This window comes from Stenotrophomonas sp. 21LCFQ19 (genome assembly GCF_056861425.1).
On sequence record NZ_JBSPUF010000013.1, the window covers coordinates 26,492 to 81,128 of the forward strand.

Genomic DNA, 54,637 nt, shown 5'->3' on the forward strand with positions numbered 1-54,637 from the left:
CCTGTAGTGCCGAGCCATGCTCGGCAAGGGCGTTACCGGTAGAGCCTTCTGCCGAGCATGGCTCGGCACTACATGGGGATTGTCGGTAAGGCCTGTGCCGAGCATGGCTCGGCACTACGGTGGGGGTGTTGGGAAAGCCTCTGCCGAGCATGGCTCGGCACTACATATGGCCTTATGTGCAGGGGGCGAACAGGTCGCGGGACTGGTCATACACCGACGTCTGCACCTGCATCAGTCCAAGCACCGAGGGAAACAGGTTGTCCTGGTCGCTGCGCTGCGCGGCGCGGTGGCGTACGCAGCTCATGTCCAGGCCACGGTCCGCGGCGAACCCCGGCGAGAACCACATCACCATCGGTACCCGGGTCTGCTCTTCCGGAGCAATCGCATACGGCACGCCGTGCAGATACAGACCCTTCTCACCCAGCGATTCGCCGTGATCGGACAGGTAGATCATCGCGGTGTCGTAGTCTTCCATTCCGCGCAGGGCGGCGATGGTGCGGGTCAGGAAGTGATCGGTGTAGCGGATCGCATTGTCGTAGCTGTTGACGATGTCCTCGCGGCTGCACTTGCCCAGGTCTGCCGTATCGCAGGTTGGCGCGAACTGGCGGAACTGCGCCGGGTAGCGTTGGAAGTAGCTCGGGCCGTGGTTGCCCAGCTGGTGCAGCACAACCACCCGGTCGCCGGGCTTGGCGCGGACCTGTGCAGCGAGGTTTTCCAGAAGAATCTCATCCATGCAGCGGCCGTCGGCGCACAGGCCCGGCGTGGTCGCATCATCCAGGCGCTGGATTTCCAGACCGTCGCAAACGCCCTTGCAGCCTGATTGATTGTCGCGCCACAGGGTAGCGATGCCTGCATGTTCAAGCACGTGCAGCAGTGACTGGTGACCGCGGATCTTTTTTTCGTCGTAGTCGTGACGGCCAAACGGCGAGAACATGCACGGCAGCGATACTTCGGTGCTGGTGCCGCAGGAATGCATGTCCGGGAAGTTGATCACGCCGGTCTGCGCCAACTCCGGCGTGGTCTGGCGGGCGTAGCCGTTCAAGCCCCAGTTCTGTGCACGCACGGTTTCGCCCACAACCAGTACCAACAGGCGCGGTTTGCTGGTGGCGGCACGCGGCGTGGCCTTGGCATCCGTGCCCAGCGGCAACTTGGGTTGCTTCTTTATCGGGCTGGAACTGGCCAGGTTCTGCTTCAGCGCGATGAGATAGTTGGCCGGCGTAGCCAGGTAGCGCACTTCACGGTGATTGCGCATCAACGCGGAAACATTCTGGAACGACAGCATGGTGCCGGCGCCGCCGGCCACGATCACGCCCAGCAGGAAGGCGACACGCCACAGCAGGGTACGTCCCCAGCTGCGCTTGCGCAGCCGCACGCGCCACAGCAGCAGGGTTGGCAGCAGGCCGTAGCCGAGCAGCGGCAGCAACAATGCCGGCGTCATCAGCTCGCCTGATTCCTTGTGGTCGGTGGCCAGCACATTGCGCAGCATGTCCGCGTCCAGATAGACGTTGTAGCTGTTCATGTAGTGCGTGGCGAAGGCGGTGGTGATGAACAGCGCCGTCAGCACGACCTTGGCATTCCAGCGCCAGATCAGCAGGCTGAACAGGATCGCGTGCGTGCTCACCAGCAGTGCAAACAGTGATACCGCGAACAGGATGCTGCCCGGGTTGGTGGCGAGCGCGCTGCGCCAGAACAAGGTGTTGCAGACCAATGCGAAGAAAACGCTGGCCAACAGGATCAAGGCTTCGGTGCTGATCTCCGGGCGCCAGTTGCGCAGGCGCGACCAGGACAGCTGCAATCCGACAGGGCGGGCGACAGCGACGTTCATGCGTTTTCTCCAATGGCGCCATGTGCAGCACGCGCCGGGGATGTGATCGATGCAGACTCTGGGAACATCCACAGGTAAAGAACGGTTGCGACCAGCCAGCTGATTGCCAGTGCCCACAGGTCGTGCGAGGCAAAGTGGGCGCCACGCAGCTGCTGGGCCAGGCCGAATACCATGCCGACCAGCAGGGCGGTGCCCAGTGCCGGCCAGCGCCATTGCGGGCGCACCTGCAACATGAAGAAGAACAGCGCCACCCAGGCGTAGCCCGAACCGGCATGGCCGGCCGGGAAGCAGGCGGCGTGACCCAGGGCAACCGGGCGCTGTTCGAACAGGCCGATGAAGGGGCGCAGACCACCGTAGCGCTCCAGGTCCCACGGGCAGTCCATATGGGTCCAGGATTTCAGCAGCGCGACGATGCTGGTGGTCAGCGCTACCGATGACAGCAGGTAGGCCAGCGGCCGCCGCAGCGGGCGCCAGCGCAGGTCCATGCAGCTGCGGATCAGCGCCAGGATCACCAGCAGGGCAACAAACCAGGTCAGGTTGCGGCCGCCCTTGTGGATCAGGTGGCTGGTCCACCACGCATCCTTCAACGCCCACTGGCTGCCCTGCCAGCGGAACAGCTGATCGGCAAGCCATTGGTCACCGTTGCCTGCCATCAACAACAGGCTACCGGCGGCAGCAATCAGCAGCGGGATCAGCAGGGCACGCCCGGCGAAACTCAAACGGCTGCGTTCGGCGGCCGGAATCAGGGTGGCGGAAGTGGGTTGCTGCGACATGGAGCTGGGGCACCGTCAATCTGGATGCAGCCATGCTCGGTCGGCCTGTGTCGGAGACAGGTAGGAGCGATGTCGTGAATTTGTCGGTGCTTCAGCTTGGCTACCGGGACGGCACGGCAGCATGAATGCAAGAGAGGCTGTGCCGGGTCCGGCGCAGCCTCTCTCAGGTGTGTTTCAACAGGTCCGCGTCCATAGACGCGTTGCAGACTTCAGGCGTCAATCGCCGTCGCTTTCCAGTGCGCCTTCACTGCCGGCCACGACGCCGTGGGTCCTTGCGACACAATCGGCCTGCAGCGCGGTGCCAGGCAGCAACTGCCAGTTGTTGCGGTTGGCGCTGCCGATATCGATGACCTGGCTACGATCTGCGCAGGGTGTCATTGCCTTGTCCAGCACGAACAGCCAACGCCGCTGCGGGTCGGCAGTGACCCAGCGTGCCGCGTCTTCCCATTGTTCGGCGACCGGGCGCTTGAAGCCGAAGTCGGTAGCCTGCGGATGGGTCTGCAGCAGGTTCTGTTCACGCCAGGCAACCATGCCCAGCTCGGCGTCCGGTCCGATGCGCGCACGGACCTTGTCCATCACCAGCGAAGCGGAGCTGTAGGGATCAAGTGCAGGCATCGCGCCGAGCCCATACATCGACCACAGCATTACCGTGGTCAGCACTACCGCCAGCCCAGCGCGGCGCAGTCGCAGTACCGCCACCACGAGTAGCGAGGCGGCGCCAAAGCCGATCAGCCACCAGCCAACCTGCGGTAGCACCCACGGGTCGATAGCGCGCTTGATCGCATTGCGCTGGGCCCAGCCATCGCCGTGCACGGCGCCGTAGCCGACCACCAGGGTGGCGAGTGCCAACAGCAGCACGTAGGCCAGCAGCAGCCAGCGCACGCCGGTGCGGCGCAGCAGGCCGGGCAGCAATGGCGCCGCCGCGATGGCCAGGGCCGGCAGCATCGGCAGGATGTAGACCTCACGCTTGCCCGGGCTTGCGCTGAAGAAGACCAGTACCAACAGGGCCCAGCCCAGCAGCAGGATGTAGCGCGGATCGGCGCGGCGGCAGCGGCGCCACCACGCCGGTAGCAGCCACGGTGCCAGGAGGCTGCCTGGCAGCCACAACGTGGCCATTACCTGCAGGTAGTACCAGAACGGCTGGTGGTGGTGCCAGGCGTTGGCGTAGCGGGTGCCGGTCTGCTTGAACAGCAGTTCCTTGGCATAGGACTGCAGGTGCGGCTCGGGGTTCTGCAACAAGGCAATGGCCAATGGACCGAGCCAGATCGCGGTGCCAGCCAGGAAGGCGGGCAGCAGCAGCCACCAGCCCCAGCTGCGCCCCGGTCCGGCGGCCTGCGGATGGCGCCAGCGCCAGGCCATCCACGGCAGCAGCATCAGCAAGGGCAGGAAGCCGACACCCTTGGTCACGGTGCCAGCACCAGCGGCGAACGCGGCCAGGGCCAGCGCCCACCAGTTCGGGCCCAGTAATAAATGGCGTACCAGTCCCCAGAGCGCCAGCGTGGTCATGCCGACCAGCACCATGTCGATCTGCGCGCGCTTGGCCATCAACCCGAACTGGATGCAGACGAACAGCCCGACGACGGCATAACGGGCGATCTGCCGGTTCCACAGGCGCCGGCTCATGTCCCAGGTCAGCCACAGCGTGAGCAGGGCGGCCAGCAGCGAGGGCACCAGGAAGGACAGGTTCCAGTCACCGATCACTTTGTAAGTGGCCGCCTGGATCCACATGAAAGTGGCGGGCTTCTCCGCATACAACTCGCTGCCACGGTGTGGCAGCAGCCATTGCCCGGTCTCCACCATATGCCGTGCGGCCAGCACGAAGCGCGGCTCGTCCGGTGGCTGCGGCGAGCGCATGCCCAGTCCTGCCAGCAGGCTGGCGATGACCAGGGCGATCAGGATGACGAACCACAGTCTATTGGATGAAGAGCGGGGCGGAGTTGGGCGCACAGATGGCTCGTTATCAAAGGCTGGCAGGATCATGCCGCAAACAACGTTGGAAACACGTCGAAATCTACCCGCGGACGACGTCGGCTGCATTTCGACGACAATCCGACGTTGGCGGCGCTAGGATACGACGGTAATGCCTCGGCCCGGGGCAGCAAGGTCATGCCCGCATGCGGCTGCTGGTCATAGAAGACAATCGCAATCTGATCGCCAACCTGTTCGATTATTTCGAGGCGCGCGGGCATACCCTCGACGTCGCCCCCGACGGCATCACCGGCCTGCACCTGGCCGGCACCCAGAGTTATGACGCCATCCTGCTGGACTGGATGCTGCCGCGCATGGAAGGGCCGGAAGTGCTGCGCAAGCTGCGCGAGGAGTTCCGCTCCGAGGTGCCGGTGATCATGCTGACCGCCCGCGACGAGTTGCCGGACAAGATCGCCGGCTTCCGCGCCGGTGCCGATGACTACCTGACCAAGCCGTTCGCGCTGCCGGAGCTGGAAGTGCGGCTGGAGGCGGTGCTGGCGCGCACCAACGGGCGCAACCCGCGCAAGGTGCTGGAAGTACATGACCTGCAACTGGACATGTCCACGTTCGAGGCCCGACGCGCGGGGCAGGTGCTGCACCTGTACCCGGCCTGCCGCAAACTGCTCGAGGTGCTGATGCGGGCAAGCCCGGCGGCGGTTACCCGCGACCAGCTCGAATATGCGCTCTGGGGCGATGATCCGCCGGACGGCGACATGCTGCGCTCGCATATCTACGAACTGCGTCGCGCGGTGGATGGTCCATTCGAACAGAAGCTGCTGCAGACCTTGCCGCGCGTGGGCTACCGTTTGTCCGCACCCGCGGTGGGGGGCGCGCAATGACACGGCGCACGCTGCGGCGCAAATTGCTCGGCTGGTTGGCGATCTATGTCGCGCTGGTGACACTGGCGGTGTTCAGTGCCGCCAACTATGTGCACGAACACGCCGAGCACGCGGTGTGGCGCTCGCTGTTGAACACCGAACTGGACAGCATCATCGGCCAGATGCGCACCGATCCGGCATACCACTGGCAGGACTCGGACACGCTGCGGTTCTACTCGGAACGAGAGCCGGCAGGTATTCCCGAGAGCCTGGGCAGGCTGCATCCCGGACTGCATGACGGCGCGTTGCTGGATGGCAAGGACACCGCGGTCATGGTCCGCGATACCTCCGATTTCGGTCGGGTGGTATTGGCGCTGGATATCTCCGATTTCGGCGAGCTGGAGCACTTCATCACCCGCTGGGCGTTGCTGGCGGGTGTGGCGTTGTTGCTGGTGACCTTGCTGATGGCCTGGGTTGGCATGACCCGCCTGGTGCGGCCCTTGTCGGTGCTGGCGCAGGACATTGCCAAGCTGCGCCCCGAGCGGCGCGGGCAGCAGGTAAAGGTGGACAAGCGCGGCAGTACCGAGCTGGAAGTGATAGCCGGTGCCTTGAATGATTACCTGCAGCGCAACGAGCATTTCGTCGATCGCGAACGTGCCTTCATCAGCACCGCCAGCCACGAATTGCGCACGCCGATCGCGGTGATCACCGGTGCCGCCGAATTGGCGTTGGAGCAGCCGGGCTTGCCGGACAGAGCGCGCCAGCAACTGCTGCGCGTGCGCAGCACATCGACCGGCATGGAACAGTTGATCCAGTTGCTATTGGTGCTTGCGCGCGATCCGGCCAAGCTGGCTGCGATGAGTGAGCTGGTTGCCTTGGATGAGTTGCTGCCGGAGGTTGCCGAAGACCATCGCTACCTGGCCAAGGGCAAGGAATTGGAGCTGGTATTGGTGGAATCCGTGCCGTGCCAGGTGCTTGCGCCGTTGGCAGTGGTGCAGGCGGCGGTTGGCAATCTGCTGCGCAATGCCATCGAGAACAGTGATCGCGGCGTGGTGCGGCTTGGGATCTCCGCCAATGCCGTGCTGACCATCGAAGATCCGGGGCACGGCATGAGCCCGGAAGAGGTCGCGCAGGTGTATGCGCGGATGAGCAAGGGCGAGCGCAACCCAGGCGCTGGAATTGGCCTGGACCTGATCGCGCGCTTGTGTGATCACCTGGGCTGGAAGCTGGAGATCCATTCGCAGCCGGAGCGGGGCACGCGGGTCATCTTGGACATGGGGAGTTCCAGGCCGCGCTAGGAGCGCTTCACCTGTAGAGCGCAGCCATGCTGCGCTGGGGCTTTACCGGAGAAGGCTTCTGCCGAGCATGGCTCGGCACTACAGGCTCACGGTGTTATCAGCTCGCGCTCGATCAGCCAACGCTTTGCATCGTCGGCGTCCTGTTCGAACCACGCCTGGGTCGAGCCCAGCCGGTAGGTGTAGCCCCAGCTGTCCATGTCGGCCATCAGCCGCGCGCTGCCTACGCCGGGCAGTTGCCCGGCCAGCACGATCTGCAGGTAGCAGGTGGCGTCTTCCTCGGGCACCGAGTCGGTGGCGTCGGTGTGTACCTGCGCACGCCGCTCGGGCGGCAGCACGATCAGGTGGCAGGACTCGTGCAGCATCGAATGCACCGGCGTGTCGTCGCGCACATAGACATCGCAGGCGATGATGCCGGCTTCGGGCTCGCCCCAATAACTGCCGGGAATCTTCTCGCCGGCGGCGACGTGGTTCAGGCGCAGGCCGTGGCGCGCGAGCAGGTCCGCAGCGTCGGTCCATTGGATATCGCCAACGCACAGCACGGGCTGGGTTGGTTCGTTGGCAGGGCGTTCGTTCACGGGCACTGGAGTCCCGGCGGCCGTGGCCGCCGGGCTGTTATCACTTGTCGTCGGGCAGGGCCACGGAAATGTCGAGCACATCGTTGGCGCCATCCTTGACCAGGTCCACCTTGACCGCGTCGGCGTCGATGTTGACGTACTTCTTGATCACTTCCAGCAGCTCACGCTGCAGCAGCGGCAGGTAGTCCGGGCCACCGCGGGTGCTGCGTTCCTGCGCGATGATGATCTGCAGGCGGTTCTTCGCCGTTTCGGCGGTCGTCTTCTTCTGTCTCAGGAAGTCGAGCAGTCCCATGCTTATCCTCCAAACAACTTGCTGAAGAAGCCCTTCTTCTCCACGGTGGTGAAGCGCATCGGGCGCTCTTCACCCAGGATGCGGCCGACGGCGTCCTCATAGGCCTGGCCGGCCGGCGACTCGGCATCCAGGATGACCGGCTCGCCCTTGTTGGAGGCGTTGAGCACGTCGCCGGATTCGGGGATGACGCCGATGGCCTTGAGCCCCAGCACTTCTTCCACGTCGGTGATGCTCAGCATCTCGCCGCTTTCAACGCGCGAGGGGCTGTAGCGGGTCAGCAGCAGGTAGGCCGGCACGGCCTTGCCGGCTTCGGCATTGGCGGTCTTGGAGTCGAGCAGGCCGATGATGCGGTCCGAGTCGCGTACCGAAGACACTTCCGGGTTGACCACGACGACGGCGCGATCAGCGAAGTACATCGCCAGGAACGCGCCCTTCTCGATGCCGGCCGGGGAGTCGCAGATGATGTAGTCGAAGCCGTCGGCAGCCAGGTCCTTGAGGACCTTCTCCACGCCTTCCTTGTTCAGCGCGTCCTTGTCGCGGGTCTGCGAGGCAGCCAGCACGTACAGGTTGTCGAAGCGCTTGTCCTTGATCAGGGCCTGCTTCAGCGTGGCCTCACCGTGGACGACGTTGACGAAGTCGTACACCACGCGGCGCTCGCAGCCCATGATCAGGTCAAGGTTGCGCAGGCCGACGTCGAAGTCGATGACGGCAACTTTCTTGCCGCGCCGCGCGATGCCGCAGGCGATGCTGGCGCTGGAGGTGGTCTTGCCGACGCCGCCCTTGCCGGAGGTGACTACGATGATTTCAGCCAAAGGATCTCTCCTGAATGTCGTTGTGAGCTGCGTCAATCCAGCGCAGCAATCATGATCTGGTCCTGTTCCAGCCACACCTGCACGGCCTTGCCGCGCAGGTTGTCCGGAATATCGTCCAGTACCTTATACCGTCCTGCAATCGCGACCAGTTCAGCGTGGAAGTCGCGACAGAAAATGCGTGCGCTGGTGTTGCCCTGGGCACCGGCCAATGCGCGGCCACGCAGCGTACCGTAGATATGGATGCTGCCGTCGGCGATGACCTCGGCGCCGGCGCCCACCGTTGAGAGTACGGTCAGGTCGCAGTTCTCTGCGTACAGCTGCTGGCCCGAGCGCACGGTGGTCAGCTGCATCTTGCCGGGCTGTGGTGCAGCGCCATCAGCGGGCTGTGGGGCAGGGGCTGCCGCTGCGGCTGCAGCACGTTTGTTCTGCTTGGGAGCGGGGGCTGCGGCCGGAGCCGGCTCGGTCTCGACGGGCTCGTACTGGGCACGGAACTTGGCCAGTACAGGCAGGCCCAGCTGCTGCGACAGGGTTTCTGTTTCACTGGTGCCGTAGGCCAGTGCCACCGGCAGGACGCCGGCGTCGCGCAGGCCGTTGACCAGCTGCTGTGCGGTGGCCAGGTCCGGGAGTTGGCTCAAACCACCAAAATCCAGGATCACCGCCGCGCGACCGAACAGCTTGGGCGCACGCGCCACGCGTTCGCGCATTTCCTGGGCCAGGCGCTCCACGTCGAGGGTGCGGATGCGCAGGTTGGCAATGCCTACCTGCCCGATTTTCAGTTCACCAGCCTGTTCGTAATCCAAATTCACTGCCATCTCAGGTTCCGGTCGGCCGCTGTTGCAGCAGCCGGCGTGTGTTGCCCACCCATGGAACGTCGGGCAGGTTGTCGCCATAGGTCTCTTTTACCCACTCGTAGCTGCACAGATCCTTGAGCAGCATGCTGGCCCGCACATCGACCGAGGGCATGGTGTTCTGGCCGACCTCGCGGAAACCGAAGCTGCCATGGAACAGCAGGGCGGCATCGGCGCCGTGGTCGAGGAAGACCTCGCAGGCCATCTGTGGGTAGCGCAGCTCAGCATAGCTCTGGGCATCGGCATAGAACGCGCGGCCGACACCGCCGCCACGGCGGCGACTGGCCACCACGATGCGGTCGATATAGAAGAAGCTGGGGTAGCGCTGCTGGAACCAGGCGAAGTTGCAGCTGTCATGGGCACTGTTGCTGCCGTAGCCGACCAGGAAGCCGGCCATGTTGCCGTCGCGTTCGGCAACCCGGAAGTATTCGGCTGTTTCGTAGAAACGGCGGACCTTGGCTGCATCCAGCGGAAGAATCGCAAGACCAGCGTTGTTGTTCAGTGCCAGGACGGAATCGAGCTCGTGCTCGCGCACGTCGCGGATAACAATCGACATTGTGACTCCGTGGGGTATCGCGGTCGGCCCAAAGGGCTGTGGCGCGATTATCGCATGGGTGGCCCGAGCCGGGCGAGCCATCAGCGAAGGTCGCCATGCATGACTTCCGAGGGAGGGCGTTGGGGCGGCCGGGTCCTTACCATGCAGGCATGTTGGGATACCTCAGCCATACCCGAGTCCTCCGCCTGGCCGGCCTGTTTACCTGGGCCCTGGTCAGCCTGCCCCTGATTTATACCCAGTACGCGCCTGAGGAGGGTGTGCTGCAGCCTGCCGCCGGCGAGGCGATCTGGCTGTTCCTGGCCTACCTGACCTTTGGCGGCTGCTACTTCTGGCTGACCCGCGGGCTCAACGCCGCCGGCCACACCAGCTGGTACGACCGGTTGGCGTTGCTGCTGCTGACGGTTTCGGCGCTGGTGGTGAGCTATCTGTCCGCCACTGGCCTGGGCAGCATCCTGATGATGGTCGCGGCCGGGGTGATTCCGTGGCTGCTGAGCCGCTGGGTCGGCGTCATCTGGCTGGTGCTGAGCCAGCTGGCGGTGCTTCCGGTCTACAACCTGATCCTCGGCCTGCCGCTGTTCGAGGCGCTGCTGCAGTCGCTGCTATACGGTGGCTTCTCGATGTTCATCTTTGTCACCAGCCTGGTGGCCCGGCAGCAGACCCAGGCGCGGGAGGAGCAGCGGCGCTTGAACGCCGAGCTGCGGGCCACGCGGCTGCTGTTGGCCGAAAGCGCCCGGGTCAACGAGCGCACGCGTATTTCCCGTGAGCTGCATGACCTGCTCGGCCACCATCTGACCGCGCTGAGCCTGAACCTGGAAGTGGCCGGCCATATCACCGAGGGCCAGGCGCAGGAACACGTCCGCCAGGCGCATACCCTGGCCAAGCTGCTGCTGACCGACGTGCGCGAGGCGGTCAGCCAGCTGCGCGAGAGCGGGGCGATCGACCTGGCGGCCGCCCTGCGGCCACTGACCGAGCGGGTACCGTCGCTGGATATCCACCTGCAGATCGATGACCCGTTCAGCGTTGAAGATCCCGAGCGTGCCCATGTGCTGCTGCGCTGTACGCAGGAAATCATCACCAATGCGGTGCGCCATGCCGGCGCCCACAATCTGTGGATCAACGTGGAGCGGGACGCCGCCCAGGTGGTCATCAGCGCGCATGATGACGGCATCGGTGGCGATTTCGAGGAAATAATGCCGGGCAATGGCTTGCGCGGCATGCGCGAGCGGCTGGCGCAGTATGGGGGTGTGCTGGACGTATCGGCACGAAGCGGTGAGGGTTTCCGTCTTCGCGCCAGCCTGCCACTGGTTACCAATATGATGTTGGCCTCGGGGCCGCAAGGAGTGAATTGATGATCCGTGTCTGTCTGGTCGACGACCAAACCCTGGTCCGGCAGGGCATCCGTTCGCTGCTGGCGCTGGATGACGGTATTGAAGTGGTGGCCGAGGCCATCGACGGGCGTCAGGCGGTGGAGATGATTCCGCAGGTGCAGCCGGATGTGGTGCTGATGGACATGCGCATGCCGGTGATGTCCGGGCTGGAAGCGCTGCAGACGCTGAGCCGCGCCGGCACGCTGCCGCCCTCGATCATCCTGACCACCTTTGACGATGACCAACTGGTGCTGGCTGGGCTCAAGGCTGGCGCCAAGGGCTATCTGCTCAAGGATGTGACCCTGGAACAGCTGGTGGGCGCCATCCGCACCGTTGCCAACGGTGGCTCGCTGGTGCAGCCGGCGGTGACCCAGCGCCTGTTGTCGGGGCTGGAACACATGCGCAATGAGTTCGTCAGCCTGGACCGGCCGGACCCGTTGACCGACCGCGAGACCGAGATCCTGCGGCTGATGGCCAGCGGCTTCTCCAACAAGGAGATCGCCAACTCCCTGGGCGTGGCCGAGGGCACCATCAAGAATCACGTTTCCAACATTCTTTCCAAGCTGGGCGTGCGCGACCGTACCCGTGCCGTGCTCAAGGCCTTTGAGCTGCAGCTTGTCTGACCCGGGTACCGCAGAACATCGCGGTTCGGATGAATACGGTTCCGCTGATCAAGGCCGCGCTGTGGGCGTTCCGGAGAAAAATGCCTGCAGTACTGGTGCTGGACACCTCGGACGGTGGAAAATAGCGCGGCTACGGCAAAATACAGCCCCAGCTATCGGGTGAAAGCGCGCAGGATTGGTGGTTGATACGCTACCCTGCGGTGCATCGATGAGATAGCGCATTCTGGTAATGGAAACCGGTATGCCAAATGTGGTGAACAACCTGCGAAAAGCCTGATAGGATGGGGGCTTCGCTTCAATCAACCCGGCCGTGGGATCGGCCCCGGAGACTCCTGAATGACCCGTATTATCGAGTTCCTGATCGCCTTGGGGATCGTGGCTGGCCTGTTTGTCCTCATTGGCGTGTGTCTGCCGGGCGAGCGCCACATTACCGAAAGCATCGAAACCAACCGCAAGATGACGATCGTGTATGACACGGTCAACAGCCTGCGCCGCTTCAAGGATTGGAATCCGCTTGTGCTGCGCGACAAGGCCGTGGAGCTGAAGTTCAGCGGCCCGGACGCCGGCAAGGGCGCCCGCATGGACTATTCCTCCACGGGCCTGGGCCAGGGCAGCTGGGAAATCACCGATAGCGAAAAGAACAAGCGCGTCGTGATTGCCATCGAAGATCCGACCCGCGGTACCGACAAGGTGACCTCGTTCACGCTCGAGCCGACCGGCAAGAACGATCGCAACGTCAAGATCACCCAGGACTACAGCGTCAAGTACGGCTTCGACCTGTTTGGTCGTTACGCTGGCCTGTACGTCAGCCGCCACATCGGCGACGACCTGAAGCTGGGTCTGTCGCGCATGGCCAACATGCTGGCCTCGGTGCCGAACGTTGACTACGCCGCTGCCGAAGCTCCGCTGGTCGACCTGAAGGTTGTCCAGGTGCCGGCTGAAAACCTGCTGGTGGTCAACGCCGGTAACATCGACCGCAACAACGATGCCATCCAGAAGTCGATCGACGACAACATGGAATGGATCAAGCGTGCGATGGATGCCAATGGTCTGGTCGCTGCTGGTCCGGTCCGTATCGTCACCACCGATTTCGGTGCTGAAAAGTACGCCTTCGACGTGGCTCTGCCGGTTCGCAAGGGCAGCGCTGCTGCTCCGGCTGCCGACAAGAAGGACGGCGAAGCTGCCGCTCCGGCCGCTGCTGCGGCACCGGTTGCTGCGGGTGATGCCGCCGAACTGAGCGTCAAGATCCCCGCGGGCAACCCGGTGACCTACGTGCATGCTCCGGCCCACCGTTCGGCATTTGCTTCCTACACCGGTCACATGGCTGGCCTGGACCTGGCCCGTAACGGCCTGCGTGCATGGGCGACCACCACCGGCAACGAAGTTGTTGACCGTCCGTATGAGTCGTGGAAGGGTGGCGTGGCCAAGGCCTTCACCGTCGATGGTTCCTACGACCTGTACTGGGCCGTCAAGTAATCATCGGGTTGTTGTCGATGATCTGATCGAGAAAACGCGTCGCTTCCAGCGGCGCGTTTTTTTTATGGATGGTGTTTGCAGGATTGATTGGAGAACGAGATGTTGGGAGTGGAACGGCGTGCGCGTAAACCCTCGTTTCTGGCTTTCTGCGGCGGCCTGCTGGCGGCGGCGGCGGTCGGCCTGTCGGCTTACGCCTCGCATGGGGTGAGTGAAGCGCTGGCGCAGTCGCACCTGAACACCGCGGCCTTGTACGCATTCGGCCACGGCGTGGTGCTGGTCGGATTGGGGGCGTCCTCGGTGAACCAGTTGGGTCGCGGTGCGTTGTATGTGTTGCTGCTGGGAACGTTGTTGTTCTCTGGCAGCCTGGTCGGCAATGTGCTGATGCACTGGCCGACAACGCTGGCACCGGCCGGTGGCATCACCCTGATGGGCGGTTGGGTGCTGCTGGCACTCAGTGCCTTGCGCCGTTGAGCCATGCCCCGCTATCGACGCGGCTTCGACATCGATGAGGCGCAGGCGCACCTGCAGCGGGTGGACAAGCGCCTGGCCGGCTGGATGCGCCGCATCGGGCCGTTGCCGGCGCCACCGGGCTGGGGGCGTTCGTTCGACCCGGTAGATGCGTTGGCGCGGGCAATCCTGTTCCAGCAGCTCAGTGGCAAGGCCGCTTCAACGATAGTCGGGCGGGTGGAGACGGCGATTGGCGGCAAGCGCCTGCACGCCGCAAGCCTTGATCTGATTGATGACCCCGGGCTGCGGGCGTGTGGCGTATCCGGCAACAAGGCCTTGGCGCTGCGTGATCTTGCCCGGCGTGAGCGCGCAGGTGAATTGCCGGGCCTGCGGCAGATGTCGGTGATGGATCACCAGTCCATCGTCGACGCCCTGGTGGCAGTGCGCGGCATCGGCCGCTGGACGGTGGAGATGATGCTGATGTTCCGCCTCGGTCGTCCCGACATCCTGCCGATCGATGACCTGGGTATCCGCAAGGGCGCACAGCGCGTGGATGGCAGCGAGACAATGCTGACGCCCAAGGCGCTGGCCGAGCGCGGCGAACGCTGGGGCCCGTACCGCACCTGGGCCAGCCTGTATCTATGGCGCATTGCCGACTTCAGCGTAGAACCCAGACAAAAGACCAATCGCTCGCAGGACTAAGTGGCGAGGTGAAGCGTCTGCTTTCTTCTGTGGGAGCGGCGTAAGCCGCGAAGCCGGTAGATCGTCAGCGCCGAATTGCAGCCCACCTGGCTGAATCTGCCATGGTGTTAAGTCTGATGCCTCCCTTGATTGCGGTTTTGCCCAGCAGCTCGGTTGCCGTCAGCCTCGCGGCTTACGCCGCTCCCACAAATGCGGTGCGCTCCCGATTGCAGGAGCGGCGTAAGCCGCGAAGCCGGTATCCCTGGAAAGCGGGAAGTCCGCATACACAAGGGCGACTTTGGCTTCGAGCCCGCTCAACGCGGCAGGTAGCGCTCCCACAGCAGGTTGCGAAAACGATTGCCAGGATCCAGCTGCTGCTTGATGGCGGCAAACTGCACCGCCTGCGGGTAGGCGCGCTGGAACTGCGCCTGGCTGGCGTGCAGACGGTAGGGCAGGTAGTAGCGACCACCATGCTCAAGCGCGGCGTCGATCAGGCGGCGGGTCCAGCCGCTGCTGTACTGTTCGGCGGCGTTCCAGCTGCGTTGCTTGTGGTACAGCACGAAGCAGAACACTTCCTCGCTCGCCCAGCGCATCAACGAGGTGTTGTCGGCAGGCGCGTGGCGGATCGAGATGTTCAGTGCATTGACGTCGTGCCTGCGCAGGATTCCGGCCATGGTGCGTGCGAAGGACGCGAATCCGGCAACCGGGATGAAGTATTCCTGCAGCAGGTAGGACGACATGCGGCGGGTGCGCGGTTCCAGCGATGCCGCATCCAGGCTGGCTTCCAGGTTGCGCATCACCACGCGTGGTTCGGTGAGCAGGCTGCGTGTCTGGTAGAGGTCGCGCAGCTGGTCGCCGCCGGGCAGTTCGGATGCGGCCCAGATCAGGTTCTGGTCCTTGGCGTGGCTGGCGCGGATGGGCATCAGCCGTCTTGCGTCGGTCAGTGCGGCGCTGCTGCGGCTCCAGCTGATCGCCAGCGGAGCATTGAAGTCCGGTGGCAGCAGGTCGGCGTTGTGCAGCACTACCCCGGGCCTGCCCAGTACATGGGCGTTGAACCAGTCCGGGTAATCGACGAGGGCAAGCTGTTCGACGCTGCGTGCCATTCTCTCGTTGCGCGCGAGGTCCAGCTCGACCTCGGTGATCACGCCCAGGCCGCCGTAGCCGCCAATCACCGCGGCGAACAATGCCGGCTGCTGCTGGCGGGACAACTCCAGCACGCGACCATCGGCGGTGACCAGCTGCAGGGCGCGCACGCTGCCTGCCAGTGCGCCGCTGCCGACATAGCGGCCGTGGCAATTGACCGATACCGAGCCGCCGATGCTGAAGTTGCTGTAGCTCTGCATCACCTTGACGGCGAGGTCACGCGGATCCAGATGCTCCTGCAGTTGCCGCCAGCGCATGCCAGCCTGCACGCGCGCGCAGGGTGTTTCCGGGTCCAGCCACAGCAGGCGATCCATGTGCTGCATGTCCAGCTGCAGCGCATGTTCGGCCCGGGTCTGTCCGCCCATGCTGTAGCGGCCGCCAGCGACGCAGACCGTGCCCGGCCAACCTTGCAGGGCCGCAACTACGCCGGCGCTGCTGGCAGGGCGCACCACGCCGGCAACGGCGGTGCGGTCCAGCTGCGCGACATCGCTGGCCAATGTCTGGCTGGATCGGGGTTTGCATGCGGGCAGCTGGGTCAGCAGGCCTGCGCCAAGTGCTGCCTGCACCAGGCGCCGACGTTCACCCTCGGGCGGTGGCGTTTTCATTGCGGCGATAACACCAGTGCCAGGGCTCGTAGATGATGCCGTGCGGGTTGTCGCGCGGGTAGCTCATGTGGAAGCCGAAACCTGCGGCGTGCCGCTGCAGCCAGGCGAAGCCTGCGGTGTGCTCGAAGGATTCCTCGGCAGGAGGCTCGCCCGGCGTACTGATGTCCAGTGCGTCACCGCCGTGGTGTTCGCTGTAGCCGGGTGCGGCGTTGACGGTGAGGATCTCGTCAACGCTCAGCCCGCGCGCCAGCTTGCGTTCGAAAATGCCGAGCTGATAGTCATGGCTGCGGTAGCCGGAAATCGCATCCAGCGCGACGCCGTCACCAGCCGCTGCCTGCTGCATGCGCTGCCAGCCGCGCGCCGCACCACGGGTGAGCCAGAGTGGCCTGCGGTAGCGATCAAAGCCCGCCAGGTGCAGATGCACGGGTTCGGCGACCAGCGGCAAACCGGTCCGGGCGGCGTAGGCGTCGGCATCCAGATCCAGTTGCTGCAGATGCAGTTGCAGTTGATGCAAGGGCAGGCTGCCGCTCGGGGGCGGGATACGGGATGGCTGAGATCGCAAGGCTTCCAATGCGGTCAACGCAAAGTCGATGCCGGATTCGTCCGCAAGCCGTGTCACCAGGGGCATCAGACCGCCGCGCAGCTGCGCCGCCAGGTAACGCCCATCGTGTTTGCGTCGCAGTACATGCGTTGCCCGCGCCAGTACGCGTGCATCGTCATTGCTGCGCGCGCGCAACAGGCCGCCCGGCCAGATCTCGATGTCGGGCGTGTTCAGCAGGATATGGGGAGCGTTGCGCATGTACGCAGCTTAGGCCTGTGCGCCGCCGTCGGCCAGCCGCCTGAGTTCATCCAGCAGGGCGCGCGGCTGTTCGGGGCTGACCAGCACGCTGTTGCCGTCGCGCAGCGGGATCACCAGTACGCGGCTGTTGTCGGTGATCAGGCAGAAGGCCTTGCCGCCACCCTTCATGTGGAAGTGCCCCGCGCGGAAGCCGGGGAACTGGAAGCCATTGGATTTCCCGCCCGGCTTGAAATCAGGGTTCTCTGCGAAATTGACAACGCGCGCGCGTTCCAGCCGCATCGAACTCAGCGCCACGCGTCGGGTGTACAAGGTGGCGGCGATGGTCAATTGCTTCGGTTCAACACGCAGTTCGCGTCGCCGGTAGGCCACGGTCAGCGCTGTGCCAACGAGGAACAATATCAACCAGCCGCCCCAGGAGGCGAATGTCGCCTGGAAAGGCGGCTTGCCGGCGAACACCCTGATCAGCGGATCGATGCTGAGCACCAGCAGCATGGGCGCCCATAACCAGAGCAGGAGTGAGCTGGTTGGCGTGGCGACGTTGAATGCCGTTGTCTCGGTTGGCGTGGTGTTGCGATCGCTCATCGCTGCGCCTTGATCCATAGCGCGATGTCGCTGATCAGTGCTGGATCGACGTGGCCCGGGCGCGCGTATTCTTCCAGTGAGCCCTTGCCTTCACCGGCGATGCCGAGGTGGTTGAGCGCCGGGTAGTGCCGGAAGCGGTAGCGCTCCCCCTGCAGGCCCTTGTTCCACAGCTGCCAGTCGGTGTCGATCACCTGGAAGTCGCGGGCACCCTGCAGCACCAACACTGGCAGCGTGCTGTCGCGTGCGTCGGCGATGGGGTCGACAGCTTCCAGCTGCTGCCAGAACCGACCGGGGACATCCATCAACCGCGCTTCCGGATTGCCGCGCACGTTCGCTATTGCTGCGTCCAGTGCGGTGAGCTGGGCTTGGTCCTCGGCGCTGATCGCGCCGTCCAGGCCAAGCATGTAGCGGTTCTGCTCGGCCAGCAGGTCGAGGATGGGGCGCGCGGGTGCAGCCAGCAGTACCAGTCCAGCCAGCTTGCCATTGGCCGCCTTGGCGATGCGCCCGGCCAGCAATCCTCCCTGGCTGTGGCCCAGCAGATATACGTGGTGAGGATCGATGTTGGCGTTGCCCGCCAGCGCGCTTACCGCCGCGACCGCATCGCTGGTGGTTTCGTCATCAACGCTGAAGCTGCCTTTGAAATCCTGCGGACGTGCATGACTGCGCTTTTCGTAACGCAGCACGGCAATGCCCTGCGCGGCGAGTCCACGCGCGATGTCCAGGAACGGGCGGTTGGGGCCGATGGTTTCATCGCGGTCCTGCGGACCGGAGCCGTGCACCAGCACGATGGCGGGGAAGGGGCCCTTGCCCTTGGGCAGCGCCAGCGTGCCAGGCAGTGGCGCGCTGGCGCTACCACTGGCCGGTACGCTGAAGTCCTGCTCGATGACGCTGGCATCCGCCGCAGGCGGTGGTGCCGGCGCAGCCGCTGCAGGCTGCACCAGGAAGCCTGCCACCTTGTCGTCCTGATCAAGCACGATGCGTGCCTGCAGCCCGCCATTTGCATAGTGCAAAGGAATGACGACGATGCGGAAGCCGTCGGCTTCGCTGGTTACGGCAGCGCCGCGGGGACCGGCTGGGCCCATCTGCGCTGGCAGGGACTCCCACACCGCCTTGAGCTTTTCAGCAGGTACCGCTGCTTTCATCTGCGGCGAAAAATCCGCTTCAGCAGCGGCGTATTGGCCAGCATCAAGCCGGTCAAGCAACTGGGTGGCCAAGGCGGCCGGCTCGGCAGCGTGTGCGCTGCTGGCGAGGGAAAGAAGTGCTGCTGTGATCCATCCGCTCAATGCTTTCATCATTGCGCCTTCTTGAAGATCAGGGTCGGGGTAGAGACGGTCGGTGTGGCATGAACCACATTCACCAGCTCCCAGCCAAGCCGGCCTTGCTTGTCCAGTTCCTCCTGCAGCGCTTCGGTCTTGAAGCTGCCCATCAGGGTGGTCTTCAGTCCCACGACCAGATATTTCCACTGCGTGCTCATGGCTCTTCCTTGGGTTCTTGCTCAGGTTTGGGGAGACGCCCGGCCTTGCGCAGGGCGTCGCGGATCACGTACTCGATCTGCGCGTTGAGGCTGCGCAGCTCGTCGTCGGCCCAGCGCTGGGTCGCAGCCAGAACATCAGCGTTGATGCGCAGCGGATAGGCCTTCTTCTCGCTCACCGGCGGGGTGCTCCGTTGTTGCCGCGACGTAGATGCAGCACCAGCGAAATGCCCAGCGCATTGACCGCCACCACCAGCGCGATGATCACGCCGTAGGCGATGTTGCGGTTGTCACCGGCCAGATAGACGCCGGTGGCCGCCACGAACATGCACAGCGCGATCAAGGCCCAGCGCAGGCCCAGCCCGCGTGCATGGGCGGTGCCGGGGCGTCCGCTCCACACGGCGAAGCACAGGGCGGGAACGCCGGTGGCTGCGATGATCAGGGGGGCGAAAACATTCACTGCGATTACCTCACTACGTTGTTCAGTACAGCGAACCGGCATTGACGATCGGCTGGGTGCCGCGGTCCGAGCACAACACGGTCAACAGGTTGCTGACCATGTGTGCCTTGCGCTCTTCGTCGAGGGTGACGACGGCGTTCTTCTGCAGTTCCAGCAGTGCCATCTCGACCATGCCGACGGCACCGGCGACGATCTGCGTGCGTGCGGCGATCACCGCGCTGGCCTGCTGGCGCTGCAGCATGGCCTGGGCGATTTCCGGGGCGTAGGCAAGGTGGCTGATGCGCGCATCGAGTACCTGCACGCCAGCATCGGCCAGGCGCTCGGCCAGCTCATCCTTCAGATGCTGGGAGATCTCGGCGGCGTGGCTGCGCAGGGCAAGCTGGCCCTCGGTGTGCTGGTCATAGGGATAGCTGGTGGCCATCGCACGCAGTGCCGATTCGGACTGGATGTGCACGAAGCTCTCGTAGTCGTCGACGTTGTAGACCGCTTCGGAAGCATCGACTACCTGCCAGACGATGACCGCTGCGATCTCGATCGGCGAGCCGTCCAGTTCATTGACCTTGAGCTTGCCGCTCTCGAAGTTACGCACGCGCTGGCTGACGGTGCGCTTGCTGAAGAAAGGGTTGTTCCAGCGCAGGCCGTTGTCCTTGACCGTACCCACGTACTTGCCGAACAGGCTGATCACGGCCACCTGGTTGGGCTGGACCATGTACAGGCCGCAGCTGAGGAAGATGCCAACAACCAGCAATGCGATGCCGCCGAGCACCAGCATCCCGCCGCCACCGGTGCCGTTCTTGGTGACCACGACCGCGCCGACGATGGCAGCGGTGCCGGCCAGCATCATCAGCAAGGTGCCGAGGAGGGTGGGAATACCGGTAATGGAACCGAGGGACTTCTCTTTCATGGCACATCTTCCGTGGTGGTTGGAATGAAAGATATCAAATTGATATCAACATGCAAGCGGTTTTGACAAGGCTCCCCGCAGGGCCGGAAACCCGTAGCCCGGGTAAGCGGCAGCGCACCCGGGGAGTAAGCTGGCCCGCAATCGCCAGGGTAGTTCCGCTCATTCCCTGGGGGTGCTGACGCTGCCCCGGGCTACGATGTCCGCTCGCCGCGCCGGCTTGCCTAGAATAGGCACCCTCTTTTGTGCCTTCCGGACCTGCCTGATGATCACCCTCGGTACCCCGTTGTCCCCATCCGCTACCCGCGTCCTGTTGCTTGGTTCGGGCGAACTGGGCAAGGAAGTGGCCATCGAGCTGCAGCGTTTCGGGGTGGAAGTGATTGCCGCGGACCGCTACGCCAATGCCCCGGCCATGCAGGTTGCGCACCGCAGCCATGTGTTGGACATGCTCGACCCGGCCGCACTGAAGGCCTTGATCGCGCAGGAGCAGCCACACCTGGTGGTGCCCGAGATCGAGGCCATCCACACCGAAACCCTGGTGCAGCTGGAAGCCGAGCAGGGCCTGCGGGTGATCCCGACCGCGCGTGCCGCGCGCCTGACCATGGACCGCGAAGGCATCCGCCGCCTGGCCGCGGAAACCCTGGGCCTGCCGACCTCGCCCTACCGCTTCGTCGATACCGAGGCCGAGTACCGCGAGGCCGTCGCCGCGATCGGCTTGCCGTGCGTGGTCAAGCCGGTGATGTCGTCCTCGGGCAAGGGCCAGAGCACGCTGCGCAGCGAGGCCGACATCGGCCCGGCGTGGGACTACGCGCAGACCGGCGGCCGCGCTGGTGCCGGCCGCTGCATCGTCGAAGGCTTCATCGACTTCGATTACGAGATCACCCTGCTGACCGTGCGCCATGCCGGTGGCACTGCGTTCTGTGACCCGGTTGGTCACCTGCAGAAGGATGGCGATTACCGCGAAAGCTGGCAGCCGCAGGCGATGTCGGCCAAGGCATTGGAAGGCGCGCAGCAGATCGCCCGCGCAATCACCGATGACCTCGGTGGTTGGGGGTTGTTCGGTGTCGAGTTGTTCGTGAAGGGTGACGCGGTGTGGTTCAGCGAGGTCTCGCCGCGTCCGCATGACACCGGCCTGGTCACCCTGGTATCGCAGGAGCTGAGCGAGTTCGCGCTGCATGCGCGGGCGATTCTGGGCCTGCCGATCCCGACCATCCGTCATAACGGCGCATCGGCATCATGTGCGATGTTGGCGCAGGGCAATGGTGTGCCGTTTTTCAGCAACGTGGCCGAAGCATTGATCCATCCGGATTCGGCACTGCGCCTGTTCGGCAAGCCGATGGTGCAGGGCCATCGGCGCGTTGGCGTGACCCTGGCAAGGGCTGCTGATGTGGATCAGGCGCGTGCGACTGCGCGTGATGCTGCAGCGGCGATTGGAATTGAGCTGCGCTGAGATCTGCCCCCTCCCTTTGCCGAAGGCAAGGGGAGGGGTAACGCTTCGCTGCTGTGATCCAGCTCCCACACCAGCAGTCAGCGGCACGCTTGTGGGAGCGGTGTAAGCCGCGAAGCTGGCAATGCTGCAGCGGCGGGATACATCGTCATCTGGTGATGTACGAGCTTCGCGGCTTACGCCGCTCCCACAAAGTACAGAAGCAAAAAAACGCCGGCTTAGCCGGCGTTTTTTTTTACTTCACATCCACCCAGACAAGGTGATGGTCGCTGCCGTCGGCGATCTTCGCTTCCGGGCTGTCGTTGGCGGGCCAGAACACGCCACTGCCGATGTAGCTCAATCCGGTGGAGGGCAGTACATAGTCCAGACGCATCGTGCCCGAGCGCGGGCCGAAGTCGCCGGTGGCGTGCTGCGGCGCGCCGCGGCGGACGATGCCTTTCTCCGCGTAGGCCAGGCTGGTCTGCTCGGCACCGACGCTGGTCGGCGTCGGGTAGCGCAGCACGCGCGGGTGTTCCAGCAGTTCGAGGATGGCGTCGTGGCGGCCGTCGCCATCGGCCGGATCATTGTTCAAGTCGCCAACGATGACGAAGCGTGCATCGGCAGCCAGACCGCCGCAGCTGCCCTTGTCATCGCATAGCCACGGCTTGTCGCCGCCGTCCAGGTATTCCTTCCACAGCCGCAGTTCGTCGTGGTTGCGGGCGGCGTTGCGCTTTTCCTTGCCGTCGAACACTGGCGGGGTGGGGTGCGATGCCAATACATGCACGGTGCCGAGCGGGGTGCGCACCGGCACGTCCCAATGCGACTTGGAGGAAAGCCGCAGCTGCGACCACACCGCGTCCGGCCAGAACGATTTGCCGGTACTCGGTTCGATCGGACGCAAGGCGCCGGGCATCGTGCTCCACTTCAACAGCTGGAACGTGCGTACGGAAGCTTCATCGATCGGGTACTTGGACAGCACCAGCATGCCGTACTGGCCCGGGTGCAGGCCGTAGCCCCAGGCGTCGTTGCCGCGCTCGCGGCCTTTGCCGCCCACGGTGCCGTTGTTGTCCAGGTCCAGTCCGCTGGGCACGCCGGTGTTGACCGGTGCCAGGTAGCGATACGGGTACTTGAGCGCTTCGCCGCCGCCGGGCTGGGCGACTTCAAGATAGCGTTGCTGGAACAGGTCGGCGGCGCGATGGGCGTCGTCGAAGTCGAATTCATTGAGCAGGACCAGATCCGGTCGCGTCTGCTGCAGCACAGCAGCGATCTTGCGCGCGTGCGCGCTGTCGCCCTGCAGTTCGCGGATCAGGCCACCTTCCTCCTCGGAGTACAGCGAGGTGTTGTAGGTTGCCAGCCGTAGCTGGGCAGGCGCGCTGGCGCTGCCGCTGGGTGTGGTGGAACAGGCTGCCAACAGCAGGGTCATCGGGGCGAGTAGGGTTGAGATGCGCATCTGCCGATTTTCTCACGTCGTCATGACGATGAGGCGAAAAGCGAAGCTGCTAAAACACGAACGCCCCGCATGCGGGGCGTCCATGGATGGCGCTGTTACGTTGCTTAGAACGTGCAGCCCATCGCGCCGAAGCTGGTCTTGGCCTGTTCCAGCGCGGTCTTGCACTGGTTGGCCAGCTCGGTCTTGTCGGTCACGCCAGCCCAGGCGCTACGCGACTGCTCGATGCCCTGCTTCATCATGTCACGCTGGGCTTCGGGCACCTTGTCGCTGATGCATGCGTAGACCTTTTCCAGGTACTGGTCGCATTCCGGAACGCCGGTGCCGGCCTTGACGGTGTCGGTGGCTGGAGCCGGGGTGACTTCGGCTGCAGCAGCTGCGGGAGCAGCGGCCGGGGCGTCGGTGGCCGGGGTCTCTGCCTTCTTGCAGCCGGCGAGGGCCAGGGTGCCAATGGCAGCCAGAATCAGTAGTTGGGTCTTCACGCATTGCTCCTGTTGAATGGATACTTCCTTGCGTCATCACGATGCGCGATGACATTCCCATTCTGCATAAATCCCGGTTAAATGCGCATCAACGCAAGTCGCCATTGAGCTGCCTCCCAATCAACGTTGGTCGTTGCCGAGGCCCTGTTCGCCGTGCAGCCAGCGCTTGCCGTCGAAATACTCCAGCGGATGGAAGCGGCGCTTGTAGTCCATCTTGCGGTGGCCGTTGATCCAATAGCCCAGGTAAAGATGTGGCAAGCCGTTGCGTTTGGCCCAGGCGATCTGCTGCAGGATGCCGAAGGTGCCCAGACTGCGTTTTTCCTGGTCCGGATCAAAGAACGTATAGACCGCCGACAGGCCGAGGTCGGTGACGTCGGTAACGGCGACAGCCAACAGCTGCCCGCGTTTTCCGGCCACGCCGGGCGCGCGGATCTCCATGAAGCGGCCATGTGACCAGCTGCCGATCAGGAACTGGTCGAACTCGTGCGGGCCATGCTCGTCCATGCCACCCTTGGCATGGCGGTGGGACAGGTAGCGCTGATACAGGGCGAACTGTTCGTCGGTACGCTCGGCAGGCAGGATCCGGCATTGCAGGTCGGCGTTGTGCGCCAGGCAGCGGCGCTGGCTGCGGTCCGGGTTGAAGCGCTCCACGGGAATGCGTACCGGCACGCAGGCGCGGCAGCCTTCGCAGTGCGGGCGGTAGACCAGATCGCCGGAGCGGCGGAAGCCCCAGGTCAATGCCATCGGGTAAAGCGCGCCCAGCCGCTCGTCCTGGGGGTCCAGCACAAGGTCGCGTGCCTGTCGTTCCGGCCAGTAGCCGCAAGCGTGCTCGCCGGTCTGGAACAGGCGCAGTTCTTCGTTGTTTTCGCCGTGGGCTGCCATGCGCACAGCATAGCCGTGGCGCGTCGCAAAACCTGCGCCTGTCTGCGTGATGAACAAGGCCGGCACGCAGGTCAACCAAGCCGATGGCTGGTGCGTTGACCGTAGCGAGGACGCAATGCCGCGTCCGCAGCCTCACCACGGAGCAACACCATGACCAAGACCCACCGCAAACCTCTCCTCCTGCTGGCGATGCTGCTGGCCACCTCGGCGACCGGCTTGGTGTTCGCGGCTGCGCCGACCAGCACCAGCCCGGCGCCGCAGCGCCTGGATGCCAATAATGATGGCGTGGTTGATCGCCAGGAAGCAGCGGCCCGTCCGCATCTGGCACAGCGTTTCGACGAACTGGACAAGAACAAGGACGGCAAGTTGTCGCGCGAGGAGATGGCGCAGATGCGGCACGGCGGGCGTCACGGCGGTGATCGCCACGGCGGACATCGCGGTCAACGTGATGGCGGCTTCATGCGTGGCATGGATACCGACAACGATGGTCGCATCAGTGCCGCTGAGTACCAGGCCAACTTCACCCGCCTGGACGTCAACAAGGACGGCTATATCGATCAGGCTGATCGCCAGGCCCGTGGTGAGCAACGTCGTGCGGAGTGGTTTGCCAAGGCCGATACCAACAAGGATGGCAAGTTGAGTCCGGAAGAACTTCAGGCTGCGCGCAAGGATGGGCATCGCGAGCATCGTGGCCCACGCGGCCCGATGCCGCCGCAGGCTCCGGCTGCGAAGTAAGTTCTACAAAGGCGCCGATCGACAACACCCCCGCTGGCAACAGCGGGGGTGTTTTGTTGCTGGAGTTCAGTGCTGCAGCAGCGCGTACAGCGTCGCCGCAACCGCCAGCAGCGATGCGCTGACCACGGCGCTGCGCCCGAACATGCTCTGATAGATCCAGGACGGACCCTTGCGGCCATGGCGAGCCGCATCACGGGCAAGCATCGGTGCCATCACGCGCGGCAGCGTGACCAGGTACTGGTAGTTCAATACGGCCATGCCTATTGCCAGGGTCAGCAGTCCGCCAACCAGACCCATGCGGAACACTACGCCGGCCATGGCGCAGATGCAGAACACGAAGGCGCCGATGGTGTGCAGGCGCATGAAACGGCGAACACGCTGGGTTTCCTCCGGCGTCTCGGCATAGTGCAGCAGGTAGAGATTGGTGAGATAGGCCCCGAGCGTGCCAAACACGACTGCGCCGGCCACTATCCATAGATCGAAAGGATTCGGGAACAGCGCATTTACGGTAGCGCCGAGTGTTCCTGCGGCCGCGCCGCTGCCGGCGGTGTTGATGCCAAGACTGCCGATTCCCAGTTTGCCAGCACTGGTGCCTGCAACTCCTGCGCCACTGGCAATGATCGCAGCGCTGGCTACGCCAGGCGCAGCCAACATCAGCGCCGAGCTGACCAAGGCAGCGAAAGCGGCGCTCGGCGCAGAGCTGCGGGCGAATTCACCGAAGCGCTTGAGCATCTCCTCGCGCACGCTGGCACGAGCGCGCGACAGACGCTTGCGCACAGCAGCATCGCTCAGGCCCAGCAGCATAGCCACCTGCTGCGAACTCTGCCCTTCGCGGTAGTACAGCAGCAACGCTTCGCGGCTGTCCTCGGGCAGGGCCGAGATGATTTCCTCGGCGACCAGTTCTTCCTCCACCCGCGCCATCGCGTCGACCCCGTTGGGCGAGGGATCGGCGGCCATGCTGATGGCGATTTCCGCAGCCTCGCCGCTGAGCGGACGGTTGCGGTTGGCGCGCAGCCAGTCGCGGGCCAGGTTGCGGGTGATCTGCCGCAGCCAGGGCAGGAAGCTGGAACTGTTGTTGAGCTGGGTGAGCTGCTGCCAGGCCTTGATGAAGGCTTCCTGGGCGATGTCCTCGCTGGCCTGCACATCGCGGGTGATGGCCAGGGCGATGGCGGTTACCGTGTTCTGGCAGGCCATCACGATGCGCCCATAGGACTGCGTGCAGCCCTGGCGGGCGGCAGGCAGCTCGTTCTGCAGCAGAATCTCCAGCGTTTCGGTGCTCATCGGACAGGCCTTTTCGACGGTACTGCCAAACAGGACGGGCACCGAAGCCCGATGTGACCGATTATTTTTCCGGTGCCGGTGCCGGTGCCGGTGCCGGTGCGGGCGGGGTGTCGGGCTGGGACTGGATGCGCACGCGGAACTCGTCTTCGCCCGGTTGCGGCTGGGCCGGTTGCACCTGTGCCGGGTTGGCCGGGGCCGTGGCTGCAGGCGCGGGCGCAGTGCGATGGCGCATCATGATCACCAGCGCCACACCGGCAATCACCACCAGCAGGGCGATGCGGATGCGCCACGCCCAGCTGCGGCCATTGCCGGCCTCGGCGGGGGCTTCGCGGAAGGCGTATTCGGCGGTGGGATGGTCGCGGCGGGTGGTGTCGAGCAGGCGCTTGTCGCGCAGGATTTCACGCGCCCGCGGCTGGTCATTGGCATGCACCACCCAGACCGAAGGCAGGTTCTCGTTGTTGACCTTGTCGGTATAGCTGAACTGGCCGCGGCGCTTGCTGTGGTACGAGCGGCCGTTGGTGACGCGGACCTCGATGCCTGCATCACGCAGGATCTCCGCCACGCCCTCGGCGTTCTCGACGCGCTGGCTGCTGAAAATCTTGCGCATGGTTCAGCCCTTGCTCGCTTCGTTGTCGTCGGGGGTCACGCGGATCAGGCCTTCCTGTGCGGTGCTGGCGACCAGCACGCCGTCGCGGGTATAGAACTGGCCACGCGCCAGGCCGCGCGAGTCCTGCGCGCTGGGGCTGTCCAGCGAGTACAGCAGCCAGTCGTCGGCGCGGAACGGGCGGTGGAACCAGATCGCATGGTCGAGCGAGGCCATCTGCACATGCGGCTGGTAGTAGCTGATGCCGTGCGGGAAGGTGGCCGTGCCGAGCAGATGGAAGTCGGAGGCATAGGCCAGCAGCGCCTGGTGCAGCTCCGGCGCATCGCCGATCTTCTCGTTCAAGCGCAGCCACACCTGGTGATAGGGCGGGCGCTTGGGCGGGTTCAGTTCGTCGCGCGGATAGACGTGGCGGAATTCGAACGGACCGCCGCGCGAGAGCCAGCGCTGCACCTTTACCGGCAAGCGCTCCAGCACATCGGCCGGCAGTGGACGGCTCGGTTCGATGTCCTCGGGCTGCGGCACATCCGGCATCTTGTGCTGGTGTTCTGCACCACGCTCGGCCTGCTGGAACGAGGCCGCGCAGAAGAAAATCACCTTGCCGTGCTGGATGGCGGTGACCCGGCGCACCGAGAAGCTGCCGCCATCGCGGGTGCGGTCCACGTCATAGACGATGGGGTGGTCGATGTTGCCGGCACGCAGGAAATAAGCGTGCAGCGAATGCACGTGACGGCCGTTCTCGACCGTGGCCTGTGCGGCGGCCAGCGCCTGCCCCAGCACCTGCCCGCCGAACACATATTTGGTGCCGATATCGCGGCTCTGGCCGCGGAACAGGTTGTCCTCCAGCCGCTCCAGCGACAGCAGGTCAATCAGTTCGGAGACCACGGGTTCAGGCGTGTTGGACAAGGCGGCGGCCTTCTTTTCGACAGGCCGCGATTATAGGCGAGCGGGGACGGGGCAACGCAGGCAGGTCAGCACCCGGCATGCCGCCGTTGCCAATCCCCAATCCCAACTCCCGAATCCCTAGTTCTTGCCCAGGCGAGCCGCCAAGGCCTGCAAAGCGCCCTGCGCATCCGGCGAGAACCACGCCTCGACAAAGCGTTCCAGCTGGATGTGTTCGGCCTGCATGGCTTCATGCAGGTCGGCGCGGGCGATGGCGCGGGTCTGCAGCATCGGCTGCGGCGGCAGCTTGAGCTGGGTCTGCAGCCAGCCGATGGCGCGATCGACCACCTGCGCTGCGCCGTCAGCCAGTTCATCGACCAGGCCGATTTCCAGGGCGCGTTCGGCGCTGACCAGCTGGCCGCCGGTCAACAACACGCCGGCGCGATGGTGGCCGACCACGCGGCGCATCAGGCGCTGGATGCCTTCCGGCGCGACCAGACCGACCTGTACCTCGTTCAGACCGATCACATAGGGCTTGGCCGGGTCGGTGCTGCGCGCCATCACCCGGTAATCGCAGCACAGTGCCAGCACGCAGCCGCCGGCCGGCGAGTGGCCGGTCAGTGCGGCTACCACCGGCACGCGGCTTTCAGCCAATACCCGTGCAGCGCCGAAGAACGCCTGCCAGCTGTCCATCAGCTTGCGCTTGTCATCGCCATGCGAGAGCAGGTGCGGCACGTCCATGCCGCCGGTGAAGATGCGCTCGCTGCCGGACAACACGATGCCATGCACGTCGTCGGTCATGGCCAGGGTGACGGCGGCAATCAGGGCACGGCAGAGTTCGGTATCTAGTGCGTTGACCGGTGGCCGTGCCAGGCGCAGTTCACGGATGGGGCCATGGTTGATCACTTCGATGAGCGTGGTCATGCTGCGGATTCTCGTACGGCAAGGAGTCGTGGGCTGATGATAACCAAACCATTCGTGTGCGTACTGTTGGCCTTGGGTGCGTTCGAGGCGGCTGCAGCACCGGCTTGCGTGAGCGTGGAGCAGGGCTGGGTGCGCTTGACCCCGGCGGCGACTCGAATGGCCGCCGGATTTGCGCGCATCCGCAACGGCTGCGCCAGCGAGGTGGTTGTCATCGGTGCGGGCAGCAAGGCCTTTGGCGATGTGTCGCTGCATGAAACCACGGTGACGGAAGGCGTCAGCCGGATGCGCGAGATCGAACGCTTGCCGATTGCCGCGGGCGCGTCGGCCGAGCTGAAGCCCGGCGGTCTGCACTTGATGTTGATGCAGCCGGAAGTGGCGCTGGCGGAGGGCGTGCAGCTGCCCTTGCGGCTGAGCCTGGAAGATGGAACCAAGGTGGACGGCATGCTGCAGGTACGGCGCGAGGCGCCTGCGCGTTGATCAGGCCTGGGTCTGTTTCAGCCAGTCGCGCGGCGACATTCCGGTCTTGGCGCTGAACACTCGCGACAGTGCCGAGGCATTGGCATAACCGAGTTCGTCGGCCAGCGTCTTGATCGGCCGGCCTTGTCGCAGCCGGCGTTGGGCCAGCGCGATGCGCCAATCGGTGAGGTAATCCAGCGGTGTCTGCCCGACGATGTCGCGAAAGCTGTTGGCAAATGCAGTGCGCGACATGCCGGCCTGTTCGGCGAGGCTGCTCAATGTCCAGCTCTCGCCGGGACGATCGTGCATGGCGGCCAAGGCGCGCGACAGACGCTGATCCGACAGCCCGGTGATGAAGCCGGCGGGTACTCCTGCTTCCTGCGGATGATCCAGTAGCCAGCGCAGCAGCTGGATGACCACGACTTCGAACAGGCGATCGGTCAGCAGCCGCTGGCCGCAGCGGACGTTGTCGGTCTCGTTGAACAGCAGTTCCAGCGTCATTGCCAGGCCGGGGATGCGTGCCAACGGCAATGCGATCAGCGAGGGCAGGCCACGCACCAGCGGATGCGCAATGCCGCCATCGAAGTCCAGGCGTGCACAGGTGAAATCGGCGCCCTCGCGTGGCGGGTTGTGGAAGCGATGGCTGAACGGTCGCGGATAGAACAGCAGTGTCGGCTCCTCGAAGTGCATCGAGGCCGGGATATCGCGGCTGCCGGGATGGCTGACCTCGAGCTGGCCACGCCGCAGTACGTGCAGATAGGCATGGCCTTCGCCCGCATCGAAGCTGGTCAGCCCGCACAGCGGGCCGGAGTGAAACAGCTGGGCCTGGAAGCGGAAGTTTTCCAGGACGCCAGCCAGGCGATCCACGGGCGGAAGGCTGCTCATCTGTATCAATTGGTTTGTTTGATGGACTAATCGTATCAAATGGTTCTGATTCGGGCGGGATACTTCTTTCACGGGCTGATGGCCCGGCAACCACCCCAACCGATCAGGAGATCACCATGTCACGCATCAATCTGGAAACCCGGACCGCCCCCGCCGCCAGCCAGCCGCTGCTGGCGCAGATCCACCAGGCCTTCGGCGCGACGCCGAACATGTTCAAGGCAGTGTCCAATTCCCCGGCCGCCCTGCAGAGCATGTGGGCTGCGTTTGGCGCGCTGGGCAAGGGCAGCCTTGGCAGCAAGCTCGGCGAGCAGATCGCCGTCGCCATCGCCAACCGCAACAGTTGCGAGTACTGCCTGGCCGCGCATACCGTGCTGGGGCAGAAGGCGGGTGCCAGCGCGGCTGAGATGGCATCGGCACAGGTGGGGCAGTCCGAAGACGCGCGTACCGCTGCGGCACTGCGCTTCGCGCTGAAAGTAGTGGAACAGCGTGCGCAGCTGGATGACGCCGATGTGGCCGAGCTGCGCAGCGTGGGTTTTGGTGACGAGCAGATCGTCGAGATTCTCGCGCATGTGGCGTTGAACCTGTTCACCAACTACATCAACGTGGCGCTGGATGTGCCGGTGGATTTTCCGAAGGTTGCTTTGAAGTAAGGCTGCGCGAACGCGGGGAGGTCCCCGTGATGCCTGCAATTGCAATTGAAGCCCCTCTCCCACCGGGAGAGGGGTTGAGGTGAGGGTAGGAGCGAAGCGCCGCGCTGCCAACAACGCCAGTGCTGAACCGACCCTCATCCGCCCCTTCGGGGCACCTTCTCCCGGAGGGAGAAGGGTCAGGCGGGATCAGCTCGAAGCACCCCGAACAGCCTCCGGCAAGGGCGCACTCTTGCCGGTCTGCGTATCCATCCAGACCACCACCACGTTGCCGTCCGAATACAGCTTGCTGTCGTCCTTCTGGTCAACAATGCGGTGACCAATGGTCACGCTGCTGTTGCCCAGGCGCTCGACAAACAACTCGACCACGATGTCGTTCGGCCACACGATCGGCAGGCGATAGTTGATGTTGGTATTGGCCACCACCGGTGCGATGCGGTCGGTCATCGACACGCCTTCCACGCCCAGCATCCAGCGCACGCGCGCCTCTTCCAGATACGAAACGTACTTGGCGTTGTTGACGTGGCCCATCGAGTCCATGTCACGCCAGCGCACGCTGATCGGTACGCGGGCCAGTTGCTTGTGTTCGTTGCTCATTTTGCAGCCTTCTTCTTGGCGGGGGCGGCAGCCTTCTTGGCTGCGGCTTTCTTGACCGGCTTCTCCTTGCGCGGCGGACGCGCATCAGGCTTGTTGGCCACGGCCGCCGGTTGTTCCGGGCGCGCGCTGGTCGAGGGCAGCATCTTGGCCAGGAACTGGCCGGTGTAGGAGTCCGGATGTGCCGCCACGTCTTCCGGCGTGCCGGTGACCAGAACCGTGCCGCCACGATGGCCACCCTCGGGGCCGAGATCTACGATCCAGTCCGCAGTCTTGATCACGTCCAGATTGTGCTCGATCACCACCACGGTGTTGCCCTCGTCGCGCAGCTTGTGCAGCACGCCGAGCAGGGCCTCGATGTCGTGGAAGTGCAGGCCGGTGGTCGGCTCGTCGAGGATGTACAGGGTGCGGCCGGTATCGCGGCGGGACAGTTCCTTGGACAGCTTCACGCGCTGTGCTTCACCACCAGACAGCGTGGTCGCGCTCTGGCCCAGCTTGATGTAGCTCAGGCCGACGTCCATCAGCGTTTCCAGCTTGCGTGCGATCGACGGTACCGGCTCAAACAGGCGCAGTGCATCTTCGACGGTCATTTCCAGCACGTCGTTGATGTTGAAGCCCTTGTAGAGGATCTCCAGCGTCTCGCGGTTGTAGCGCTTGCCGTGGCAGACGTCGCAAGGCACATACACGTCCGGCAGGAAGTGCATTTCCACCTTGATCAGGCCATCGCCCTGGCAGGCTTCGCAGCGGCCGCCGCGCACGTTGAAGCTGAAACGGCCTGGCGAGTAACCACGCGCACGCGCCTCCGGCACCTGCGCGTACAGTTCACGCAGCGGCGTGAACAGGCCGGTATAGGTTGCCGGGTTGGAGCGCGGGGTGCGGCCGATTGGCGACTGGTCGATGTCGACGACCTTGTCGAACAGGTCCAGCCCCTCGACGCTCTTGTACTTGGCGATGGGGTGCGAAGAACCGTTGATCTCGTTGGCCGCCAGCGAGAACAAGGTGTCGTTGATCAGCGTCGACTTACCCGAGCCGGACACGCCGGTGACGCAGGTCAGCAGGCCGGACGGAATATCCAGGTCCACGTTCTTCAGGTTGTTGCCGCTGGCGCCACGCAGGCGCAGCGTCATCTTCGGGTTGGGCTTGTGGCGGCGCGCCGGGATCTCGATCTGGCGTTTGCCGGACAGGTACTGGCCGGTCAGTGAGCGCGGTGCATCCAGCAGGTCCTGCAGCTGGCCCTGGCCGACGATTTCGCCGCCGTGCACGCCAGCGCCCGGGCCGATATCGACCACGTAATCGGCCAGCCGGATCGCGTCTTCGTCGTGTTCGACCACGATCACCGTATTGCCCAGGTCACGCAGGCGGGTGAGGGTACCGAGCAGGCGCTCGTTGTCACGCTGGTGCAGGCCGATGGACGGCTCGTCGAGCACGTACATCACGCCGACCAGGCCGGCACCGATCTGCGAAGCCAGGCGGATACGCTGCGCTTCACCGCCGGACAAGGTGTCGGCCTTGCGCTCCAGGGTGAGGTAGTCCAGGCCGACGTCGACCAGGAAGCCGAGTCGCTCACCGATTTCCTTGACGATCTTGGTGGCGATCTCGCCACGCCAACCGGGCAGGCTCAGCTCGCTGAAGAAGCGCTTGGCTTCGTCGATCGGCAGCACCGCGATTTCCGGCAGCGGGCGGTCGGCGACAAACACGTTGCGCGCGGCCTTGTTCAAGCGCGCGCCCTTGCACTCCGGGCACGGCCGCGAGCTGATGTACTTGGCCAGCTCCTCACGCACCGCAGGCGATTCGGTCTCGCGGTAACGGCGCTCAAGGTTGGGGATGATGCCTTCGAAGCGGTGCTTGCGCTGGTTGCGACCACCGGCTTCGGTGAAATAGGTGAAGGTGATCTGCTCTTCGCCGCTGCCGTACAGCACGGCCTGCTTCACGTTGTCCGGCAGCGACTGCCAGCTGGCATCGACGTCGAATTTGTAGTGCTTGGCCAGCGAGGCGATCAGCTGGAAGTAGTAGGCATTGCGACGGTCCCAGCCACGCACCGCACCGGCGGCCAGCGACAGCTCCGGATGCACGACCACGCGGTTCGGGTCGAAGAACTCGGCCACGCCCAGGCCATCGCAGCCCGGGCAGGCGCCGACCGGCGAGTTGAACGAGAACAGGCGCGGTTCCAGCTCCGGCAGCGCGTAATCGCAGACCGGGCAGCTGTACTTGGAGGAGAACAGCTGCGGGGTGCTGTCGGCGGCATCCAGGGTCATCACCGTGGCCATGCCATCGCCCAGCTTGAGCGCGGTTTCAAAGCTTTCGGCCAGGCGCTGCTTGATGTCTTCGCGCGGACGGAAACGATCCACCACGGCCTCGATGGTGTGCTTCTGGCGCAGGGGCAGCGCCGGCACTTCATCGATCTCATACAGCTCGCCATCAACGCGCACGCGCACGAAGCCCTGCGCACGCAGCTGGTCGAAGACCTGCGCATGCTCGCCCTTGCGATCGCGGATGACCGGCGCCAGCAGCATGTAGCGTTGCTCCGGATCCAGGGTCAGCACCTGGTCGACCATCTGGCTGACGGTCTGCGCTTCCAGCGGGTAGCCATGGTCCGGGCAGCGCGGGCTGCCGACGCGGGCGTAGAGCAGGCGCAGGTAGTCGTAGATCTCGGTGATGGTGCCGACGGTGGAGCGCGGGTTATGCGAGGTCGACTTCTGCTCGATGGAGATCGCCGGCGACAGGCCTTCGATGTGGTCCAGGTCGGGCTTCTCCATCACGCTCAGGAACTGCCGCGCATACGCCGACAGCGACTCGACATAGCGGCGCTGGCCCTCGGCATAGATGGTGTCGAACGCCAGCGAGGACTTGCCCGAGCCGGACAGGCCGGTGATCACGATCAGTTTGTCGCGGGGCAGGTCGAGGTCGATGTTCTTGAGGTTGTGCGTCCGCGCACCGCGGATGCGGATGAAATCCATCGCCATGGGAAATCCGATTTGGACTGCTGCCGGCTGGGCCGGTAGCAGGAGGTGTGGGGGCGTCGCTGACGGCAGTCAATCAGCCTAGCGGCCTTGTGATTTGGGGGCAATTGCCAGTTTTGCCAGTGCTGTTTCCCGCCAGTGGGCCGGATGCCGGCTGCGGGCCTGAACCGGGGTTCAGGCCTGGCGGGTCAGGGCAGGGGGTGGGTTGACCCGAGCTCGGTCTGCCCGGTAAAATCCCGCTTCTGTCCGCCCTCGATGGCGGGCAAGGCGACCACAATAACTACAGAGGAAGTCTGGTCATGTATGCAGTTCTGGTAACTGGCGGTAAGCAGTACCGCGTCGTTCAGGGTGAAACCCTGCGCGTGGAAAAACTCGAAGTCGAAGCTGGCAACGAGATCAAGTTTGACAACATCCTGATGCTCGGCGATGCCGACGGCATCAAGCTGGGTGACGCGCTGAAGGGCGCTTCGGTGACCGCCAAGGTCGTGGCCCACGGCCGCGCCGACAAGGTCCGGATCATCAAGTTCCGTCGCCGCAAGCACCACATGAAGCGTCAGGGTCACCGTCAGTACTACACCGAAATCGAAATCACCGGCATCGCCGGCTAATTGCTAAGGAGAATCCGTCATGGCACATAAAAAGGGCGTAGGTTCCTCGCGCAACGGTCGCGATTCCAACCCGAAATACCTCGGCGTCAAGATCTTCGGTGGCCAGGCCATCGAAGCTGGCAACATCATCGTGCGTCAGCGCGGCACCCAGTTCCACCCGGGTGCAGGCGTCGGCCTGGGCCGTGACCACACGCTGTTCGCGCTGGTCGATGGCAAGGTTGAGTTCACGGTGAAGGGTGCCAACAAGCGCCGTACCGTCAGCGTTGTCACGGAAGCTTAATTCCGTACACGCAAGCCGCCCATACTCCGGTGTGGGCTGCTGACGAGAGCCCCGCTTCGGCGGGGTTTTTCGTTGGAACCCCGACATTCCGGGGTGCAGGGCCGATAATGGGCTGTACCTGCTTCTGTTATTCCCCAATCCCCATTTCCCAATCCCGGCGTTAAATTCATGAAACTTGTAGACGAAGCGGAGATCGAAGTCATCGCTGGCAAAGGCGGCAATGGCTGTATCGGCTTTCGCCGCGAAAAGTTCATTCCGCTCGGTGGTCCGGATGGTGGCGATGGCGGCAATGGCGGCAGCGTCTGGATCCGTGCCGACGAGAACCTGAACACCCTGGTCGACTTCCGTCATGACCGCATCTTCAAGGCGCAGCGTGGCGAGAACGGCATGGGCCGTCAGGCTTATGGCAAGGGCGGCGAAGACCTGGTCATCACCGTGCCGGTCGGCACCGTGGTGATGAACGTCGACACCGACGAAGTCATTGGCGACATGACCACGCATGGCGACCGCCTGCTGGTGGCCAAGGGCGGCAAGGGTGGCCTCGGCAACATGCACTTCAAGAGCTCCACCAACCGCGCACCGCGTCAGGCGCTGCCGGGTGAAGAGGGCGAGGAGCGCCTGCTCAAGCTGGAGCTGAAGCTGCTGGCCGACGTGGGCCTGCTGGGCTTCCCGAATGCGGGCAAGAGCACCTTGATCCGCGCTGTTTCGGCGGCAACGCCGAAGGTCGCTGATTACCCGTTCACCACCTTGTACCCGAACCTGGGTGTGGTGAAGGTCGAGAATTACCGCAGCTTCGTGATCGCCGATATTCCGGGCCTGATCGAAGGTGCGGCTGATGGTGCTGGCCTGGGTGCGCAGTTCCTGCGCCATCTGCAGCGCACCCGTCTGTTGCTGCACCTCGTCGACATCTCGCCGATGGAAGGTGGGGTTGAGGGCATCTCCCCGGTTGAGCAGGTGCGTGCGATCGAGCGCGAGCTGGGCAAGCATGACCCGGAGCTGCTGGAGAAGCCGCGTTGGCTGGTGCTGAACAAGGCCGACCTGATGTTCGAGGACGAGGCCAAGGCAGCGGCTGAGCAGATCATCAAGGAGCTTGGTTGGACCGGCCCGTGGTATCTGGTGTCGGCGCTGGGTCGTGAAGGTACTTGGCCGATCATGAAGGACATCATGGCCTTCTTTGATCAGCAGAAGATTCTGGAAGCTGAAGAGCGTCACGCCGCGGGCGAATAAGCTTTTTGCTGATGCTTGATGCTTGATGCTTGATGCGTGAGGAAAACCCGGCGAAAGCCGGGTTTTTTGTTTCGGCTTTGGCTTTGGTTGTGGTTGTGGTTGTGGCTTGCGCTTGAAGCCCCTCTCCCGCCTGCGGGAGAGGGGTTGGGGTGAGGGCAGGCTTTTGCTTGAAAATCCAAATCCAAATCCAAATCCAAATCCAAATCCAAATCCAAATCCAGATCAAAGGCCCCCTCATCCGCCCTTCGGGTACCTTCTCCCGCAAGCGGGAGAAGGGAGTTGTTCAGGCTTTTCTGAGGAGGCTCAAAGCCAAAGCCAAAGCCAAAGCCAAAGCCAAAGCCAAAGCCAAGGTTGGGTAGGGGGTATCTGCCTCGCGTCCCGAAAATCGCCCAACAAAAAACCCGACACAAGGTCGGGTTTTTCATGCCGGGAGTCTTGCGACTCCTGGTGATCGCGCGGATCAGGCAGCCTTGATGGCCTTGATACGAGCGGTCAGACGGCTCTTATGACGCGCAGCCTTGTTCTTGTGAATCAGGCCACGGGCGCTGAAACGGTCGAGGATCGGCTGGGCGACGGCAAAGGCTGCCTCGGCGCCAGCGGCGTCGTTGGCATCCAGAGCCTTGATCACCTTCTTGACGGCGGTGCGCAGCATCGAACGCTGAGCCGTGTTGCGCGCGTTGCGCACAACGGTCTGCTTGGCGCGCTTCTTGGCGGACTTGATATTGGCCACAGTGGTGGTTTCCTGAAAATCGGTGTGGTGGGAACAGCAAGCATGCAAGTATGATGGCTGACTGAAAGAACGTCAAGTCAAGTTGTCAAGAGGAAGATGCATGAGCGGTCGTCTGCTCAAATCCACTGCCGTATTCAGTTCCATGACGTTCCTGTCACGTATCAGCGGATTGATCCGCGACCAAGTTTACGCCCATGTGTTCGGTGCCAGCGCGGCAATGGACGCTTTTGTGGTCGCGTTCAGGATTCCCAACTTCATGCGCCGCCTTTCCGCCGAGGGCTCATTCTCGATGGCGTTCGTGCCGGTATTGGCCGAATACAAGGCCAAGGGTGATCACGCCGCCGTAAAGGCGCTGGTCGACAGGGTGACGGGCGTGCTGACGGGGGCGCTGCTGTTGATGACAGCCGTCGCCATCCTGCTGGCGCCCTGGCTGATGCGGGTGTTCGCGCCGGGGTTTGCGCCAGGCAGTGAACAGGCCGAACTGGCCACGTTGATGCTGCAGATCACCTTCCCCTATGCCCTGTTCATCTCGCTGGCGTCGCTGGTGGGTGGGGTGCTCAACAGCTACCAGAAGTTCGCCATACCCGCGCTCTCACCGATCCTGCTCAATATTTCCATGATCGCTGCGGCGCTGTGTCTGGTCCCGCACATGAAGGCCTGGGGCTATGAGCCGGTGCTGGCCTTGGCCTGGGGCGTGTTCGTGGCGGGTATCCTGCAGCTCGCCTTCCAGTTGCCGTCGCTGGCAAAACTGGGGCTGTTGCCGCGGCCCAGGTTCGATCTGGCCCATGCCGGCGTACGCAAGATCATGAGGCTGATGGTGCCGACGTTGTTCGGCTCGTCGGTGGCCCAGGTCAACCTGTTGTTCAATACGCTGGCGGCCTCGATGCTGATGGGCGGCAGCGTGACCTGGCTGTACTACAGCGACCGCCTGCTGGAGTTCCCGCTGGGCATGTTCGGTGTCGCCATTGGTACGGTGATCCTGCCGCATCTGTCCAGTCGCCACGCCAGCTCGGATCCGGAAGGCTATTCCAAGGGCCTGGATTGGGGCTTCCGACTGTGTCTTTTGATCGGCGTGCCGGCCTGTATCGGGCTGGTGCTGTGCGCGCAGCCGCTGCTGGCAACTCTGTTCCAGTACGGTCGGTTCTCCGAACAGGACATGCTGATGAGCAGTCTGAGCCTGATGGCGCAGTCGCTGGCAGTGCCTGCGTTCCTGCTGGTCAAGGTGCTGGCACCGGCCTTCTACTCGCGCCAGGACACGCGCACGCCAGTGAAGGCGGCGGTGGCCTCGATCATCATCAATATCGTCTGTACGGTACTGCTGTTTGTCGCCATGTTCTCCTTCAGCCCCATGGGACAGGCTGCACTTGTCGCCGCCGATGGTCAGTGGCTGCCTGCGCTCAAGAAGGTGGAAGGTGCGCACGCGTTGCTGGCGCTGTCGATTGCCGTTGCCGGCTGGGCCAACGCCTTGCAGCTATGGTGGTACCTGCGCCGGGCGCAGGTGTACCAGTCGCAGGCTGGCTGGGGGCGGTTCCTCCTGCAGTTGGTGGTGGCCAGCGTCTTGATGCTGGTGGCCGTGGTGGCGCTGCGGCTGTTCTGGTCGGATTGGACGGCCTGGGCCTGGTGGGAACGTGGCTGGCGTCTGGCAGTACTGGTTGGCACCGGCGGCGCGGTCTATGCCGCCGGCCTGCTGCTGATGGGCTACCGGCCGCGCGAGCTGCGTGGCCAGTAAGCCGACAGCATGGCCGGCCCCGTTATACTTCAGGGCTACACACGACAGAACCGGCCCGTATGGGCCGGATCCGGATGGAATGAGCAGGCTTTTTAGAGACGTCGAAGGCGGGGTGTTGTTCCCGCAGGGAAGCGTGGTCTGCATTGGTGCCTTCGATGGCCTGCACCTGGGCCATCGGGCGCTGGTGCGCCACGCGGTTGCCCGTGCCCGCTCCTTGGGTGTGCCGGCCGTAGCCTTGGGCTTCGAGCCGCTGCCGCGTGAGTTCTTTGCCAAGGACAACCCGCCGCCGCGGCTGATGCTGGCGCGTGACAAGGTCGCTACCCTGCGTGAGCTGGGGGTCGACAGCGTCGGCCTGCTGCGCTTTGACGCCAAGATGGCGGCGATCACCGCCGAGGACTTCGTCCGCGACATGCTGGTGCGCCGCCTCGGTGCGCGTGAAGTCTGGATCGGTCCCAAGTTCCATTTCGGCAACCGCCGTGGCGGCGATATCGCGCTGCTGCAGGCGATGGGCGCCGAGCTGGGTTTTGCTGCCGGCGAGATCGAGCCGGTGCACCTGAACGGTGAGCGCATTTCCAGCACCCGTATCCGCGAGCTGATCGTGGCTGGCGAGTTCGCCCATGCCGGCGAGTTGCTGGGCCGTCCGTATTCGATTGGCGGGCGGGTCGTGCGCGGGCGCCAGCTCGGGCGCACCCTGGGCTTCCCCACCGCCAACTTGCGTTTCCCGAAAACACCCGCACTTTCTGGTATCTACGCTACGTGGGTGCACGGCGTGTTCGAGCAGCCATGGCCGTCGGTGTCGAGCTTCGGCACGCGCCCCACGGTTGAAGGTGTGGAGCCGCTGCTTGAGGCACATCTGTTCGACTTCAATGGCGACCTGTACGGCCGTCACATCGAAGTGGAGTTCGTGGCCAAGCTGCGGGATGAAGAGAAGTTCAACGGTCTGCCGGCATTGACCGAGCAGATGCACCGCGACGCAGAACAGGCGCGTCGCATCCTCAACGAACACAGATTGCGAGCTACCGCGTGAGCCAGGATTACAAAGCCACCCTCCATCTGCCAGCAACGGAATTCCCGATGCGCGGCGACCTGCCCAAGCGTGAGCCGGGCATCCTGGCACGTTGGGAAGAGCAGGGTATTTACGCGCAGCTTCGCGAGAATGCGAAGGGCCGCCCGCTGTTCGTGCTGCACGACGGCCCGCCGTATGCCAATGGCCAGATCCACCTGGGTCATGCGGTCAACAAGATCCTCAAGGACATCATCGTCAAGTCGCGTTACCTCGACGGCTTCGATGCGCCCTATATCCCGGGCTGGGACTGCCATGGCCTGCCGATCGAGATCGCGGTCGAGAAGAAGTGGGGCAAGGTTGGCGTCAAGCTTGATGCCGAACAGTTCCGCCAGAAGTGCCGTGAGTACGCCGAAGAGCAGATCAACCTGCAGCGCGCAGACTTCAAGCGCCTGGGTGTGATCGGCGACTGGGAGAACCCGTACAAGACGCTGAGCTTCGACTTCGAGGCCAATGAAATCCGTGCGTTGGCCAAGATCGTCGCCAACGGCCACCTGGTGCGCGGCGCCAAGCCGGTGCATTGGTGCTTCGACTGCGGCTCGGCGCTGGCCGAAGCTGAAATCGAATACCAGGACAAGACCTCGCCGGCCATCGATGTGGCCTATGCCGCGCGCGATTCCAAGGCGCTGGCAGCCAGCTTCGGCGTCGAGCTGCCGGTCGGTGTGGAAGTAGCGGTGCCGATCTGGACCACCACGCCTTGGACGCTGCCGGCTTCGCTGGCGGTGTCGCTGGGTGCGGACATCGAATACGCGCTGGTCGAAGGCCCGGCTCACAACGGCCAGCCGCGCTGGCTGGTGCTGGCCTCGGCGCTGGCTGAGCGCTCGCTGGGCCGCTACGGCGTTGCCGAGGTGGTCGTGCATGGCCATGCCAAGGGTTCGGCGCTGGAGAACCAGCTGCTGGCTCACCCGTTCTATGCCAACCGTGACATCCCGTTGCTCAATGGTGAGCACGTGTCCGATGCCGACGGTACCGGTGCGGTGCATACCGCGCCTGGCCACGGTCAGGAAGATTTCGCGGTCAGCCAGCAGTACGGGCTGATGGACAAGTACAACGCTGGCCAGATCAATCCGGTCGATGGCCGTGGCGTCTACCTGTCGTCGACGCCGCCGGCTGGTACGGTTGAACTGGCTGGCCAGCACCTGTGGAAGGCACAGCCGCTGATCGTCGATGTGCTGCGCGAGAGCGGTGCACTGCTGGCGTTCTTCGAGATCCAGCACAGCTACCCGCATTGCTGGCGCCACAAGACACCGGTGGTGTTCCGCGCCACCCCGCAGTGGTTCATTTCGATGGACAAGGCCAACCTGCGCGACGACGCGATGGCTGCCATCGACAACGTGGGCTGGTTCCCGAGCTGGGGCAAGGCGCGTATCAGCAGCATGGTCGACGGCCGCCCGGACTGGTGCATCAGCCGCCAGCGGACCTGGGGCGTGCCGATTGCCTTGTTCACCCACCGCGAAACCGGCGAGCCGCATCCGCGCAGCGTCGAGTTGATGCAGCAGGTGGCCGACCGCGTGGAGCAGGGCGGCATCGACGTCTGGTATTCGCTGGACGCCACCGAACTGCTCGGCGATGAAGCCGCCCAGTACGAAAAGGTCACCGACATCCTCGATGTCTGGTTCGACTCCGGCGTGACCCACGAAGGCGTGCTGCTGGCACGTGGCTATGGCAAGCCGGCCGACCTGTACCTGGAAGGCTCCGACCAGCACCGCGGCTGGTTCCAGTCCTCGCTGCTGACCGGCGTGGCCATCGACAAGCACGCGCCGTACAAGCAGTGCCTGACCCACGGTTTCACAGTGGACGAGCACGGCCGCAAGATGTCCAAGTCGTTGGGCAACGGCATCGAGCCGCAGGAAATCATGCGCACGCTGGGTGCTGACATCCTGCGTTTGTGGATTGCTTCTGCCGATTACAGCAACGAGATGTCGCTGTCGCAGGAAATCCTCAAGCGCAACGCCGACGCTTACCGTCGCCTGCGTAACACCGCGCGCTTCCTGCTCGGCAACCTGGATGGTTTCGATCCGGCCCAGCACCTGGTTGCATTGCCGGACATGGTCGCCCTGGACCGCTGGATCGTGCATCGCGCGTTCGAGCTGCAGGAGAAGATCAAGGCTGCCTACGCCAACTACAACATGGCCGAGATCGTGCAGCTGCTGCTGAATTTCTGCAGTGTCGACCTGGGCTCGCTGTACCTGGACGTGACCAAGGACCGCCTGTACACGATGCAGGAAGATTCGCGTGGCCGTCGTTCGGCGCAGACGGCGATGTTCCACATCGCCGAAGCGTTCGTGCGTTGGGTTGCGCCGATCCTGACCTTCACCGCCGAAGAGCTGTGGGGCTACCTGCCGGGCAAGCGCGTGGACAACGTGTTGTTCTCCACATGGTATGACGGCCTGGCGCCGTTGCCGGCCGATGCACAGCTGACCGCTGCCGATTTCGACCAGCTGCTGGCGCTGCGCGAGCAGGTCTCCAAGGTGCTGGAGCCGATGCGTGCCAATGGCGCCATCGGTGCGGCGCTGGAAGCCGAGATCACCGTTGCTGCCAACGAAGAGCAGGCCGCACGCTGGCAGCCGCTGGCCGAAGAGCTGCGCTTCCTGTTCATCAGTGGCGATGTCAGCGTGCGTCCGGCCACCACCGATGAGGTGTTTGTCAGTGCGCAGCCGACCGACAAGGCCAAGTGCGTGCGTTGCTGGCATTACCGCGCCGATGTCGGCTCGGTCGAGGCGCATCCGGAGCTATGCGGCCGTTGCGTCAGCAATATCGACGGCGCTGGCGAAAACCGTCGCTGGTTCTAAGCAAGGCTTCAGGCGAAGCGGGTGAGAAGCCTCTCATCCGCTTCATCGCAGTCAACTACAGGCGTATTACATGCAAGCAAAGGCTGTTAAACCCAATGCGTTGATCTACCTGCTGGTGTCCGTGGCCGTGATCGGCCTGGACCAGTGGAGCAAGGCCTGGGTGCTGTCCAGCCTGCCCGAGTTCACGCCGGTGCCGGTGATCGATGGTTTCTGGAACTGGTACCGCACCTACAACACCGGCGCGGCATTCAGCTTCCTCAGCGACGCCGGTGGCTGGCAGCTGTGGTTCTTCACGTTTCTGGCCATCGCGATCAGTGGTCTGATGGCGTTCTGGCTGTCGCGCACGCCGCGCGCCAACTGGCGCAGTGCGCTTCCGTATGCGCTGGTGATCGGTGGTGCCATCGGCAACGTCATCGACCGCCAGATTCATGGTCACGTGGTTGATTTCATCCAGTGGTATATCGGTGACCATTACTGGCCGTCGTTCAACATCGCCGATGCGGCGATCGTGGGCGGCGCCATCGGCATCGCCTTGATGGGCCTGCTTGATGGCAAGGCCGAGAAAAAAGCCGGATGATTCCGGCATCTGTTCCCGCATTAGCGACCGTCAGCGGTCGGAGTCGTTGAAGATGGACGTATTGCTCGCCAATCCCCGTGGTTTCTGTGCCGGTGTAGACCGCGCCATCGAGATCGTCAAACGCGCCATCGAAACCCTGGGCGCGCCGATCTATGTGCGCCACGAAGTGGTGCATAACCGTTTCGTGGTCGATGACCTGAAGGCACGCGGCGCCATCTTCGTTGAAGAACTCGACGAAGTGCCGGACGGCAATACCGTCATCTTCAGTGCGCATGGTGTATCGCAGGCAGTGCGCGTTGAAGCCGACCGTCGTGGCCTGAAGGTGTTTGATGCTACCTGTCCGCTGGTGACCAAGGTGCATCTGGAAGTGGCGCGCCACTGCCGTGCTGGCCGCGATGTGGTGCTGATTGGCCACGAAGGTCATCCCGAAGTGGAAGGCACGATGGGTCAGTGGAACCGCGAGAACGGCAAGGGCAACATCTACCTGGTCGAGAGCGTGGAAGACGTGGAAGCGCTGCAGGTCTCACAGCCGGAGAACTTCGCATTCACCACCCAGACCACCTTGTCGGTGGATGACACTCGTGCAGTGATTGAAGCACTGCGCAAGCATTTCCCGATGGTGCAGGGGCCGAAGAACGACGACATCTGTTATGCCACGCAGAACCGCCAGGATGCGGTGCGTGACCTTGCCACGCAGTGTGATCTGGTACTGGTGGTCGGCTCGCCGAACAGCTCCAACTCCAACCGGCTCAGCGAACTTGCACGTCGTGAGGGCGTGGAGTCGTACCTGATTGATGGGGCGGACGAGATCGATCCGCAGTGGGTGGTTGGCAAGCAGCACATCGGCCTGACCGCTGGCGCATCGGCACCGCAGGTGCTGGTGGATGGCGTGATTGCACGGCTGCGCGAGCTCGGCGCTGGCAGTGTCCGCGAAACCGGAGGCGAGCCGGAGACCATGGTGTTTGCGTTGCCCAAGGAGCTGCGTCTGCGCCTGGTGGACTGAGTTTTCGCCTGGTATCGCAGCTGATGAAGCCGGCCGTAGGGTCGGCTTCACTCGTTCAGGGCTGACCCGACGCTGCGGTGCCGGTGATGTTGAACAGGTTGCCTGCACGCTTCGAGATGAACTCGATGAAGACGCGCACGCGCAGTGCCTGTGCGGACATCGGCGGCCATACGAGGAAGATGCCGAGCGGCGCGACAGCTTCACTACGGAGCACTTCCTGAAGTCGGCCAGTGGCGATGTCCTCGCGCACCACAAAGTCCGGTAGTTGCACGATGCAGAGTCCGGCCACGGCTGCTTCTACCAACGCGTCGGCATCGTTGAGGTGGCATTCCGGGGCGGGGATCGGAGGCCTGGAGATGGTGTGGTTCTGGAACCGCCAAGGCTCCAGCCGCTGATTGCCGCGGTGGCGGTAGTGAAGGCAGCAGTGGCTGCCCAGCTCGGCGATCGAGGTTGGCGTACCGTTCTCGGAAAGATAGCCCGGCGAGGCGCAGGTGATCAGTGCATACGATCCCACGCGCCGCGCCTGCAGGCTGGAATCTTCCAGCTCGCCGGCCCACAACGCCAGATCAAAACCTTCCTCGATGATATCGGGTCGAGGAAGATCGAAACTGAGGGCAACATTGACCTCCGGGTAGATCGCATGGAAGTCGTGCAATGCGGGCACCAGGAACCTGCGGCCCAGAACGGGAGTGGCGGTGATCCGCAGGCGGCCGCGTGGCGTGCCTTGGCGCGCGTTCAACTCGCGTTCCGCCTCCTGCAGGTCCTTCAATACCTTGTCGACGTAGTGGTATAGCACCTCGCCTTCGCCGGTGAGGGCCAGCGAACGGGTAGTGCGGTTCAGCAGGCGCGTGCCCAGGCGGAACTCGAGGCGTTCCACTGCCTTTCCCACTGCCGAAGCCGATAGGCCCAATTGCCGGCCTGCGGCCGAGAAGCCACCCGTCTGCACGGCAGATGCGAACGCGATCAAGCCATTCAATGATTCCAGCGATGAGAGGACTGAGGACATTTGTTCCTGAGTGTCATGACGTGTGCAGGGATTCCACCTGCGCCGGCTGAGGTCGAGGATGGGCACCGTGGTCCCGGTGCCAGCTGTGCTTGCATCAACGTTCGCAGGTGACGGGCGGTGGCAGGAAGGACGGGTTGCGAGGAGGTGTTCGCCATGGTTACTCGGCAAAAATACGCGGGTACAGGCATGCAGGTGCATGGTGACAGTGCGCATGCAGTGGCGGTTTCGGGTCACTCGTACTACGACGTGGTCATTGTCGGCGGTGGCTCGGCCGGCGCGGTGATGGCGAGCCGGCTGAGCGAGGATCCATTCCGGCGCGTGCTGTTGATCGAAGCTGGGCCGGCTTATGCGCCGGATGCCTATCCTGATGCGGTGCGGTTGCAGCACATCATCGGTGGCGATTCCGCACATGACTGGGGCTATTCGGCCGAACCCAACATCTATGGCGCGACGATGCCGGTGCCGCGCGGCAAGGTGCTTGGTGGTTGTTCGGCGGTCAATGCGGGTGTGGCGATGCGCGCACCCGCTGGTGACTTCGAGCGTTGGACCGCGGCCGGTCTTGAGCATTGGACTGCACAGGAGGTGTTGCCGTTCTTCCAGCGCAGCGAGCGCACTGTGCATGGTGTCGACGCCTTGCATGGGCGAAGCGGGCCGTGGCCAATCCACTACCTGCAGGACGATGAAGTCTCGGACATGCAGCGCGCCTTTTTGGCATCTGCCGTACAGGCCGGATTTGAGAAGGTGACTGACTTCAACGGCGAGCAACCGTTCGGTGTTGGTCCTTACCCGATGAACAACCGGATGGGGCAGCGGCTCAATACCGGCATGACCTATCTATCCCTCGATGTGCGGATGCGTTCCAATCTGTGCATCCGCAGCCAGACCCTGGTGGACCGGGTAGCGCTTGATGGTCGCCGCGCAGTCGCGGTGGTGTTGGCCGATGGTCAGCGCATCGAAGCCGACAATATCGTCTTGAGTGCGGGTACCTATGGCACGGCAGCGGTGCTGCTGCGCTCGGGTATTGGTCCGGCGAAGGATCTGCTGGCTCTGGATATCGATGTGGTCGCCAATCTTCCAGTCGGTCAACGCCTGCAGGAGCACCCGTTCTTCTACACAACCTGGGCCGCGCGCCCGGATCGGCTCGGTTTGCCGGTGCCACCCGTGGGTGCGATTCTGTGGGCGCAGTCATCCAAGGCGGCTGCCAATGTCGGGGACTTCCACGTCTCGGCAGTGCATTACGGTGATCCGCAGGCATCGCCCACTGGCGCCATCTTCATGCTGGCCTTGGCGCTGACCCGGCCGCGCTCGCTGGGTAGGGTGACGCTGCGCTCGCGTGCTGCCGATGCGGCGCCGATCATCGCGCTCAACCTGCTGGCCGACGCGCAGGACCGGCAATTGATGGTGGAGGGCATCGAGCTGATCCGGCGCATTGCCCGGCAAGGACCACTGGCGTCGATGATCGCAGAGGAATTGGTGCCGGGCGCGCTGTCGACCTCACACGAAGCGCTGGAAGCGGCGTTGCCGATGGCCCTGGATATCTATCACCATCCCACCTCCACCGCGCCAATGGGCGGTGCCAACGATGGACATGCGGTACTCGACTACCAAGGGCGTGTGCGCGGCATTGATGGCCTGCGCGTGGCCGACGCCTCGGCGTTCCCTGATGTTCCCTGCGTGGCGACCAACCCAACGGTAATCATGCTGGCTGAGCGCATCAGCCAATGGATGCGGGATGCGGACGACTGATGTGGTGTGCCGAGCTCGTACCGCGTTTGAAGCGTACCGCGCTGGTCTGGCTGGCGGTGTATCCGGCCGTGCTGACGGTGGTGAGTGTGCTCGGTCCGTACTTCAGGCAATGGCCGCTGCCGCTGCGGGTGCTGGGGTCGACGCTGGTCATCGTGCCGATCGTGGTCAATATCAGCGCGCCATTGGTTGAGACGCTGGTATCTGCAGTGCGTCGCTATTGGCTGCGTTACAAGCAGCGGTCGACCAGTCATGAGTAATCAATGTGTGGAGGTCCCATGAGCGGTGCAACCAGGTCCCCGGCGCAACTGCGCCGCGCGGCCAACTGGATCAACGGCATTCCGCGCTTTGATGGTGTGCTCAAGGATTCGATCAACCCGGCTACCTATGAGGTGATCGGCAGCTACCCGGACAATGGCCGTGCCGCAGCGATGGCGGCGGTGTCTGCCGCAGCGCAGGCGTTCCAGCAGACCATGTGGGCGCACGACCATGAGCTGCGCGCACGGGTGCTGGAGCAGCTGGCGCAGGCGTTTGAACGCAATCGCCCGCGGCTGGCGGAGATCCTGTCGTTGGAGAACGGCAAGATCGCTGCCGAGGCCGCGTTCGAGCTGGACATGGTGCCGAGCAAGCTGCGCTATTCGGCGGCGATGGCGATGCTGGAAGCAGGCCGTGCACTGCGGCCCAAACCGGGGCGGTTGTCTATGGTCCTGCGCCAGCCAATGGGCGTGGCAGCGGTGATCGCGCCCTGGAACTCGCCGGTGGTGCTGACCATTCGATCGTTGGCGCCGGCGCTGGCGGCCGGTTGTACCGTGGTGATCAAGTTGCCGTCGCAGGTGGCGCAGACCGCCAGCACCATGGCCAGGATCATGGCCGAGGCCGAATCACTGCCGCGCGGTGTGATCAACCTGTTTTTCGAAAGCGGCCCGGAAGGTTCCAGCTACCTGGTGGATGCACCGCAGGTGCCGGTGGTCAGCTTCACCGGTTCCACCCGCACCGGCCGTGCCATCAGCAGCAGCGGCGCGAAACACCTCAAGCGTTTCGGCATGGAGCTGGGTGGCAAGACACCGATGATCCTGTTCGAGGATGCCGATCTGGCGCAGGCGCTGCCGGTGATCGAGAAAGCACTGACGGTATTCAGTGGCCAGTTCTGCATGACGGGCTCACGGCTGCTGGTACACGACCGAATCTACGACGCGGTGCGCGATGGCATGGGCGCGCGCCTGCACATGGTCAAGGTCGGGCCCGCGGCCGACCCAAGCAGCGACATGGGACCATTGATCGACCGCGCCAATGTGCAGCGGGTTGAAGCGGTGGTGCAGGAAGCAATCAGTTACGGCGCGGTGGTGGTTGAACGCGGTGGGCCCATTACCAGCGGCCCGCTGCGCAAGGGCGCGTTCTTCCGTCCGGCCTTGCTGGAAGTGTTCGACAACGCGCTGGACATCATCCAGCAGGAAACCTTTGGTCCAGTGCTCACCATTCAGCGCTTCAGCGATGAGGCGCAGGCGATTCGCCTGGCCAACGACAGCGAGTATGGATTGGCCGCCAGTGTATGGACGCGCGATGTTGATCGCGCGCTGCGCGTCGCTGAAGCGCTTGATGCGGGCTCGGTCTGGATCAACGATTGGGCGCGGGTGTTTGACGGCACGGAGGAGGGCGGTTTCAAGCAGTCAGGGCTCGGGCGGCTCAATGGATTGGCCGCCTTGGAGGATTTTCTGGAATACAAACATATCGCGCTGCGCCCAGGCTTGGGCGAGCGCTGACAAGCGCCGCATCTTCGCGAGCTGCTGTTTGCTGCCACGGTGGTGCGGTGGGAGGACACGGCGATGGCGACAGACATGTCGCAGGCGTTGTTTGCTGCCTTGCAGGCCGGGGCGAAAGTTGCGGCCGGTGGCCGGGTGAATCATGCGCGCGGCCTGCTGGTGGAAGGGCACTTCCGCGCCACTGCAACGGCACCACAGTTCTGCATGGCGGCGGTATTCGGCGGCGAGGATCTGCGCGTGTTGGCACGCTTCTCAAGTTCCGGGGCCAATCCACATATCGACCAGCGCAGCCCGGCGGGCGAACCGCGCGGTCTGGCGCTGCGGATCGGCAACAAGGCGGCGATGGTGCTGGTGGGTCATTCGCTTGAAGGCTTCCCGGCCAGTGACCCCGAAGCGTTTCTCGTCTTTTTGAACGCGTTGAACCAGCGTGAGCGCTCGCCCGCGATGCTGGCCGCACAGATGGCGGGCTGCCCGGCGGTGGCGCACTTTGAAGAAATGCGCGCAGGGGCAGTGACCAGCAGCTTCAGCGCCTTGGACTACCACATGCTGCACGCCTACCGGCTGATCGCCCCGGACGGGCACGCGCGCATCGGCCGGCTCAGCGTGCGCGCGACCAAACCCTACGTCGCCCGCACACCGCCGGACGGTCCGGATTACCTGGACAAGCGCCTGCGCGGGGAACTGTCCAAAGGCAGCGTGGTCTTCGCCCTGCTGTTCACCCCGGTGCCCGAAGGCGAGGACCCGGCCGACATCACCCGCAGCTGGGACCCGGCTGCACCATCGTTCGCGCTGGGCCATATCTGGCTGGAGCGGCTGCTGCAGCAGCAGGCCAGCCAGCGCAGAACCGTGTTCGACCCGGCGCTGCTGCCGGCGGGGATAGGCTTTGCCGGCGACCCGATGTTGCATACGCGGTTGCGCGCGTATCGGTTGGCTGCGGCGCGGCGGTTGGGAGGGTAAGGGGGGGCGTGGCGTCGGGCTTCCAGCAGTGGCCTTCCCCTTGGTGCTTGGCGCGTCGTGGCCACTCTCGGACATCGCAGGGCCACGGCAGTGGCAATCGTTCGAGGTTTGAGACGGCTCCGTGCAAAGGGCGGATTGACCGCGGCTACCCGCTTTGCCTACAATTCGCGCCTTCGCCGGAATAGCTCAGTTGGTAGAGCGGCGCATTCGTAATGCGTAGGTCGTAGGTTCGATTCCTATTTCCGGCACCAGATCAGGCCCGCCTCGTGCGGGCCTTTTCTGTGGGTGAGGCAGTGAGCTGCGGTTGAGCTGCATGGCGAGGGATCCTTGTGTCGCCTGCCTCGCTGCACTGTTGGTTATGAATTGGTGACAAGCAGTGATGTGTTCGGCTGCGCTTGAGCCATCGGCTGCTGGCCCGGCTTGCGGCACACGACGCGTAGGGCTGCCGATCATGTCGCAGGTGGGCTACTCATGAACCTGAACGAGGCGACATCTGCACAGACATGCGGCCATTCATCGCGGCAGGCGTGAATGCAACGGGTGCCTGCTTCTGGCGTTGGTGCGAATGCGAGGCGACGCAGCCATTGCGAACGGCTCGGCACTTTGCCGAATCTGCCCCTTGCCCTGCACAGGTGCGACAACGTGTCGCACAGGATTGCCCGCCTTTGCTGCGCGAAATCATTGTCAATCCCTTTCTTAAGTGGTGTGTGAAGGCCTAAAATTGCGGGGCTGAAATCTGACAACCCCCTACATGTCTCCCCGGTGGGCAATCCCCGGGCGCTTGTTTGCGTTTGCATGTATGGGCTTGCCAGGTCCGGCTCTCCCTCGCAATTGGATCGACCGATGATTCCGTTGAAAACTCTTGGACGCTTTTTGCGTCCGGGCCTCATTGTCGCTATGGCCGTCATGATGACGGGCTGCGACTGGGCCCTGTTTGACCCCAAGGGCCAGATCGCCCGGGACGAACTCACGCTGCTGATCACCTGTACGGTGCTGATGCTGCTGGTGGTCATTCCGGTGATCGTGCTGACGCTGGTGTTCGCGTGGAAGTACCGCGCATCCAACACCAAGGCCCGTTACGAGCCCAACTGGTCTCACTCCACCGCCATCGAAGTGGTGGTCTGGTCGATCCCGTGCATGATCATCCTGGTCCTGGCCGTGCTGACCTGGCGTTCTTCGCACGCGCTGGATCCGTACAAGCCGCTGGAGTCCGATACCAAGCCGGTGGTGATCGAAGCGATCTCGCTGGACTGGAAGTGGCTGTTCGTCTACCCGGAAGAGAACATCGCCGTGGTCAACGAGCTGACCTTCCCGGTTGATGCTCCGCTGAACTTCAAGATCACCGCCGATACGGTGATGAATGCGTTCTTCATTCCGCATCTGGGCAGCATGATCTACTCGATGGCCGGCATGGAGACCAAGCTGCACCTGATCGCCAACGAGGCCGGCAGCTATGAAGGCCGCTCCTCGCATTACAGCGGTGCAGGCTTCAGCAAGATGCATTTCACCGCGCATGCGGTGAGCAACGAGGAATACCAGGCCTGGTTGGCCAAGGTGCGCGGCGATGCCAAGGTCATGGACCAGAAGGCATTCGCCGAACTCACCACCGAGCAGAACCACGACTGGCACCCGGTGACCTACTACGGCAGCACCGAGAAGGGCCTGTTCGACACCATCATTGCCAAGCATGCCGGTGAGAACCACCACTTCGGCATGAAGCACGATGGCAAGAAGATGTCGCACGAAGGTGCCGGCCACGAGGCGATGCAGCCCGAAGCCATGGACCACGCTGCGATGGGCCATGACGCGATGGACCACGCCGCCATGGGCCACGAGGCTCCTGCCGCCGCTGCGCCTGCTGCCGCCACGGCTGACGGCCACGCCGGTCACACTGCCAACGAGCCCGCCGAAGCCGCACATGCCGGCCATGGCGCCTCGGGAGAATGACGATGCTTGGAAAACTCTCTCTTGATTCACTGCCGCACGATCCCATCGTGCTCACCACCCTCATCGGCGCGATGCTGGGCGGCCTGGCTGTTGTAGCCGCGGTCACCAAGTTCAAGCTGTGGGGCTATCTGTGGAAGGAGTGGTTCACCTCGGTGGACCACAAGAAGATCGGCGCGATGTACCTGATCGTGGCGTTCGTGATGCTGCTGCGCGGCTTCTCCGACGCGATCATGATGCGTGCCCAGCAGGCGGTTGCCGCTGGCGGTGCCGAAGGCTATCTGCCGCCTCACCACTACGATCAGATCTTCACCGCCCACGGCGTGATCATGATCTTCTTCGTGGCCATGCCGCTGATCACCGGTTTGATGAACCTGGTGGTGCCGCTGCAGATTGGTGCCCGCGACGTTGCCTTCCCGTTCCTGAACTCGCTGAGCTTCTGGCTGTTCGTCGCAGGCTGCGGCCTGATGATGATCTCGCTGTGGATCGGTGAATTCGCCGCGACCGGTTGGCTGGCGTTCCCGCCCTTGTCAGGCTTGGAATACAGTCCAAGCGTAGGTATGGATTACTACATCTGGGCGCTGCAGGTCTCCGGTCTGGGTACTACGCTGAGCGGTATCAACTTCTTCATCACCATCCTCAAGATGCGTAGCCCGGGCATGAAGCTGATGCACATGCCGGTGTTCAGCTGGACCGCCCTGGTCACCAACCTGCTGATCATTGCTGCCTTCCCGGTGCTGACCATCACCCTGGTGCTGCTGACCCTGGACCGTTACCTGGGTACGCACTTCTTCACCAACGATGGTGGCGGCAACGCCATGCTGTACATCAACCTGATCTGGATCTGGGGCCACCCGGAGGTCTACATCCTGGTGCTGCCGGCATTCGGTGTGTTCTCTGAAGTGATCGCCACGTTCTCGCGCAAGACCCTGTTCGGCTACAAGGGCATGGTCTACGCCACCTGTGCGATCGGTGTGCTGTCGTTCCTGGTGTGGTTGCACCACTTCTTCACCATGGGCTCGGGTGCCAACGTCAATGCCTTCTTCGGCATCACGACGATGATCATCTCGATCCCGACCGGCGTGAAGATCTTCAACTGGCTGTTCACGATGTACCGCGGCCGCGTGCACTTCACCTCGCCGGTGTTGTGGACGATCGGTTTCATGGTCACCTTCACCATCGGCGGCATGACCGGCGTGATGTTGGCGATCCCGGCCATCGACTTCGTGCTGCACAACTCGCTGTTCCTGATTGCCCACTTCCACAACGTCATCATCGGCGGCGTGGTGTTCGGCATGTTTGCCGGTATCACTTACTGGTGGCCGAAGATGTTCGGCTTCACCTTGAATGAAACCTGGGGCAAGCGCGCGTTCTGGGGCTGGTTCATCGGCTTCTACGTGGCCTTCATGCCGCTGTACGCACTGGGCTTCATGGGTGCGACGCGTCGTATGCAGAGCTACCCGAACATGGACTACCAGCCGTACTTCATCGTTGCCGCTGTCGGCGCCGCGATCATTGCCCTCGGCATCCTGTGCCAGGTGATCCAGATCGCCGTGTCCATCCGCGACCGCAAGAAGAACGCCGACCTGACCGGCGATCCGTGGGATGCCCGTACCCTGGAGTGGGAAACCGCTTCCCCGGTGCAGTTCTACAACTTCGCCACCCTGCCCAAGGGTGAGGAGCTGGACGAATTCTGGCACCGCAAGCAGCGCGGCGAAGCCTGGCAGAAGCCGGCCAAGTACAGCGACATCCACATGCCGAAGAACACCGGTACCGGTGTTGTCATCGGCGCGTTCAGCCTGGTGCTGGGTTTTGCGATGGTCTGGCACATCTGGCTGCTGGCCATCATCGGCCTGGTCGGCATGATCGCCACCTTCATCTACCGTACCTTCGACAAGGACGTGGATTACTGGGTGCCGGCTGCCGAGGTGGAACGTATCGAGAACGAGCACCGTAAGCACCTGGAAGCTCAGGGCTTGGTGAAGACCGAGGTGAAGGCATGAGCACGAACGCCCACACGATGACCCACGGTTCCGCAGCGCACGCTGCGGACCATGGCGATGACCATCACGAGCATCACGACACCAGCGAGAACACCGTCTTCGGTTTCTGGGTGTACCTGATGAGCGATCTGCTCATCTTCGCCACCCTGTTCGTGACGTATGTGGTTCTGTCCGGCGGCACCAATGGTGGCCCGTCGGCCAAGGACCTGTTCGAGCTGCCGTTCGTGGCGTGGGAAACCGCGCTGCTGCTGGTGTCCTCGCTGACCTTCGGCCTGGGCATGATCGCCATGCACCAGTCCAAGCAGGGCCTGATGTTCTTCTGGCTGGCCATCACCTGGCTGCTGGGTGCCGGCTTCATGGGCATGGAAATCTGGGAGTTCAACCACCTGATCCACAACGGCCACGGCCCGGACAAGAGTGCCTTCCTGTCGGCGTTCTTCGCCCTGGTGGGTACCCACGGTCTGCACGTGACCGCTGGTCTGCTGTGGTTGGCGGTGATGTTCGTCCAGCTCAAGCAGGATGGCCTGACCCCGCGCAACAAGACCCGCATGGCGTGCCTGAGCCTGTTCTGGCACTTCCTGGATCTGGTCTGGATTGGCGTGTTCTCTGTCGTTTATCTGTCGGGAGCGATGTAATGTCCGCACATGACAATCATGCACACGGTGCCGCTGGCGAGAGCCACGGCAGCGTCAA

The 54,637-nt window shown here is 63.9% G+C and carries 56 protein-coding genes and 1 tRNA gene (1 of these 57 only partly in view); 28 read left to right on the forward strand and 29 right to left on the reverse strand.

From position 1 onward, the window contains the following. Positions 1 to 172: 172 nt before the first annotated feature. From AC13FW_RS14700 to AC13FW_RS14710, 3 genes are all read right to left on the reverse strand, one after another. A complete protein-coding gene (locus tag AC13FW_RS14700; protein ID WP_482989573.1) occupies positions 173 to 1,825 on the reverse strand; it encodes a phosphoethanolamine transferase in 1,653 nt (550 codons plus the stop codon). Then, the gene (locus AC13FW_RS14705; RefSeq protein WP_482989574.1) at positions 1,822 to 2,598 is read right to left on the reverse strand and encodes a phosphatase PAP2 family protein; all 777 of its coding nucleotides are present in this window, start codon (positions 2,596 to 2,598) and stop codon (positions 1,822 to 1,824) included. Before AC13FW_RS14705 ends, AC13FW_RS14700 begins: the two co-directional genes overlap by 4 nt. 216 nt (positions 2,599 to 2,814) lie before the next feature. Beyond that, positions 2,815 to 4,578, reverse strand: a complete 1,764-nt coding sequence (locus AC13FW_RS14710) for an ArnT family glycosyltransferase (protein ID WP_482989575.1) — start codon at positions 4,576 to 4,578, stop codon at positions 2,815 to 2,817. A gap of 134 nt (positions 4,579 to 4,712) precedes the next feature. On the opposite strand from AC13FW_RS14710, the gene AC13FW_RS14715 reads away from it, so the two are divergent. Then, positions 4,713 to 5,405 carry a response regulator transcription factor gene (locus AC13FW_RS14715; protein WP_482989576.1) on the forward strand — a complete coding sequence of 231 codons (693 nt, stop codon included), beginning with the start codon at positions 4,713 to 4,715 and terminating at the stop codon, positions 5,403 to 5,405. Then, on the forward strand, positions 5,402 to 6,682 hold the full coding sequence (locus AC13FW_RS14720) for a sensor histidine kinase (protein WP_482989577.1): 1,281 nt from the start codon (positions 5,402 to 5,404) through the stop codon (positions 6,680 to 6,682). Before AC13FW_RS14715 ends, AC13FW_RS14720 begins: the two co-directional genes overlap by 4 nt. A gap of 86 nt (positions 6,683 to 6,768) precedes the next feature. Here the strand turns inward: AC13FW_RS14720 and AC13FW_RS14725 are convergent, their stop codons facing one another. Genes AC13FW_RS14725 through AC13FW_RS14745 form a run of 5 tightly spaced genes read right to left on the reverse strand, consistent with a single transcriptional unit; the run spans position 6,769 to position 9,765 of the window. Continuing rightward, a complete protein-coding gene (locus tag AC13FW_RS14725; protein ID WP_482989578.1) occupies positions 6,769 to 7,257 on the reverse strand; it encodes a hypothetical protein in 489 nt (162 codons plus the stop codon). A gap of 40 nt (positions 7,258 to 7,297) precedes the next feature. Further along, the gene (gene minE / locus AC13FW_RS14730; protein ID WP_282271139.1) at positions 7,298 to 7,549 is read right to left on the reverse strand and encodes a cell division topological specificity factor MinE; all 252 of its coding nucleotides are present in this window, start codon (positions 7,547 to 7,549) and stop codon (positions 7,298 to 7,300) included. Positions 7,550 to 7,551: 2 nt separating this feature from the next. Beyond that, complete coding sequence (gene minD, locus AC13FW_RS14735) at positions 7,552 to 8,361, reverse strand: septum site-determining protein MinD (protein WP_282271141.1); 810 nt, start codon at positions 8,359 to 8,361, stop codon at positions 7,552 to 7,554. 32 nt (positions 8,362 to 8,393) lie between these two features. Continuing rightward, on the reverse strand, positions 8,394 to 9,173 hold the full coding sequence (gene minC, locus AC13FW_RS14740) for a septum site-determining protein MinC (protein WP_482989579.1): 780 nt from the start codon (positions 9,171 to 9,173) through the stop codon (positions 8,394 to 8,396). A gap of 1 nt (position 9,174) precedes the next feature. Then, entirely contained in the window at positions 9,175 to 9,765 is a 591-nt protein-coding gene (locus AC13FW_RS14745) for a GNAT family N-acetyltransferase (RefSeq protein ID WP_282271145.1), read from the reverse strand. 149 nt (positions 9,766 to 9,914) lie between these two features. On the opposite strand from AC13FW_RS14745, the gene AC13FW_RS14750 reads away from it, so the two are divergent. The 5 genes from AC13FW_RS14750 to AC13FW_RS14770 all read left to right on the forward strand — a co-directional run bounded on the left by AC13FW_RS14750 (position 9,915) and on the right by AC13FW_RS14770 (position 14,380). Continuing rightward, the gene (locus tag AC13FW_RS14750) at positions 9,915 to 11,114 is read left to right on the forward strand and encodes a sensor histidine kinase (RefSeq protein WP_296248169.1); all 1,200 of its coding nucleotides are present in this window, start codon (positions 9,915 to 9,917) and stop codon (positions 11,112 to 11,114) included. Beyond that, positions 11,114 to 11,755, forward strand: a complete 642-nt coding sequence (locus tag AC13FW_RS14755) for a response regulator (protein ID WP_282271150.1) — start codon at positions 11,114 to 11,116, stop codon at positions 11,753 to 11,755. The genes AC13FW_RS14750 and AC13FW_RS14755 overlap by 1 nt, the downstream gene beginning before the upstream one ends. A 336-nt stretch (positions 11,756 to 12,091) precedes the next feature. Continuing rightward, positions 12,092 to 13,231, forward strand: a complete 1,140-nt coding sequence (locus AC13FW_RS14760; RefSeq protein WP_296248172.1) for a polyketide cyclase — start codon at positions 12,092 to 12,094, stop codon at positions 13,229 to 13,231. Between the two features lie 99 nt (positions 13,232 to 13,330). Further along, complete coding sequence (locus tag AC13FW_RS14765) at positions 13,331 to 13,702, forward strand: DUF423 domain-containing protein (RefSeq protein ID WP_282271155.1); 372 nt, start codon at positions 13,331 to 13,333, stop codon at positions 13,700 to 13,702. A 3-nt stretch (positions 13,703 to 13,705) separates the two neighbouring features. After that, positions 13,706 to 14,380: a DNA-3-methyladenine glycosylase family protein gene (locus tag AC13FW_RS14770; RefSeq protein ID WP_482989580.1), complete on the forward strand. Its 675-nt coding sequence runs from the start codon at positions 13,706 to 13,708 to the stop codon at positions 14,378 to 14,380. 293 nt (positions 14,381 to 14,673) lie between these two features. On the opposite strand, the gene AC13FW_RS14775 is transcribed toward AC13FW_RS14770, so the two are convergent. Genes AC13FW_RS14775 through AC13FW_RS14810 form a run of 8 tightly spaced genes read right to left on the reverse strand, consistent with a single transcriptional unit; the run spans position 14,674 to position 20,323 of the window. Next, a complete protein-coding gene (locus AC13FW_RS14775) occupies positions 14,674 to 16,107 on the reverse strand; it encodes an FAD-binding oxidoreductase (protein WP_482989581.1) in 1,434 nt (477 codons plus the stop codon). After that, positions 16,082 to 16,906 carry a M15 family metallopeptidase gene (locus AC13FW_RS14780; protein ID WP_482989582.1) on the reverse strand — a complete coding sequence of 275 codons (825 nt, stop codon included), beginning with the start codon at positions 16,904 to 16,906 and terminating at the stop codon, positions 16,082 to 16,084. Before AC13FW_RS14780 ends, AC13FW_RS14775 begins: the two co-directional genes overlap by 26 nt. 9 nt (positions 16,907 to 16,915) lie before the next feature. Continuing rightward, positions 16,916 to 17,488, reverse strand: a complete 573-nt coding sequence (locus tag AC13FW_RS14785) for a PH domain-containing protein (RefSeq protein ID WP_482989583.1) — start codon at positions 17,486 to 17,488, stop codon at positions 16,916 to 16,918. Further along, entirely contained in the window at positions 17,485 to 18,783 is a 1,299-nt protein-coding gene (locus AC13FW_RS14790; protein ID WP_482989584.1) for an alpha/beta hydrolase, read from the reverse strand. The genes AC13FW_RS14785 and AC13FW_RS14790 overlap by 4 nt, the downstream gene beginning before the upstream one ends. Beyond that, the gene (locus AC13FW_RS14795; protein WP_482989585.1) at positions 18,780 to 18,962 is read right to left on the reverse strand and encodes a DUF4177 domain-containing protein; all 183 of its coding nucleotides are present in this window, start codon (positions 18,960 to 18,962) and stop codon (positions 18,780 to 18,782) included. Before AC13FW_RS14795 ends, AC13FW_RS14790 begins: the two co-directional genes overlap by 4 nt. Then, positions 18,959 to 19,138 (reverse strand): type II toxin-antitoxin system antitoxin, encoded by a 180-nt coding sequence (locus AC13FW_RS14800; RefSeq protein ID WP_282272483.1) that lies wholly within the window; start codon positions 19,136 to 19,138, stop codon positions 18,959 to 18,961. Before AC13FW_RS14800 ends, AC13FW_RS14795 begins: the two co-directional genes overlap by 4 nt. After that, positions 19,135 to 19,419 carry a hypothetical protein gene (locus tag AC13FW_RS14805; protein ID WP_282272484.1) on the reverse strand — a complete coding sequence of 95 codons (285 nt, stop codon included), beginning with the start codon at positions 19,417 to 19,419 and terminating at the stop codon, positions 19,135 to 19,137. The genes AC13FW_RS14800 and AC13FW_RS14805 overlap by 4 nt, the downstream gene beginning before the upstream one ends. Before the next feature lie 22 nt (positions 19,420 to 19,441). Beyond that, the gene (locus AC13FW_RS14810) at positions 19,442 to 20,323 is read right to left on the reverse strand and encodes an SPFH domain-containing protein (RefSeq protein ID WP_282272485.1); all 882 of its coding nucleotides are present in this window, start codon (positions 20,321 to 20,323) and stop codon (positions 19,442 to 19,444) included. Positions 20,324 to 20,585: 262 nt separating this feature from the next. On the opposite strand from AC13FW_RS14810, the gene purT reads away from it, so the two are divergent. Then, the gene (purT, locus tag AC13FW_RS14815; RefSeq protein WP_482989586.1) at positions 20,586 to 21,770 is read left to right on the forward strand and encodes a formate-dependent phosphoribosylglycinamide formyltransferase; all 1,185 of its coding nucleotides are present in this window, start codon (positions 20,586 to 20,588) and stop codon (positions 21,768 to 21,770) included. A 232-nt stretch (positions 21,771 to 22,002) separates the two neighbouring features. Here the strand turns inward: purT and AC13FW_RS14820 are convergent, their stop codons facing one another. The 3 genes from AC13FW_RS14820 to AC13FW_RS14830 form a co-directional block, all read right to left on the reverse strand. Continuing rightward, complete coding sequence (locus AC13FW_RS14820; RefSeq protein ID WP_482989645.1) at positions 22,003 to 23,169, reverse strand: endonuclease/exonuclease/phosphatase family protein; 1,167 nt, start codon at positions 23,167 to 23,169, stop codon at positions 22,003 to 22,005. Between the two features lie 131 nt (positions 23,170 to 23,300). Further along, positions 23,301 to 23,675: a hypothetical protein gene (locus AC13FW_RS14825; RefSeq protein ID WP_482989587.1), complete on the reverse strand. Its 375-nt coding sequence runs from the start codon at positions 23,673 to 23,675 to the stop codon at positions 23,301 to 23,303. Between the two features lie 120 nt (positions 23,676 to 23,795). Beyond that, positions 23,796 to 24,557, reverse strand: coding sequence for an arginyltransferase (locus tag AC13FW_RS14830; protein ID WP_296248195.1), 762 nt, complete (start codon positions 24,555 to 24,557; stop codon positions 23,796 to 23,798). Positions 24,558 to 24,707: 150 nt separating this feature from the next. Between AC13FW_RS14830 and AC13FW_RS14835 the strand changes: the two genes are divergently transcribed. Beyond that, positions 24,708 to 25,292: an EF-hand domain-containing protein gene (locus tag AC13FW_RS14835; RefSeq protein WP_482989588.1), complete on the forward strand. Its 585-nt coding sequence runs from the start codon at positions 24,708 to 24,710 to the stop codon at positions 25,290 to 25,292. A gap of 66 nt (positions 25,293 to 25,358) precedes the next feature. Here the strand turns inward: AC13FW_RS14835 and AC13FW_RS14840 are convergent, their stop codons facing one another. The 4 genes from AC13FW_RS14840 to AC13FW_RS14855 all read right to left on the reverse strand — a co-directional run bounded on the left by AC13FW_RS14840 (position 25,359) and on the right by AC13FW_RS14855 (position 28,980). Beyond that, on the reverse strand, positions 25,359 to 26,573 hold the full coding sequence (locus AC13FW_RS14840) for an RNA polymerase sigma factor (RefSeq protein WP_296248199.1): 1,215 nt from the start codon (positions 26,571 to 26,573) through the stop codon (positions 25,359 to 25,361). A 61-nt stretch (positions 26,574 to 26,634) separates the two neighbouring features. Then, a complete protein-coding gene (locus AC13FW_RS14845; RefSeq protein WP_482989589.1) occupies positions 26,635 to 27,180 on the reverse strand; it encodes a pathogenicity-like protein in 546 nt (181 codons plus the stop codon). Between the two features lie 3 nt (positions 27,181 to 27,183). Next, the gene (gene tesB / locus AC13FW_RS14850; protein WP_282271430.1) at positions 27,184 to 28,080 is read right to left on the reverse strand and encodes an acyl-CoA thioesterase II; all 897 of its coding nucleotides are present in this window, start codon (positions 28,078 to 28,080) and stop codon (positions 27,184 to 27,186) included. Between the two features lie 117 nt (positions 28,081 to 28,197). Beyond that, entirely contained in the window at positions 28,198 to 28,980 is a 783-nt protein-coding gene (locus AC13FW_RS14855; RefSeq protein WP_482989590.1) for an enoyl-CoA hydratase/isomerase family protein, read from the reverse strand. Positions 28,981 to 29,016: 36 nt separating this feature from the next. On the opposite strand from AC13FW_RS14855, the gene AC13FW_RS14860 reads away from it, so the two are divergent. After that, positions 29,017 to 29,457, forward strand: a complete 441-nt coding sequence (locus tag AC13FW_RS14860) for a copper chaperone PCu(A)C (protein WP_482989591.1) — start codon at positions 29,017 to 29,019, stop codon at positions 29,455 to 29,457. On the opposite strand, the gene AC13FW_RS14865 is transcribed toward AC13FW_RS14860, so the two are convergent. Further along, a complete protein-coding gene (locus tag AC13FW_RS14865; protein WP_482989592.1) occupies positions 29,458 to 30,321 on the reverse strand; it encodes a cupin domain-containing protein in 864 nt (287 codons plus the stop codon). It lies immediately after the preceding gene. Between the two features lie 116 nt (positions 30,322 to 30,437). Between AC13FW_RS14865 and AC13FW_RS14870 the strand changes: the two genes are divergently transcribed. Beyond that, on the forward strand, positions 30,438 to 30,971 hold the full coding sequence (locus AC13FW_RS14870; protein ID WP_482989593.1) for a carboxymuconolactone decarboxylase family protein: 534 nt from the start codon (positions 30,438 to 30,440) through the stop codon (positions 30,969 to 30,971). 186 nt (positions 30,972 to 31,157) lie between these two features. Here AC13FW_RS14870 and AC13FW_RS14875 read toward each other — a convergent pair whose 3' ends face one another. Then, positions 31,158 to 31,565 carry an acyl-CoA thioesterase gene (locus AC13FW_RS14875; protein ID WP_282271440.1) on the reverse strand — a complete coding sequence of 136 codons (408 nt, stop codon included), beginning with the start codon at positions 31,563 to 31,565 and terminating at the stop codon, positions 31,158 to 31,160. After that, entirely contained in the window at positions 31,562 to 34,525 is a 2,964-nt protein-coding gene (gene uvrA / locus AC13FW_RS14880; protein ID WP_482989594.1) for an excinuclease ABC subunit UvrA, read from the reverse strand. Before uvrA ends, AC13FW_RS14875 begins: the two co-directional genes overlap by 4 nt. 296 nt (positions 34,526 to 34,821) lie before the next feature. Here uvrA and rplU point away from each other — a divergent pair, with 296 nt between their 5' ends. From rplU to obgE, 3 genes are all read left to right on the forward strand, one after another. Further along, a complete protein-coding gene (gene rplU / locus AC13FW_RS14885) occupies positions 34,822 to 35,130 on the forward strand; it encodes a 50S ribosomal protein L21 (RefSeq protein ID WP_282269142.1) in 309 nt (102 codons plus the stop codon). Positions 35,131 to 35,149: 19 nt separating this feature from the next. Beyond that, the gene (gene rpmA, locus AC13FW_RS14890) at positions 35,150 to 35,410 is read left to right on the forward strand and encodes a 50S ribosomal protein L27 (RefSeq protein ID WP_282269141.1); all 261 of its coding nucleotides are present in this window, start codon (positions 35,150 to 35,152) and stop codon (positions 35,408 to 35,410) included. A 168-nt stretch (positions 35,411 to 35,578) separates the two neighbouring features. Beyond that, positions 35,579 to 36,637 (forward strand): GTPase ObgE, encoded by a 1,059-nt coding sequence (gene obgE / locus AC13FW_RS14895; protein WP_481509950.1) that lies wholly within the window; start codon positions 35,579 to 35,581, stop codon positions 36,635 to 36,637. Here the strand turns inward: obgE and AC13FW_RS14900 are convergent. Beyond that, positions 36,619 to 37,062: a hypothetical protein gene (locus AC13FW_RS14900; RefSeq protein WP_482989595.1), complete on the reverse strand. Its 444-nt coding sequence runs from the start codon at positions 37,060 to 37,062 to the stop codon at positions 36,619 to 36,621. The two genes, obgE and AC13FW_RS14900, sit on opposite strands and share 19 nt — an antisense overlap. Positions 37,063 to 37,097: 35 nt before the next feature. Then, positions 37,098 to 37,367 (reverse strand): 30S ribosomal protein S20, encoded by a 270-nt coding sequence (rpsT, locus tag AC13FW_RS14905; RefSeq protein WP_057629708.1) that lies wholly within the window; start codon positions 37,365 to 37,367, stop codon positions 37,098 to 37,100. 100 nt (positions 37,368 to 37,467) lie between these two features. Here rpsT and murJ point away from each other — a divergent pair, with 100 nt between their 5' ends. The 5 genes from murJ to ispH all read left to right on the forward strand — a co-directional run bounded on the left by murJ (position 37,468) and on the right by ispH (position 44,531). Then, positions 37,468 to 39,096: a murein biosynthesis integral membrane protein MurJ gene (gene murJ / locus AC13FW_RS14910; RefSeq protein ID WP_482989596.1), complete on the forward strand. Its 1,629-nt coding sequence runs from the start codon at positions 37,468 to 37,470 to the stop codon at positions 39,094 to 39,096. 79 nt (positions 39,097 to 39,175) lie between these two features. Continuing rightward, the gene (locus tag AC13FW_RS14915) at positions 39,176 to 40,123 is read left to right on the forward strand and encodes a bifunctional riboflavin kinase/FAD synthetase (RefSeq protein ID WP_482989597.1); all 948 of its coding nucleotides are present in this window, start codon (positions 39,176 to 39,178) and stop codon (positions 40,121 to 40,123) included. After that, entirely contained in the window at positions 40,120 to 42,951 is a 2,832-nt protein-coding gene (gene ileS / locus AC13FW_RS14920; RefSeq protein ID WP_482989598.1) for an isoleucine--tRNA ligase, read from the forward strand. Before AC13FW_RS14915 ends, ileS begins: the two co-directional genes overlap by 4 nt. Before the next feature lie 70 nt (positions 42,952 to 43,021). Continuing rightward, positions 43,022 to 43,528: a signal peptidase II gene (lspA, locus tag AC13FW_RS14925; RefSeq protein WP_482985733.1), complete on the forward strand. Its 507-nt coding sequence runs from the start codon at positions 43,022 to 43,024 to the stop codon at positions 43,526 to 43,528. Between the two features lie 52 nt (positions 43,529 to 43,580). Continuing rightward, positions 43,581 to 44,531 (forward strand): 4-hydroxy-3-methylbut-2-enyl diphosphate reductase, encoded by a 951-nt coding sequence (gene ispH, locus AC13FW_RS14930; protein WP_282269121.1) that lies wholly within the window; start codon positions 43,581 to 43,583, stop codon positions 44,529 to 44,531. 55 nt (positions 44,532 to 44,586) lie between these two features. Here the strand turns inward: ispH and AC13FW_RS14935 are convergent, their stop codons facing one another. Then, complete coding sequence (locus AC13FW_RS14935; RefSeq protein ID WP_482989599.1) at positions 44,587 to 45,537, reverse strand: LysR family transcriptional regulator; 951 nt, start codon at positions 45,535 to 45,537, stop codon at positions 44,587 to 44,589. 153 nt (positions 45,538 to 45,690) lie between these two features. Here AC13FW_RS14935 and AC13FW_RS14940 point away from each other — a divergent pair, with 153 nt between their 5' ends. The 9 genes from AC13FW_RS14940 to cyoD form a co-directional block, all read left to right on the forward strand. Beyond that, on the forward strand, positions 45,691 to 47,283 hold the full coding sequence (locus AC13FW_RS14940) for a GMC family oxidoreductase (RefSeq protein WP_482989600.1): 1,593 nt from the start codon (positions 45,691 to 45,693) through the stop codon (positions 47,281 to 47,283). After that, positions 47,283 to 47,540, forward strand: a complete 258-nt coding sequence (locus AC13FW_RS14945; protein ID WP_482989601.1) for a hypothetical protein — start codon at positions 47,283 to 47,285, stop codon at positions 47,538 to 47,540. The genes AC13FW_RS14940 and AC13FW_RS14945 overlap by 1 nt, the downstream gene beginning before the upstream one ends. A gap of 18 nt (positions 47,541 to 47,558) precedes the next feature. After that, on the forward strand, positions 47,559 to 49,040 hold the full coding sequence (locus AC13FW_RS14950; RefSeq protein ID WP_482989602.1) for an aldehyde dehydrogenase family protein: 1,482 nt from the start codon (positions 47,559 to 47,561) through the stop codon (positions 49,038 to 49,040). 63 nt (positions 49,041 to 49,103) lie between these two features. Next, complete coding sequence (locus AC13FW_RS14955) at positions 49,104 to 49,997, forward strand: catalase (protein WP_482989603.1); 894 nt, start codon at positions 49,104 to 49,106, stop codon at positions 49,995 to 49,997. A gap of 175 nt (positions 49,998 to 50,172) precedes the next feature. After that, a tRNA-Thr gene (locus AC13FW_RS14960) sits at positions 50,173 to 50,248 on the forward strand. Between the two features lie 592 nt (positions 50,249 to 50,840). Further along, entirely contained in the window at positions 50,841 to 51,944 is a 1,104-nt protein-coding gene (gene cyoA, locus AC13FW_RS14965) for a ubiquinol oxidase subunit II (protein WP_296248240.1), read from the forward strand. Positions 51,945 to 51,946: 2 nt separating this feature from the next. Beyond that, positions 51,947 to 53,944 (forward strand): cytochrome o ubiquinol oxidase subunit I, encoded by a 1,998-nt coding sequence (gene cyoB, locus AC13FW_RS14970; protein WP_481549555.1) that lies wholly within the window; start codon positions 51,947 to 51,949, stop codon positions 53,942 to 53,944. Continuing rightward, on the forward strand, positions 53,941 to 54,579 hold the full coding sequence (gene cyoC / locus AC13FW_RS14975) for a cytochrome o ubiquinol oxidase subunit III (RefSeq protein ID WP_481546146.1): 639 nt from the start codon (positions 53,941 to 53,943) through the stop codon (positions 54,577 to 54,579). The genes cyoB and cyoC overlap by 4 nt, the downstream gene beginning before the upstream one ends. Beyond that, a protein-coding gene (gene cyoD / locus AC13FW_RS14980; protein WP_282271076.1) for a cytochrome o ubiquinol oxidase subunit IV crosses the window boundary here: on the forward strand, positions 54,579 to 54,637 show its beginning. The gene runs 280 nt beyond the window's last position; the window shows 59 of its 339 coding nt (coding positions 1-59); it begins with the start codon at positions 54,579 to 54,581; the stop codon falls past the right edge of the window. Before cyoC ends, cyoD begins: the two co-directional genes overlap by 1 nt.

What these genes read in the sequence shown, in the direction of transcription:
- AC13FW_RS14700 (WP_482989573.1), bottom strand. Translation starts at nt 1,825, where the DNA reads ATGAACGTCGCTGTCGCCCGCCCTGTCGGATTGCAGCTGTCCTGGTCG.
- AC13FW_RS14705 (WP_482989574.1), bottom strand. Translation starts at nt 2,598, where the DNA reads ATGTCGCAGCAACCCACTTCCGCCACCCTGATTCCGGCCGCCGAACGC.
- AC13FW_RS14710 (WP_482989575.1), bottom strand. Translation starts at nt 4,578, where the DNA reads ATGATCCTGCCAGCCTTTGATAACGAGCCATCTGTGCGCCCAACTCCG.
- AC13FW_RS14715 (WP_482989576.1), top strand. Translation starts at nt 4,713, where the DNA reads ATGCGGCTGCTGGTCATAGAAGACAATCGCAATCTGATCGCCAACCTG.
- AC13FW_RS14720 (WP_482989577.1), top strand. Translation starts at nt 5,402, where the DNA reads ATGACACGGCGCACGCTGCGGCGCAAATTGCTCGGCTGGTTGGCGATC.
- minE (WP_282271139.1), bottom strand. Translation starts at nt 7,549, where the DNA reads ATGGGACTGCTCGACTTCCTGAGACAGAAGAAGACGACCGCCGAAACG.
- minC (WP_482989579.1), bottom strand. Translation starts at nt 9,173, where the DNA reads ATGGCAGTGAATTTGGATTACGAACAGGCTGGTGAACTGAAAATCGGG.
- AC13FW_RS14745 (WP_282271145.1), bottom strand. Translation starts at nt 9,765, where the DNA reads ATGTCGATTGTTATCCGCGACGTGCGCGAGCACGAGCTCGATTCCGTC.
- AC13FW_RS14750 (WP_296248169.1), top strand. Translation starts at nt 9,915, where the DNA reads ATGTTGGGATACCTCAGCCATACCCGAGTCCTCCGCCTGGCCGGCCTG.
- AC13FW_RS14755 (WP_282271150.1), top strand. Translation starts at nt 11,114, where the DNA reads ATGATCCGTGTCTGTCTGGTCGACGACCAAACCCTGGTCCGGCAGGGC.
- AC13FW_RS14760 (WP_296248172.1), top strand. Translation starts at nt 12,092, where the DNA reads ATGACCCGTATTATCGAGTTCCTGATCGCCTTGGGGATCGTGGCTGGC.
- AC13FW_RS14765 (WP_282271155.1), top strand. Translation starts at nt 13,331, where the DNA reads ATGTTGGGAGTGGAACGGCGTGCGCGTAAACCCTCGTTTCTGGCTTTC.
- AC13FW_RS14770 (WP_482989580.1), top strand. Translation starts at nt 13,706, where the DNA reads ATGCCCCGCTATCGACGCGGCTTCGACATCGATGAGGCGCAGGCGCAC.
- AC13FW_RS14775 (WP_482989581.1), bottom strand. Translation starts at nt 16,107, where the DNA reads ATGAAAACGCCACCGCCCGAGGGTGAACGTCGGCGCCTGGTGCAGGCA.
- AC13FW_RS14780 (WP_482989582.1), bottom strand. Translation starts at nt 16,906, where the DNA reads ATGCGCAACGCTCCCCATATCCTGCTGAACACGCCCGACATCGAGATC.
- AC13FW_RS14785 (WP_482989583.1), bottom strand. Translation starts at nt 17,488, where the DNA reads ATGAGCGATCGCAACACCACGCCAACCGAGACAACGGCATTCAACGTC.
- AC13FW_RS14790 (WP_482989584.1), bottom strand. Translation starts at nt 18,783, where the DNA reads ATGATGAAAGCATTGAGCGGATGGATCACAGCAGCACTTCTTTCCCTC.
- AC13FW_RS14795 (WP_482989585.1), bottom strand. Translation starts at nt 18,962, where the DNA reads ATGAGCACGCAGTGGAAATATCTGGTCGTGGGACTGAAGACCACCCTG.
- AC13FW_RS14810 (WP_282272485.1), bottom strand. Translation starts at nt 20,323, where the DNA reads ATGAAAGAGAAGTCCCTCGGTTCCATTACCGGTATTCCCACCCTCCTC.
- purT (WP_482989586.1), top strand. Translation starts at nt 20,586, where the DNA reads ATGATCACCCTCGGTACCCCGTTGTCCCCATCCGCTACCCGCGTCCTG.
- AC13FW_RS14820 (WP_482989645.1), bottom strand. Translation starts at nt 23,169, where the DNA reads ATGACCCTGCTGTTGGCAGCCTGTTCCACCACACCCAGCGGCAGCGCC.
- AC13FW_RS14830 (WP_296248195.1), bottom strand. Translation starts at nt 24,557, where the DNA reads ATGGCAGCCCACGGCGAAAACAACGAAGAACTGCGCCTGTTCCAGACC.
- AC13FW_RS14835 (WP_482989588.1), top strand. Translation starts at nt 24,708, where the DNA reads ATGACCAAGACCCACCGCAAACCTCTCCTCCTGCTGGCGATGCTGCTG.
- AC13FW_RS14840 (WP_296248199.1), bottom strand. Translation starts at nt 26,573, where the DNA reads ATGAGCACCGAAACGCTGGAGATTCTGCTGCAGAACGAGCTGCCTGCC.
- AC13FW_RS14845 (WP_482989589.1), bottom strand. Translation starts at nt 27,180, where the DNA reads ATGCGCAAGATTTTCAGCAGCCAGCGCGTCGAGAACGCCGAGGGCGTG.
- AC13FW_RS14855 (WP_482989590.1), bottom strand. Translation starts at nt 28,980, where the DNA reads ATGACCACGCTCATCGAAGTGATCAACCATGGCCCCATCCGTGAACTG.
- AC13FW_RS14860 (WP_482989591.1), top strand. Translation starts at nt 29,017, where the DNA reads ATGATAACCAAACCATTCGTGTGCGTACTGTTGGCCTTGGGTGCGTTC.
- AC13FW_RS14865 (WP_482989592.1), bottom strand. Translation starts at nt 30,321, where the DNA reads ATGAGCAGCCTTCCGCCCGTGGATCGCCTGGCTGGCGTCCTGGAAAAC.
- AC13FW_RS14870 (WP_482989593.1), top strand. Translation starts at nt 30,438, where the DNA reads ATGTCACGCATCAATCTGGAAACCCGGACCGCCCCCGCCGCCAGCCAG.
- AC13FW_RS14875 (WP_282271440.1), bottom strand. Translation starts at nt 31,565, where the DNA reads ATGAGCAACGAACACAAGCAACTGGCCCGCGTACCGATCAGCGTGCGC.
- uvrA (WP_482989594.1), bottom strand. Translation starts at nt 34,525, where the DNA reads ATGGCGATGGATTTCATCCGCATCCGCGGTGCGCGGACGCACAACCTC.
- rplU (WP_282269142.1), top strand. Translation starts at nt 34,822, where the DNA reads ATGTATGCAGTTCTGGTAACTGGCGGTAAGCAGTACCGCGTCGTTCAG.
- rpmA (WP_282269141.1), top strand. Translation starts at nt 35,150, where the DNA reads ATGGCACATAAAAAGGGCGTAGGTTCCTCGCGCAACGGTCGCGATTCC.
- obgE (WP_481509950.1), top strand. Translation starts at nt 35,579, where the DNA reads ATGAAACTTGTAGACGAAGCGGAGATCGAAGTCATCGCTGGCAAAGGC.
- AC13FW_RS14900 (WP_482989595.1), bottom strand. Translation starts at nt 37,062, where the DNA reads ATGAAAAACCCGACCTTGTGTCGGGTTTTTTGTTGGGCGATTTTCGGG.
- murJ (WP_482989596.1), top strand. Translation starts at nt 37,468, where the DNA reads ATGAGCGGTCGTCTGCTCAAATCCACTGCCGTATTCAGTTCCATGACG.
- AC13FW_RS14915 (WP_482989597.1), top strand. Translation starts at nt 39,176, where the DNA reads ATGAGCAGGCTTTTTAGAGACGTCGAAGGCGGGGTGTTGTTCCCGCAG.
- lspA (WP_482985733.1), top strand. Translation starts at nt 43,022, where the DNA reads ATGCAAGCAAAGGCTGTTAAACCCAATGCGTTGATCTACCTGCTGGTG.
- ispH (WP_282269121.1), top strand. Translation starts at nt 43,581, where the DNA reads ATGGACGTATTGCTCGCCAATCCCCGTGGTTTCTGTGCCGGTGTAGAC.
- AC13FW_RS14935 (WP_482989599.1), bottom strand. Translation starts at nt 45,537, where the DNA reads ATGTCCTCAGTCCTCTCATCGCTGGAATCATTGAATGGCTTGATCGCG.
- AC13FW_RS14940 (WP_482989600.1), top strand. Translation starts at nt 45,691, where the DNA reads ATGGTTACTCGGCAAAAATACGCGGGTACAGGCATGCAGGTGCATGGT.
- AC13FW_RS14945 (WP_482989601.1), top strand. Translation starts at nt 47,283, where the DNA reads ATGTGGTGTGCCGAGCTCGTACCGCGTTTGAAGCGTACCGCGCTGGTC.
- AC13FW_RS14950 (WP_482989602.1), top strand. Translation starts at nt 47,559, where the DNA reads ATGAGCGGTGCAACCAGGTCCCCGGCGCAACTGCGCCGCGCGGCCAAC.
- AC13FW_RS14955 (WP_482989603.1), top strand. Translation starts at nt 49,104, where the DNA reads ATGGCGACAGACATGTCGCAGGCGTTGTTTGCTGCCTTGCAGGCCGGG.
- cyoA (WP_296248240.1), top strand. Translation starts at nt 50,841, where the DNA reads ATGATTCCGTTGAAAACTCTTGGACGCTTTTTGCGTCCGGGCCTCATT.
- cyoB (WP_481549555.1), top strand. Translation starts at nt 51,947, where the DNA reads ATGCTTGGAAAACTCTCTCTTGATTCACTGCCGCACGATCCCATCGTG.
- cyoC (WP_481546146.1), top strand. Translation starts at nt 53,941, where the DNA reads ATGAGCACGAACGCCCACACGATGACCCACGGTTCCGCAGCGCACGCT.